Source organism: Lysinibacillus sp. GbtcB16 (assembly GCF_019091145.1).
In the GTDB taxonomy this organism is placed as follows: Bacteria; Bacillota; Bacilli; order Bacillales_A; family Planococcaceae; genus Lysinibacillus; species Lysinibacillus fusiformis.
On the sequence record NZ_JAGXJV010000007.1, the window covers coordinates 1 to 57,671 of the forward strand.

Below are 57,671 nucleotides of genomic sequence, written 5' to 3' on the forward strand. Positions count from 1 at the left end.
CAAAATTTTGTTTCGTTCACTAGCTAGGCTAGCTACTAAAAACTTTATTGATTACGTTTTGCTTGTTCAGTTTTCAAAGTTCATTTTAAAGTCGTTTTTCAGCGACTTCTTTATATTAACATCTCGTTCAAAACATGTCAATCACTTTTTTCGAAAAAGTTTTTTTATGTTTTTCATCGAGTTATTCGTTATGTCTTAGCGACAATTAATATAATACAATACCAATATGTTATTCGTCAACTACTTTTCTAAAAAAATATCGAGGTATTTTTTAGATACCTCGATTACAAGCATACTACAGTCATTGACCAATTTCTAGAGCATCTTTATTGACCTTATAATGGCGGTGAAAGATCATCTCGTTTTTCGCAGTAACTGGCTCTATATGAATATACCCCTTATCCACTAAGTATTCGACAAACACTTCTAAATCTACTGAGTAATTCATGAGTTCATGATGGTCATGTAGCTCTTGAATAGACCAGGTTTCCTTTGTTTGCATCACTTCTAATATATGTTGTGCTCCATCTCGTGTACGAGAATGGATCAAAAACTCACTTGCTAAAAATAAAAGTTCTAGACGCTTTTCTATTGGCTCATTACTTGTCACTAGCTCTTCGTATAACTTATAAATGGCTGGTTCAATTTTTTTCACTTGTCCCCATACAGTTACTTCAGGGTATAAACCACTATCAATAATCGATAAACGACCCAAATGGTGTAAAGAATCGACTACATGATTATATGCATCCAAATAACTGCCCTTATCAAAGTATTCTTTCCCCTCCAAATAACGACGGATTAACTTTGAAAATTGAATGCCCGTTTTAATCTTACGACCACTATACGGAAATTCCTGCAATTCTATTTTTAATTTATGCAGAAATTCATTTCGATCAAATAGTACTCTGCCAAAGAAAATCCAATCGACTACTTTCTTATTAGAACCGATTAGGAGCCATTTCCGTATTAATTTTTCCGTAACCGTATGTAGAGCGACTTTATTTCCTTCATATAAGTAATGTTTTGAAAAGACTGGCTGCTCTGCTTCTTTTACAATAATTAATAAAACAGTATCAAATGTATCTGTAACGTTACTTTGCTCCTCACGCTTTTCTACTAAAATAACGCCTAATGTATTTGACTGACTCGCACGTTCTTGGTATATAGGACGCAATACTTGCTCCATGTTCAGCCCCCCTTTATTCATATAGCTTCTCTTGTTCCGTTAAAAATTCGACATACTCTAAAAGTATTCCTTCTTTGATTTACCTCAAAGCTAAAATACTTTGCCCTTATATGTTATAGTAGATTTTAGATTGGGAGGCAAGATAAATGAAACCTTATAAAAGTAAAATTAATAAAATTCGTTCATTCGCTTTAGCACTAATCTTTATTGGTTTTATTGTAATGTACGGAGGTATATTCTTTAAAAATAGCCCAATATTAGTTTTAATTTTCATGACATTAGGTGTTTTATGTATTATTGGTAGTACAGTTGTCTATGCCTGGATAGGTTTATTATCAACACGGGCAATTCAAGTTGAGTGTCCAAATTGCCATAAGCATACAAAAGTTTTAGGTAGAGTGGATATGTGTATGTATTGTAATGAGCCATTAACGCTTGATCCTACTCTTGAAGGTAAAGAGTTCGACCAATCCTATAATCATAAAACGAAAAAATCCTAGCCCGTAAAAGAGCTAGGATTTTTATTGTACTTTAGCAGTAACACCTTTACATGATGGACATGTGCCGTATATCTCTAAACGATGCGAATGCACATCAAAGTCAGTTACCTGTGATGCAAAATGCTCTATTTCATCGAGACCAGGATAATGGAAATCGACGATCTTGCCACAGCATTCACAAATCATATGGTAATGATCATTTGTCACGAAATCAAAGCGACTTGAAGCATCTCCATAAGTAAGCTCTTTCACAAGACCTACCTCACGAAATACTCGCAGGTTATTATAGACCGTCGCTACACTCATATTAGGAAATTTCCCTTCAAGTGCTTTATAAATTTCATCGGCAGTAGGATGTGCCATAGATTGAATTAGATATTCCAAAATAGCATGACGCTGAGGAGTAATACGTACACCAGTTGTTTTTAACGTGTCCAGTGCATCCTGTAAATGCGTTGTAGACATCGTCATGCACCTCTTCCATAAGTATTATTAATTTATAATTGTTATAAATAGTGTATCCAATTAGCGCTACTTCGTCAACAATCACACATACTAATCCTCTAATTTCATCGTTTTTTCTTAATATCCTCTCGATAGCTCCATGACATTTTCTAAATCTCTTTCACCTTTTAGCCATTTTGTTAAGCTTGGCTTAAAAATTTCTAAGCTTCGTTCCACATAACGAGATGAATGGCTTGAGACATGTGGTGATACTATAACATTTGGCAATGCCCATAGTGGATTGTTTGATGACAGAGGTTCTTCTTCGAATACATCCAAAACGGCATGTCCAATTTCTCCCGCTTCAATTGCCTGAATGAGTACCTTTTCATCAACCAAATTCCCTCTGCCAAAATTCATGAAAATCGCACTGCTCTTCATAGCAATAAAATGTTCTTCATTTAATAAATGCGTTGTTTCTTGTGTTTTTGGCAGCACAGAAATGACAATATCCGCACTCGGCAAAGTTTCTTTTAATTGCCCAAAGCTAATCATCTTATCCATGTTCGACGCTTCATTGCCAGAACGATTGCAGCCAATAGTTTTGACACCAAAAGCTTGTAATAAGCGACCCACTTCCGAGCCAATAGCGCCTGGACCTAAAATAAGCGCTGTACTATCTCGCAATTCAGTTTGTTTGGCTTTTTTTGACCATTCACTTTTCTTTTGTTGCTCATACATCCAAGGTAAAGCGCGTTTAATGGCTAAAACATGGGCTAGCATTGATTCTGCCATAGGTGTTTTATGAATACCTCGTACATTCGAAACTAAAATACCACGTTCCATAATAGCTTGGGCAGGCATTTTTTCAATACCTGCTGATGCAACAAAAATCCATTTTAACTTCGTCGCCTGTTGGATGCTCTCTGTTGTTAAATCCTCACCATATGTAACTAATACATCCGCTTGTTGAAGCTCTTTATTTGTTATTCCGCTTTCAAATATAAAATCGACTTGTGGGAATTCTGCTAATAATGGTTCACGTAAATCTGGTCTTGGTTCAAAAGTAAAATAGATTCTCATGTTGTCGCCTCCTGTTCTGCTAAATAGGCATAAACTTCTTCAATATGATTTTTCACACGTACTTTACGCCAAGCTTTCATTAACTTACCCTCCGAATCAATTAAAAATGTTGAACGCTCAATACCCATAAATTCACGTCCATACATTTTCTTTAAGACCCATACACCGTATGCCTCTGCTACAGCATGATCTTCATCTACTAATAAAGAAAAAGGCAATCCATGCTTATCAATAAATTTTGTATGTTTGGTTGCATCATCTGGACTAACACCCAGAACAACAGCGTTTAAATGACTAAAGTCCTCAAACTTATCTCGAAAATCACATGCTTCGGTTGTGCAACCTGGTGTCATATCTTTTGGGTAAAAGTATAAAATAACATTCTGTCCTTTAAAATCAGTTAGCTGTACCCTCTCTCCCTTTTCATTTATAAGAGAAAAATCGGGCACCTTCTGTCCTTCTTGCAAAGTCATAACTATCTCCTCCCTTGTACGTTCTATTTTACTCCAAGTAACAAATCAAGTCATATTCCTTAATTTCTTTGGATTTCTTACACTGATAGGTCTACAATAGATTACGTATAAAAAGTTAGGAGGCAATACTATGAATCACGCAAAATCTGAAGCAGTACACGCAGAGGCGTTACAACATATCGTTGGTGGTGTAAATAGCCCTTCTCGTTCATATAAAGCAGTAGGCGGTGGTTCTCCTGTGGCAATGGTTCGAGGAAAAGGGGCTTATTTTTGGGATGTAGATGGTAATCGTTATATTGATTATCTTGCAGCATATGGTCCTATCGTTACAGGTCATGGACACCCTCACATTGCTAAGGCCATTACACATGCAGCTGAAAATGGCACATTGTTTGGAACGCCGACTGAATACGAGGTTACTTTTGCAAAAATGCTAAAAGAGGCCATTCCGTCTATGGATAAAGTACGCTTTAACAACTCTGGTACAGAAGCTGTTATGACAACTATTCGTGTTGCACGTGCCTATACAGGACGTACAAAAATAATGAAATTTGCTGGATGCTACCATGGTCACTTCGATTTAGTATTAGTAGCTGCTGGTTCAGGTCCTGCTACATTAGGAACACCAGACTCTGCAGGGGTAACGACTTCTACAGCTGAAGAAGTGATTACGGTACCTTTCAATAACCCTGAAGCTTTTACAGAAGCAATGAATAAATGGGGCGAGGAAATTGCAGCTATTTTAATAGAACCAATCGTAGGAAACTTCGGTATTGTTGAACCGAATCCTGGCTTCCTTGAATTAGTACACGCTACAGCCAAGGAAAAAGGAGCCTTAACAATTTATGATGAAGTTATCACGGCTTTCCGCTTCCACTACGGTGGTGCTCAAAACTTACTTGGCCTAACACCTGATCTAACAGCACTTGGTAAAGTTATTGGCGGCGGTTTACCAATTGGTGCATATGGTGGTCGTAAAGAAATTATGGATACAGTCGCACCACTAGGCCCAGCTTACCAAGCCGGAACGATGGCCGGAAATCCAGCATCTATGCAAGCAGGTATTGCATGCTTAGAAGTCCTGCAAACACCAGGCATTTACGATGAAATGGATCGGTTAGGTGGGATTTTAGAAGAAGGAATTTTAGCTGCAGCTAAAGAGCACGGAGTGACTATCACATTAAATCGTCTTAAAGGGGCGCTGACAATTTACTTTACAGATGTGAAAGTTGAAAATTATGAGCAAGCGGAAAACTCTAATGGTGAGATTTTTGGTCGCTTCTTTAAACTAATGCTTGAGCAAGGCGTTAACCTAGCTCCTTCTAAATATGAAGCATGGTTCTTAACTACGGAACACACGGAAGCAGATATTCTTGAAACGATTAAAGCTGTGAATTACGCATTTTCACAATTATAATAATGAACATACGAAGGCGACTTTCTACCATAAGTCGCCTTTTTCTTATTCATGCATACAAATCTATGTATTTTATGAGCACTTCCTTCTATAATGTAAAGAAGCTAAAAAATATTAGACAGAAAGGACATCTTTATGAAATTAGGTGCCCGCGTATTTAAAACTGGTGTCGCTATCGTATTTGCCCTGTTTATTGCAGAGCTATTAAAACTACCTTCACCTGTTTTTGCTGGAATTGCAGCCATTTTTGCGATACAGCCTTCTATTTATCGCTCTTATCAAACCATTGTAGAGCAAGTTCAAGCAAATATTATAGGTGCAACCATTGCCGTCTTATTCGGCCTACTTTTTGGCCATCATGTGGTTGCCATTGGCATCGCCGTCATCATAGCAATTGGTTTAATGTTGAAATTTAAACTAGAAAAATCTCTTTCGTTAGCGCTGGTGTCAGTTGTAGCCATTATGGAGTTCCAAGGAGAAGACTTTTTAACATTTGGTTTAATACGCTTTGTTACTATATTAGTCGGCGTGTTAGCAGCATTTGTCGTTAACCTTGTTTTCTTACCACCGAAATATGAGATCAAACTATTCCGCAAAATTTATATTTTGCAGGATGATATTATTCGTTGGACTCGACTTGCGGTACGTCAGGCTTCTGAGCATACATCCACAAAGGGTGCATTAAGTAAATTTAAAAGCCGTATGTTACGAGTGGATACGCTATATGATTTATATAAAGAGGAGCGTAATTACTTCAAAAATAAAAAGTATGTAAAAGCACGTAAATTGGTCGTCTATCGTCAAATGATTTTAACTTCCAAAAAAAGTTTAGAATTGCTACAACGATTGCATAATCACGAAAACGAATTAGCTAAGCTACCTACTCAATTTCACTTAATGATTCAGGAACGGCTTGATTCCCTATTAACGTATCACGAACAATTGCTCTTAAAATATACAGGGAAATTAAAGCCTGAGCATTCCGAGTGGAGTAAAAGCATCGACTATGTTCAACGCAATGAACTAATGGAAATTTTCATCAAGCAAGTGAACTTTGCTCGCGAAGAAGGCGATACAGAATTTTCTAGCTATCACTTACTCTATATTTTATCGAGGATTTTAGATTACGAGGAAAATTTAGAGCATCTAGATACACTGATCGTTTCATACCAAAGCTACCACGGCCATGAAATTAATGTAGAATTTGAAGAAGAGTTTATCTAGCAACCACGTAAGCGACAGATTCATGTACAGTGAATCTGTCGCTTTTTACTATACGAAAAAACCTCTAAGTAAAATGTACTTAGAGGTAAAATTAAGAACGTAAAGCAAGCAACTGCTGCTCAGCTTGCTTACGTTTATCTGTCTGCTCATTCCGTAAATGCTGATAATTAGCAATACCCGTAACAATGGTATCCCACATTTCTTCTAGTGTCTGTGTTGTATCCACTTGCTGAGCAAGAGTCGTGCTTAGGTGAACCGCTTCATTGCTAGCTTCTCCAAATTGCTTCATCCGATTTTCAAAGGCTGATGCTGATTGATTTTGTAATTGCTGCCGTCTTTCATTTACAGCATTCATCAGCCCCATTTTAAAAACAGGAATGGTTTTAACAAATGCGCCATTAATCTGTTCCATCAACTCACTATTCCCCTGACGTAGCATCTCAATTTGTGGAGCTGTTAAAATGGCAACCATTCGTGATTTCTCTAACTCATCTATTTTTTGTTGAAGCAGTTCTGCAATTGCCTGTAATCGATTAAGCTCCATTTTGGCTACCTGATTACCTGCCTCACCCTGTTTTTCATACATAGGAATTAATGTGGTTTGCACCTCATGTAATTTCATATCAGTTGCTACGATATATTTTTCTAAGTCAAGGTAAAACATCAAATCTTCCTTGTATAATCGAGCGAGTAATCGATTATCCTTCGCTAATTCATCTTCCATAAGCACAAATTGGTAATGAATTTTCTCAATATCTCTACCGAGCACATTGTATTTTGCATATACATCCTCTTCACTTTTGGATTTACGTGTAAATAGCTTCTTGAAGAAACCCTTTTGCTCAGTAAAATCTTTTTTATCAAATGTCAGCATTAAGGCCTCAAGCTGTTTAAATAATACATTGGATTCAAAAGTAGCTGATTGGGTCACAATATCTAAAATCTGATCTGCAAATTTTGCTAATTTGGTAGCAGGCTCTTTTCCCAACGCCATTAGCTCTAGCTGATTTTTTATATCAATCTGATGAGCAATTTGTTGGACCTCTACATGCTCTCGTAATTGTTGTTTGACGGCATCTGCTGTTTCTTGTGTCAGCTGCTCAAGCATCATTGGGATGTTTGACAAGGTCGCCGCCTCCTTCCTATCATCAGAAAAAGCGATTAAAGAGCTTTTTAATAATTTTATCCGGTGCTGTTTTTTGTTGCTGTGGTTCTTCATAGGGCAAGTCAAATAACATATGCTCTAAACGATGTACATCGTACGTGTCCTCTTGCAGGTGCTTTTCTAAATCTAATTGACCTGTTGGATTATAAAAAACGATATCCATACCGAACCGATTTAAAAACGCTAGTAAGGCAATATCTTCACGCGATAAGGCAGGTTGCTGTGGCGCTTGATACAAAACAATCTTCGGTATCTCTTGTGAATAGTCGAAGCTTTGCAATAATCTTAGGATCTCTTGAGGAATCATTGTTAGCTGCTTAAATAAAAATAACTGTAAATCATATAAAGTCTCATTTGGCTGTTGTTTTAACATTGGTTGCTCACAAGATGTTTTGATCGTATGCGCAATGGCTTGCTGTAGCTCCAACGATAATTCACCATACTGCCACCAATCGCTTTGTATAATACGTTCTACTGAAAGTTCACCATTTACTAAGCAATGTTTATAGTGAAAATGAAAGTTGGCCTTGCTCGTTTTTGTAAAAGGGAATTCCTGCACGAAGATAGTTTGTGGGTTTATTAATAACTGGTGCATTAAGTGCCAATATTCCTCACGCTGGCTTGAGACTCCACTGATTTTAGCAAAGATGACAGGGATCACTACTTCATTTCCATTGATATCAAATTGCGGTCGTACTAATGCTTTTTCCTTCGCATAAATAAAAATATCATCATATGTCATACGCAAAGTTAATGAGCGTGGCATAAAATCTTTAAATTGCCAAGGTCTATAGACTCCTGATTGCTGGTCATGCATTAATTGTTCAAAGTGCTGACTAGAACGATACCCTACAGTTGCCTGACGATCACGAGGCTTATCAGGAAATGGCTGTAATGTTGTTTGGCTCGTATAGGAATAGCTGACCGAAAACGTATCAGTAGGATCTACCTCAGCAAACTCATCGACTTTTGCTGGATGAAATATTAATACGTCACAGCCAAGTTCCATTAGCAGTAAAAGAAAATATCGCTGACTAACAGTGGCTTCTCCATACCAAACAACTTTAGGAAAATCATCAGTAGGCTTCAGAGCTTTAGCCCATTGAATCCAATGGTTTTTTAACCACTTCACCAGATCAATTAAAAAACGGCGAAATTCATTGGAAAGTAAGCCTAGCGATTGTTGATGTTGAAATAATTCTATAACCTTTATAGTCGTTAGCTGTAAATGTCGATTCATAGTGCCGTCATCATGTTTGGGAATCAGTTGATACCCATACATCATCGCAACTAAACGATTAATAGTAAGCCCTTTAGGTGTTTGCTGATGCTGCGATAAAATTTGTTGTATAGCTTGAAAGTCTTTCTGTTCAATATGCTTATTTAATTCTTCACTTAAAATATGGATATTTTGGTTTTGAGATAAAGTAAATAATGAATTAAAATACTCATCTTCCTCAATTGGTACTCCTAAAACACGTAGAGCAATACGGCTAAAGCTTATTTGTTGCGGTGTTTCCTCATAAAATGCACGATTCTTGGGTGAATCTTGAAACGCCTGTAGCCAATCATCTGGATTACGCTCGACTATTGATTTAATTGTGATTGTTTGCATACAAACGCCACCTCCTAAAAAAAATCATCCTCTGTAACCTTAGGCTAAATTCAACAGGTATATTATGTTTGAAAAGGTATACGTAACATCCTCAAAATAGAACCTAGTTAAATATGGACTCCACCATTACTAAGTAAAATGTAAAAAAACTAATCAGATTGCAGGCATAATAACTTGGTTGTAAACAAATGCGTACTTTATGAAAGAATTCGTTTACCATCCAATCATTCTATCCTATGATAGAGAAAAATCTGGTTGTATTGCATGCTGTAAAACAGTTTGAAGCAAATGTTTGGTAAATGCTTCTCCCTCATACGGCGAGTATGTTGTATTATGTAGTCTTTTTGGCTGTTTATCCTTTAAATCACCGTGGTTTGGTGTAAAAGCAACATCAGCCAACATGAGCATTCCATAATCCATCATAGAATCACCTGCTGCTATATGCACATCGTATGTACAAAACTCCATCATATATTCTATTGCAGCTTCCTTGGTCAAAACCTTTGGCATGAAATATAATTTTTTTCCTTGCAGCAGAACGCACCAACCATGGGCATCGAATTCTTGAACAATGGCGTGTAAATCATCCTGTTGCAAAACATCCAGATTTACATGATGGACATAAAAAAGGTCGTCTATATAGAAGGAACGTTGTAGCCATGTATCCGATTTGATGGTTTGAAATAGTTGTGACATATCCTCTTGCGGAATTGAAGAATCTTCAATACGTCTACCTAATGTTTTCGACCATTTGTCGTAGGGCTGACCCTTCTCTAATATTGTACCCCCATTACTCGTAATTGCAAAAGCAGGGTTCAAGTCATTTATAAAATGAATTCTTTTATATTGATGCAACGCTCTAGTTGTAACAGGGACAAATAGTGTTTGCTGATGCACTTGTTGCAATAAACTAGCCGTTTCTTTTGTCATCATACTCATCGTTTCATTAGCCTTCTGTTCAACGACCACTTTATCTGAAATAGGCGGAAACATTTCCATCATACGTTTAGAATAAATCAGTGTTCTATCTAAATCTGATGTGAATAATATCATTTTGAGCTCCTCTACAATTCTTTTATTAAGCCGCAACATGCGTAGGACATATGCGAATATTCTTCTATTATTACATTTTTTTCATGGGCTAATAATAAAATGTGCTCTAGCTCATCCATATACTGTGGATTAATTAAGATTTTCCAAGGTATTCGTCGCAATAAAACTCTTGTTGTTTCTCCAACACCTGGTTTAATAAGGTTAATGTTATCCATATCAAAATCCAATTGAATTTTTTGGACCGATTTCATACCTGCCCAAGTAATAAGAGAAGTGGCTTCGTCCTGAAGTTGACTGATAATCTCACTCTGTACTTGTTTGAAGCATGCGACTATACGATCTATGTACAAGTTCGAGACATCTATATCTTCTAATTCTTTGTAGTATTTTGCTCCATGGAAGTCGTGCTCATCCATAAACTGCAAATTTAAAACGGTTCTACTCACCAAGCCAGAGACAGTTGAATTTAAACAGGCCGATGGAATTAAAAAATCTTCGCGAGTTCCATAAATCGTCGCACAATGCCCCGGATCTGCTAATACAGCTAAATCAGCATTTAACTGCACTTGATAGTGTCCATTAAATTTTTGGCAAGAGTGGATCAATTCTTTCGTTATAGCACCTTTCCCCGTCCAACCATCAATAAATTGAAGACAGCCTTGTGGATGTTGTGACAAAATATAACGTATCGCCGCCTCATCAAATCCACGACCACGCAAAATTGAAATCGAATAATGTGGCACATCCACCTTATAGTTCATCGAAATGTACCGTTTGATTAAAATACCGATTGGTGTACCTGCTCTAGCTAAACTCACAAGTATTAAATTGTCTAACCCTCTACTTTTGATGATTCGTTCTGCTACTACCCCAACAGCTATGGCTATTTTATTCGCGGAAGCATCCAAGGTTTTATAAAATAGCTTCATATAAGTTTTTGATGGGTGATATTCCATTGGTAGCATTTCAGAATAATGCGTACCTGCTTGAATAAGCTGCTCACGTTTTTCATTACCCATCTCTAGAAAAACATTTCCAATATCACGCAATAAAAAAATAACGTCCTCTTGTGCATAGCTACCCATTCTATCTGGCTGTAAAGTCGATTTCATCGTGCTCCCTCCAACTCATGCATACAAATAACATATACCTTTGCTTCACTAACTGACTGCAGAGCCGCCACCATCCGAGCTACTACCTCTTTATTTGCTATACGTTCCACTAGTAGAAAAAGTTCCGTATACGGTTGGCTTTGAACATTATATAAATAATTTTCGACCCCATTATTCTCGGGACTCTCAAATACTATTTTCTCTGTAATCGTATAATCTAAATCGTCTGCACAATAGATCGGACTGCGAGTTGTTGATTGAAAATAAACGTCATTCCCTAAAAAAGAGGCAATTTGCATAGGCACATACATAAACTCCCCAGTCCCAATCACAAGAGCTGGTCCGTCCGTTCGTAGCTCCTTTAATTGCTTGGCGATAGCCTGTAACATGTGATTTTGTTCAAAATGCTGTTTAGATGTTAGCATAAATCTCCCTGTTGCTTTTAAATACGGCTGACTGTTCATTTTGCCATTCTCTGCAATTGAATGATAGAAAAGATGATCAGTGGAGTCTTTGATGGGCAATAGGTTGATGTCTCTTGCAGCAATAGTCGTAGTGCTCGGCTGTATACTTGTTAAACTAGGTACTCCTGTACAATTGAATGTTCCACACATAATAGAGATGAATTCAATAGAAATTCCCCATTGCTCCTCTAATTGCTGAAAGACACTTCGCTGCTGGTCCGATCGCCAATCTAAAATGGATAGGACAGCGTATTTTTTAACATCAGGAAATTTCTTTTTTAATGTTTCAATTATGTTGATGACCGTATTCCCAGTAGTAATCTCATCATCTATTAACACGATACGCTTAGCCTGCTGTAAAACATCAGGTTCCTCTGTATAAATTCTATGGCTTGTCGCATGGGAATGTTCTTCTTCGAATGTGACAAATGGTTCAATATGAGGAATGACTTCACGAGTAGTATGAATATACATAGCATTTGATTGAAATGCATTAAATACGGCATGTCCAAGTGCAGTGGCCGTCTCCGCAAACCCAATAAACAATGTCTCTTGTGCTAACACTACACTTTCTTTCACAGAATTTTGTAGTTCCTCTACATTTATTCCATCTTTTAAAGCTTGAACAATAGACGATATTGTATTGACTTTTTGACTACCGCCTTGCTGGTCGTACATCATAGCTAATAGAGCTCCCGTTAGTATAGGAATTTGTGGGCGAACAGCCAAATGCTTGCCTAGCACAGTACTTACAAATAAAAATTGTCTCTTCTTATTTATACGAGCTGCCATTTGAAATAAATCTGTTAGCGCAAAATTGTGTGGGTTATGGGTAATGTCAATGTCGATTGAATAGTTTGGTAAAATAGTAAGTTTACTCATTTGTTGTTGCATACATATGACCACCTAGTTCAGAATTTAATAATAGTGAGGCGAAATCCATAGATTCATGATAAACGCCATAGACATGTGCCTGTTTTAAAATGCGTTGTGCCCATCGCATATGTGGTTTGATTTCATTCATTTTATTAGCATAATGACTTTTCATCACACCTTTACTACCATCATTATGTTCAACAATACTAAGTGCATCTAAATACTCTTCATATGAAATAGCGTAAAGTGCATGCACAACACGGATATGACTTGGATGAATGACCGTTTTACCGACAATTCCATTTTGTTTATCCATTAAAACTTCCTTCATTAGTCCATCTAAGCAATCGTCTAATAATGCTTTCCTCGTTTCAAGCGCACCTTTTTCACTAAATGGTGTCATGCGTAATGCCGGTTTTAACACACGCTGATTACTAAAATACTCCCACACGGGCCCAGATATCACAAAGCCGTCTTCCTCACGTCCTAAAATATTCACTATATCAGCTATACAATCCCTTATTACGCTAATATCATATATGGTCGAGTCCATACGGCGGCGAATTCCATAAATTCCACAAAAATCAGTAGCACCAATTCGTATATTCAACACCCTTGATTTGTGCTGCAGTAAAACTGATTTAATGGCTAATAAGGCCTCCATACGAGATTCTTTATATAGAACCTCCCGACTTTCTAAAATCGGCATTCCGTATAAGGTAAGATTATTTTCTTGAATTGTTTTCTCAAGAAGCTCAAAATAACGTGCTCCCTGCGTCGCTGTGAATTTCGGAAAGACATAACCAGTTAAAATCTCCTGCTTCTCTTTTAATCTAGCAGTTAAATAACTAAATTGTTCCACATGCCGCACACGAATAAAAAGTAAGGGGATATCTTGGAGCTGCAATTGTTTGTGTTGATAGAGTTTGTATAACTCGCTAATGTCCTCCATCAATTTTTCCTCACAATCACCTAATTCTGAATCCCCTACTGCATCCTCTAAATCAATAACAAGTGACGTAAGTTCTTTATATTTTTTTGATCGGATCAAGCCTACAATATTAGGCATGGAAGCGGGCATATATAAAGTAGCACCTAATGCATAGGATAAAATATCTGGCGTTGCCCATTTCGTAAAAGGCTGCGGCTTTTTATAAAAAATCGTCTCTGCTTCTGTTGCAAAGTGTTGCATCTAATCCACTCCCCAATAATTATGCCTTTTGTGAAAAAAGCACTGTATCAGCCTGTTCCTTACAGACCAATACAGTGCCATGTTACACTGCTGATTTCTTATTCAACTTTGTACAACAAATGTCAATAAGAACGCAGCAATTAGAATAATGAAAAATACTTTATGTGGTGGATGGAATCCAAAAATACTCCCAAACAATTTCAGTAAAATATGCGGATTTAAAATATATGCAGTCGTTTCAAACTCTGACACTCGCTCCATTAAATACGCATCATAAATATTCCTAAATCCCGCCTACTAATAGAACCTATACTTTAATGTGCATATGTACTCAATCATTTATTAAGTACAACGCACAAGATTCTCATCATGTATACCTCTGCATCTACTAGTTACTGAAGGCCATATGCGCTGATTAATGCTGCTAAGCCACCTTGATAGCCTGAGCCTATTGCAGCAAACTTCCACTCGCCATTATGACGGTACAGCTCACAAAATACTACGGCTGTTTCAATACTGAAATCTTCGCCTAAATCATAACGCAATACCTCTGCTCCTGACTCTTCATTTGTCAAACGAACATAAGCATTCAGGACTTGTCCAAAGTTTTGATGACGCCCCTCTGCATCATAAATAGTGACCGTTACAACAATTTTGTCAATTTGAGGAGATACTTGCTTTAAGTTGACGAGGATTTTTTCATCATCCCCATCCCCTTCGCCTGTGCGGTTATCCCCTGCATGAACAACAGATTGATCTGGACTCGCTAAATTATTGTAAAAGATAAAATCTTGTTCATTACGACACTTGCCCGATGCATCTAATAAAAATACAGATGCATCAAGGTCGAAATCTTGCCCACCATCAAATTGTTTAACATCCCAGCCTAAGCCGATGCCGATGCTGTTTAAACTAGGGTCTTGCTTCGTTAAATCAATTCGCTGCCCTTTACTTAATTGAATAGCCATTCAAAAATCTCCCTTTCTTTCCAAAGATGAAATTTTAGTTTACGTTCAAGCCGTAGTCATTACATAAAGCAGCTAAGCCACCCTGATAGCCAGCACCAACTGCGTTAAATTTCCATTCTCCGTTATGACGATATAATTCACCAACTACAACTGCTGTTTCAATACTGAAGTCCTCACCTAAATCAAAGCGAATTAGTTCTTGGTTGGATGCAGCATTTACAATACGAATATATGCATTCGATACCATGCCGAAATTTTGATTACGTGACTCTGCATCATGAATCGTTACAGTGAATGCTAGACGTTGAACATGTGCAGGAACTTGAGTTAATGCGACTTTTACCACTTCATCGTCACCTTCACCAACACCTGTTAAATTGTCACCAGAATGTTCAACTGACCCATTACCACCTGTTGTATTGTTGTAGAAAATGAAGTCATTTTGATCTGCTACTTTTCCTGTATCAGCAAGTAAAAATACAGATGAATCTAAATCAAAATCATTTCCACCATCATATTTATTTGTATCCCAGCCTAAACCAACAATTACATTTGTTAATCCCGGATTTGTTTTTGTTAAATCTACTTTTTGACCCTTTTGTAGTGAAATGCCCATACTTTTTATTCCTCCTAAATAGTCGTTTATTTTATTGATATCTTCGAACAACGTCGCCAAGTTTAAGATCATTCGTTCCTGAACCAACTGCTGCGAATTTCCATTCAGTTTGATGACGGTAAATTTCACCACAGATTAACGTCGTTAAATTCGAATAATCATCACTTAAATTATAGCGAATTAGTTCGCTTCCTGTCCTGTCATCATACACACGAATATATGCATTTCGAATCATACCAAAGTGTTGGTTTCTACCTGCCGCATCATAGATGTTTACGACAAACACTAGCTTATTAAATTGTGTTGGAACAGACGATAGCTCAATTGTGATGACTTCATCATCCCCATCGCCATCTCCCGTTAAATTATCGCCAGAATGTCGAACAGAACCACAGCTACTTGTTAATTTCCCAAAATAAATGACATCGTCCCCAGCTAAAACTTTATCATCTTGTAGCATTAATACGGAGGCGTCACAGTCAACGCTTCTACCACTGCCACTATTTCTACTAGAAAATAAGCCACCAAGGAAGCCACCGCTTTTTTCTTGGCCGACAGGGTCCCACCCTAACCCTACTTTAATCTTATTTAATCCTGCATTACCCTTTGTTAAATCAACACGTTGCCCTTTTTGTAAATTAATCGCCAATTTGAACACCCTCCTAAAAATATGTATTTCAATTGAAAGACTATATGTAAAGTCATAATCTACGCATTTAGATTGTCTTTTTCAACAATACTTTAAGTCTAAAATAACGTGACAAAAAATTCAATAAATGGCTCCGAAAGGTTCATCTTTTTTTATTTTATTTGTAGGAATATTGCTATAAAGGACGCTTCAACTGTAAAAGAGTTCCTTTTCAAAACAGCCGAAAAAACCTTCTAGCTTGTAGAAGGCTCATGAATCTAATTACTAATTTTTCATTTTCGGATCTAGTGCATCACGTAAACCATCCCCCATTAAGTTAAAGCCAAGAACCGTTAACATAATCGCTATACCTGGGAAAATCATTGTCCATGGTGCATTTAATAAAAACTTCCTTGCATCCGCAAGCATTTTTCCCCATTCGGGTGCTGGTGCTTGCGCTCCTAGCCCAAGGAAACCTAATGCCGCAGCTTCAATAATGGCAGTTGCAATAGCAAGCGTCCCCTGTACAATAATCGGAGTGATTGAATTCGGCAATATATGCGAAAACAGAATTCGTGAATCACGCATGCCAATTGCCTTTGCTGCTACAATATATTCCTCTTCTTTGACACTTAATACTTTAGAGCGGATTAAGCGTCCAAAGTTCGGTACGTTAATAATGGCAATGGCAATTAATGCATTTTGTAAAGATGGACCTAGCACTGATACTACTGCAATCGCTAGTAGCATACTCGGGAAAGCTAGCATAATATCAAAAATACGCGAAATAATCGTATCGATCCATTTTCCATAATAACCTGCAATGATACCAAGTAAACTACCAATTATTACGGATAAAATAACGGAGAAAAAGCCTACCCAAAGCGATATTCTTGCACCATGAATGATTCTCGAAAAGATATCCCGCCCAAAATCATCCGTTCCAAACCAATGATCAGCGGATGGTGCCAGTAAACGCTTCGTTAAATCTTGTTCATTGATGCCCTGTGGTGCAATGAACGGACCAATGATAGCCAATAAAACGAAAAATATAACAATCCCTGCGCCAACTAGTGACACTTTGCTCTTTTTAAAGCTACGCCAGCCTTCGAGCCATGGACCTACTGCCCTTTCTGGAATGGGTGCTGCTTCTTTTTTTATATCGATTGCTCCAGTCATCATTGCAACTCCCTTCTATTTGTATTTAATACGCGGATCGACGACTGTATACAGTAAATCCACGATTAAGTTAATCATGATGAAAATAAATGCAACGATTAAAATTCCTGATTGAATAACAGGATAGTCCCTGAAGCCAATCGCATCATAAATATAACGACCAATCCCTGGCCAACTAAAAATCGTCTCTGTTAAAATGGCCCCACCTAGCAGTAATCCTGTTTGTAGACCAATTACCGTTAACACAGGAATAACAGCATTCTTCAATGCATGCTTATAAACAACAATAAACATTTTTTGGCCTTTTGCTCTTGCAGTGCGGACATAATCTGAGCGCATAACTTCCAGCATAGAAGACCTTGTAATTCTGGCAATAATAGCCATCGGAATGGTTGCCAGTGCGACACCTGGTAATATGAGTCGTTTTAGGACTTCGACGAATTGATCAAAGCGACCTTGAATGAGCGTATCTAATAAATAAAAATGGGTTATGGCGGTTATAGGATTTCGTACATCTTCTCGACCAGAGGTAGGCAACCATCCAAGCTTGCTACTAAATGTCCATTGCTCCATCAAGCCAAGCCAAAACACCGGTACAGAAACACCGATTAATGCGACAATCATCGCTGTATAATCAAACCAAGAATTTTGGAACCACGCAGAAATAATACCAGCATTTACACCGATAACAATTGCAATAATCATCGCAAAAAAGGCTAGTTCAGCTGTTGCAGCTAAGTATGGAAAAACTTCATCTGATACAGGTAATTTTGTACGTAAGGAAACCCCTAAATCTCCCTGAAAAATGCCTGCCAAATAACTAAAATATTGTGTATACCAAGGTTTATCTAATCCTAAACTTGCGTTTAATGCCTCGACCGCCTCTTTTGTCGCCTGCTGTCCCAAAATAACTTGAGCGGGATTACCAGGTATTGCTCGTATTAACATAAAGACAATAAAAGTCATTCCAAGCAAAACTGGGATTAGTTGAAGTAAACGTCTCCCCATATAGTGAAGCATGTTCATCACCTCTCTATGATTTTCATAATCTACTTTGAAGTCTTTATATTCTGTTGAAAGGTTGAGCCTTCACCAAACGGTTTTGAATGTTTAGATGAGTGATCTTTCATACAGGAGAAATAATTTGGTTTTCTTTTACTAGAAAAGAATCTGCTAGAATTCCACGGCTTACCCGCAGAAAAGCAAGCAGATTCTCTAATTCACTTATTCAATTAAACATAAAATTACTGTTGAATATCTACTGCATCTAAACGGTCAGAGCCAGTAGGATGCGCAATATAATTTGTCACTTTATTGTTAGCAGCTAAAATTGGCGTAGAGTGAGCAAGTGGAACCCATGGAGCATCCTCAGAAATAATCACCTGAGCTTGCTTATAAAGCTCATTACGCTTGTCCTCATCGACTTCAGTTTGAGCAGCAGTTAACAACTTGTGTAATTCTTGATTGTCATAGAATGTATAGTTGTTAGAGCCAATATTATCTCCATCTAATAAAGTATATAGGAAGTTATCGGCATCCCCATTATCACCTGTCCAGCCAAGTAGGAATGCATCTGCTTCACCATTTTGTGCTTTTTCTAAATAAGTAGCCCATTCAAACGATACAATTTTAGATTTAATGCCTACATCCTCTAAGTTCTTTTGAATCGCTTCTGCCACTTTTTGTCCATCCGGCATGTATGGACGTGGTACTGGCATTGCCCAAAGCTCAATTTCCTTACCATCATAGCCTGCTTCAGCAAGTAATGCTTTCGCCTTTTCAGGATCATACGTATAACCTGTAACTTCATCGTTATAACCAGAAATTACTGGTGGCATTGGGTTTTTCGCTGGCTCTGCAAGCCCTTCATAAAATGCATCTACTAATGCTTGTTTATCTATTGCATAGTTAACTGCTTGACGCACTTTTACATTATCAAATGGAGGGCGTGTTACTGTTAAACCTAAATAGCCAACATTCATAGATGGACGCTCAATTAATTGTAAATTCGCATCTCCCTCGATAGTTGCTTTATCAGATGGACTAATGCCATCAGCTACATCGATATTGCCTGCTAATAAATCATTTAAACGTGCAGAGTTTTCTGGAATAGAGCGATAAATCACTTTATCTAATTTAGGATAGCCATCAATATAGTAATCAGGGTTTTTCTCAATTGTTATTGAATCATTACGTACCCAGCTAACAAATTTGAATGGGCCAGTTCCTACAGGATTTGCTGATAATCCCTCTTCATCTGCTTCAAATGCTGTTGGAGAAGCAATCGCAAATGGAGACATTGCTAAGTTTTTCAGGAATGGTGCTTGTGGTTGACTTAATTTAAAGACAACTGTATAGTCACCCTCTGCAGTTACTGAGTCAATGATTTGCTTGTCACCAATTAGAAATTGCGAACTAAAGTATGGGTGTTTATCCGCGCCTGATTTCCAACGCTCAATATTCTTCACAACAGCCTCAGCATTGAAGTCTGTGCCATCATGGAATTTTACACCTTCCTCTAGCTGGAAAGTATATGTTAAACCATCCTCTGATGCCTCCCATGATTTTGCTAACCCTGGCTGAATCGTTACATCTTTTTCACCAAAGTTTACTAATGTTTCATAAATATTAGCTGTCACCGTAAAGGATTCACCATCTGTGACAACAGCAGGGTCAAGTGCTACAGAATCTCCTCCACGACCATACACTAAAATTTTCGGATCGCCACTGCTAGCTGTATCGCCACTAGTTGAAGTATCTTTACTACCCGTATCCTTTGTATCAGAGCCGCCACAAGCTGCTAAGATCGTCGAGAGAATAAGGAGCAGCATTACACCTAAAGTCCAGAGCTTCTTTTTCTTCATTCAATTTCCCCCTATGTGGTTTTTATATCATTTAATGTTGGAGTGCCTCATATAGATGGCAAGCAACATAATGACCTGGTTTCACTTCTTGCATTTTAGGTACTACCTGTGAGCATTGTTCCATTTTAAAAGGACATCGCGTATGGAATGTACAGCCACTCGGCGGATTGGATGCACTCGGAATATCTCCAGTAATAATCATTTGTTCACGTTCAAACGTTGGATCTGGCACTGGGACCGAAGATAAGAGTGCTTGTGTATATGGATGAAGCGGTTCAGCATATAAGTCCTCACTCGCTGTCAACTCTACTAATTTACCTAAATACATGACGCCAACACGATTGCTAATATGGCGCACAACCCCTAAATCATGAGAAATAAAAATATAGGTTAGCTTTAAATCCTTTTGTAGCTTTTGCAATAGATTTAATACTTGTGCCTGTATGGACACATCCAATGCCGATACCGGCTCGTCCGCAATGAGCAAACGAGGATTGGTCATTAACGCACGCGCGATGCCAATTCGTTGCCTCTGACCACCACTAAACTGGTGAGGATAGCGTTTGATATGATATTCATTCAATCCAACAATCTCCAGTAGCTCCAACACTTTCTGTTTTCGCTCCTTGGCATTACCTATTCCATGAACAATAAGAGGCTCCTCCAATATTTTCCCAATGTTATGGCGAGGATTTAATGAAGCATAGGGATCCTGAAAAATCATTTGAATATCTCTACGCGCCTTCCTCATTTCATTGTTGGATAATTCTGAAATCATTTTACCTGCGAATTCAATGTTTCCTTCAGTAGGCTCTAGTAACCGCATTAGTAAACGACCTGTTGTCGATTTACCACAGCCTGACTCACCAACAATCCCTAATGTTTCTCCTTCAAAAACTTCAAAGGAAACATCATCTACTGCCTTTACATCCCCTGTTTGTGTATTTAGGACTCCTTTGCGGATCGGGAAATATTTCTTTAAGCCATCAACCTTTAATAACACTTTCGACACGTTGCTCCACCTCCTGCTTCTCTAGTAAAAAACATCTTGATTTATGCTGCTCTGCTGCTTCAAATAAAGGTGGTGTTTCCTGTAAACAACGTTCCATTGCGTATTCACAGCGTGCCGCAAAACGACACCCTACTTGAATACTTCCTGGTTTTGGTACACTTCCAGGGATTGAATATAAATTATCCTTTTTAAAACGCATATCAGGCACTGATTGAATAAGACCTTGTGTATAAGGATGCTTCGGATTAGAGAATATTTCTTGAATCGGTGCTTCTTCTACAATTTGTCCAGCATACATGACAATCACACGCTCACATGTTTCTGCTACAACACCTAGATCATGTGTAATTAACAGGACTGCTGTATTCAATCGTTTATTTAAGTCCTTCATTAGCTGTAAAATTTGAGCTTGAATCGTAACGTCCAAAGCAGTTGTCGGTTCATCCGCAATTAAAACCTGTGGATCACAGACAAGTGCCATAGCAATCATGACCCGTTGACGCATACCACCCGATAGCTGATGCGGGTAATCCTTTAGTAAGTCTTCAGCACGTGGTAAACCTACAAGTTTCATAATTTCAACAGCTCTGGCAAACGCTTTCTTTTTCGACCATTTTGGATTATGGATTAAAATGGCTTCTTTTAATTGATCACCAATTGTAAACAACGGATTTAGTGAAGTCATAGGCTCCTGAAAAATCATAGCTATGTCTTTTCCACGTATTTTCTGCATTTGTTTTTCTGTACAATTCACTAGATTTTTATTATCCAGCAATATTTCACCACCTGTTATTTTGCCTGGGGGTGATGGAATTAATCCCATGATGGATAGTGACGTAACACTTTTACCACTTCCCGATTCGCCGACAATCCCTAATATTTCTCCTTCTTGGACAGAAAAATCAATATCATCTACAGCAGGAATTTGTCCATTATCTGTGAAAAAGGTTGTTCTTAACCCTTTTATTTCTAGTAGCTTTTTCCTCATGCGCAACGTCCCACCCTACCTATATTTTACTTAATTGTATAAATTATATTAACAGAATACTATAACTTTTGTTAAATTCCCTATTTTCAGATAATTCTAACTAAAAATCATCACTCTTTCAATCATTAATATTCTGCAATTTACGTAGTTTTTCTGCATCATTCGCCTTCAGTATTAATTACATCTTATAAAGTAATATTTTTATATAGATTTTCAAAAAAAAATAGCCTTCCATTTTTAAAAAATGAAAGACTTTTTTTGAAAAAAATTTCACAATTGATGATTTTTGTGTACATTCACTACTATTACTCCAAATGTTGCACTTGGAATAAATCATAATATGTCCCTTGCTTTGTCATTAATTGCTCATGATTACCGCTTTCGATTAATTGACCATGGTCTATAACAAAAATTTTGTCAGCATGAGTGATGGTCGAAAGACGATGAGCAATAATTATAGTTGTTCGCTCATGTGCTAGCTCCTCTAATGATTCCTGAATCAATGCTTCACTCTCTAAATCGAGCGCTGAAGTGGCCTCATCAAGAATTAAAATCGGAGGATTTTTTAAGAATACTCGAGCGATGGCAACTCGTTGTTTTTGCCCACCTGATAGTTTTACTCCTCGTTCACCTACTTTAGTGTCATAACCATTTGGCAGAGTCATAATAAAATCATGGGCATTCGCCGCTTTGGCAGCCTCTATCACTTGCTCATCTGTAGCATCTGGTTTTCCCATTAGAATATTTTCTTTAACGGAGTCACTGAAAAGTATATTATCTTGGAGGACAATTCCTATTTGAGAACGTAGTGAATGCAATGTAACATCTCGTACATCCTGTCCATCAATCGTTACGACACCATCGGTTGCATCATAGAAACGAGGAATTAAGCTAATAATCGTGGATTTACCGCCACCACTCATTCCAACGAAGGCGACAGTCTCACCAGGATTAATAGTGAAATTGATGTTATTTAAAATAGGTACGCCTTCTTTTTCATATTGGAAATATACATGGTCAAAACGAACTTCCCCCGTAGCGGATCGTAAATCACGCGCATCAACTTTATTTTTCACTTCATATGGTTCATCCATTAAATCAAACATTCGATCCATGGACGCAATGGATTGTGTCAACGTTGTTGAAGAACTAACAAGACGGCGAAGTGGGCCATACAACCGTTCGATATACGCGATAAAGGCAACCATTGTTCCAACAGATAAAGTACCATTTATGACTTCATAACCTGCATAAGCAATAACTAGTAAAGGCGCTACATCTGTAATAGTATTTACCACAGCAAAGGATTTAGCATTCCACTTTGTTTGATCAAGGGCCTTCTCTAAAAACTCCCCATTTGCTTCATCAAATAATTTTTGTTCATGCTTTTCTAGCGTAAAGCTTTTTATAATACTCATACCAGCTACTCGTTCATGTAAATAGCTTTGTACACCTGCAAGTGCTTGAGAACGTTTACGTGTTAAGTCCCGCAGTTTTCCAAAAAAGTATTTCACACTCAATGCATAAAACGGGAACGCTAATAAGGCCACTAATGTGAGCTTAATATCCATGGTTAGCATAATAATTACTGCAATCACAATGGTTGCAAGGTCTAGCCACATATTCATTAAACCCGTCATCACAAAGTTCTTCGTTTGCTCAACATCATTGATGACCCTAGAAATAACATCACCAGCACGTGTATTGGCATAATATTTTAAGCTTAATCGTTGTAAATGTGCGTAGATTTCTTTCCGAATATCAAACAGCACCTTATTACTAACATGTTGTGCAAAATATTGACGATAGTACTCGATTGGTGGACGAATAATAAAGAACACAATAATCGTTCCGCCCAGCCAATATAACAGCTCTTTTGTTTTTTCTCCATCTGTTAAGTCGTCCGCAGCAATAATATCATCCAACACAATTTTAATGAGTAATGGAATAAATAATGGAATAGCAAATTTAACTATACCAATAACAATCGTTAGAACGATTTCCCAAGAATAAGGTTTTACAAAGCGCATATACCGCTTTATGCTTCCCAAATTTTCATCACATCCTTACAAAAAGAAACAGGCATCCATTGATGAATGCCCTATGTATTATAGCAATATTTTGCTTAAAATACAGTTATGATGACTTTACCGCTAACTATTTTGTATGTGCCTTCCCTAACAGTGTAAAAGAGGCTCATTAAGAGTGGCTAAAAGAGGCAATATAAAACACCTATTAGTAAACTAATAGGTGTCACTAACAATCATCTGACTGCATATCAAGCTGGAACTTATAACGATTTGTCCAAACATTGATGAAATCGGGTGCAAATGGTCCTTTTTTTTGTTGAATCCAGCTTATTAGCTTATCGACATTGCGCTTTAAAATTTTATCAATCACATCAGGATAAGACATTTCCTTACGATGAAGCTCATATTCATCCTCGTCTAAGAGCGTATAAGACATGTCAGGAAAAACTTTAATATCTAGATCATAGTCGATATATTTAATGGCATTATTATCGAACACAAATGGTGAGCTTAGATTGCAATAATAATACACGCCGTCTTCTCGTAGCATACAGATGATGTTAAACCAGTGTTCCGCATGGAAATAGCAAATAGAAGGCTCTCTCGTTAGCCATGTACGACCATCGGATTCTGTCACAAGCGTCCGTTCATTCGCACCGATCACAATATTTTTTGTTCCTTTTAAAACCATCGTTTCTTGCCAAACACGGTGGATGCGGCCATTGTGTTTATAACTATGTATTTGTATCGTTTCTCCTTCTACTGGTAATGCCATTTTAAAGCCCACCTTTTCGTCTATGCTACCTAAATCTAGCAGTCTCTAGTATATTATAGCAATGTGTACGCGAAAGGTGTAGTTAGAAAACCACAAATTTCACTACGCTATTTTGAATTTGTATAAAATTTCGTTAACTTTAAGCGAAATTTAATAGTAGCTCCACCGTTTTGGTATTTATTGGTTTTTTAAATAAATATAGAAAGGAGCTGTCCTTTTCATCTTTTCGGATTTTTAGACAGCCCCTTAGAGGTAAATGCAATTATGCAATTACAAAGTGTTACTCACCTAAATCTTGGTTAGTTTTAGAGAAACGACCTGAAGCTGGAGCTTTCTTTTGCTCTGCTTTAGCATTTTGCTTTTGCACTTCATTTACGTCCGTTTCATAACCAAATTCTTCACTTTGACGTTGCATGTTTTTATTCGGTTGGAAATTTTGGTTGTTTTGCTTTTTCATTATTCATTCACCTCCACGCTAATTATTGTGTACCGAGGTGATGAATTTTATGCTCACTAATTTATTGTTTAAAGCAGGATTTATTTTCCTGTTAATTCTTTTACCTCTTCCCAAATTTTTAACATAGGAACAGGCATCGGCAATTGTTCGATTTGTTCTTGAGTGAACCAATTGCCCATCAATGTAGATTCACACCTCATATAATAGCTATTTACATGCCATGTTAAATGTGAAAACACGTGCTTAAACTTAAGCAGTTCATGCTTAGCTTGTACACTGATGGAATATTCCTTTATGAAGCTTTCTACTGAAACCTGACTAGTATCAAACATTGGGAATTGCCAAAGATTAGCTAATAACCCTTCTTCAGGACGTTGCTCCATAAAAAAACGTCCTTGTTCATCTTGACAGACCAGAATATCATAACTCAAATGCTTCATCTTTATTTTTTTCGATTTAACTGGCAGTTTTTCTGGTTCCCCTTCATTAAACGCTGTACAATACTCTCGCACAGGGCATAATAAACATTTTGGTGACGTAGGTGTACAAATAAGTGCCCCTAGTTCCATTAAGCCTTGGTTAAAGGAAGATGCATTAGTAGGATCAATAAGCTCCTCCACTGCAGCTTCAAAAATTTTTTTTGTTTTTGGTATGGCTATGTCCTCACTTATATTCAGCACTCTGCTTAATACGCGCATAACATTGCCATCTACTGCATGTTCGGGCTTGTTATAGGCAATACTTAAAATAGCACCAGCGGTATACGGTCCTACACCTTTTAATTTTGATATTTCATGGCGATTATCGGGGACCACGCCTCCGTAATTTTCTAAAACCTCACGTGCACCTGCCTGTAAATTACGCGCTCGTGAATAATAGCCAAGTCCTTCCCAATGCTTTAATAAATAATCTTGCGGAGCTTCCGCAAGCAAATCTAATGTTGGAAAACTTTCCATAAAACGATTGTAATAAGGAATAACTGTGTCGACACGTGTCTGCTGTAGCATCACTTCAGAAACCCAAATTTTATAGGGGTCTGTAGTATGTCTCCACGGTAAGTCGCGTTTCTCAGCGTTAAACCATTCGACCAAAGAATGTCGAAATTCTGTTACATATGGGTAATTCACAGTGACCTCCAAAGTTTTTACGATTTAATTTATGTTGAAAAGGGTATACAATTAATAAAGAATGAACATTCGTCCATAACTGACAATATTCGTCATTACCGAATGTCACCATACTAAAAATTGAATAAAGTTATTTATAAATGAAATAAAGATGTATGCAAATTGTACTCGATTTTACTGCATACTAGGAGTGGATATTTTTGGATTCAGGTACACATTTCGTTATGGGTATTGCCCTTGGCGGTCTTGCATTAGCCGACCCTATAGTAGCAAATCACTCGATGACCTTTACTGCCGTCATGGCAGGTACGATAATTGGCTCACAAGCTCCGGATGTTGATACTGTGCTAAAACTACGCAATAATGCTATCTATATTCGACATCATCGCGGAATTACACATTCACTACCAGCAGTAGCTATATGGCCGATCTTAATTACAGCTGTTATATCCCTTATTTTGCAAGACGTAAATGTGTTTCATTTATGGCTTTGGACATTTTTAGCTGTCGCTCTTCACGTCTTTGTCGATATTTTTAATGCGTACGGCACACAAGCAATCCGGCCATTCTCCAGAAAATGGGTTGCATTAGGTGTTATCAATACATTTGATCCAATTATTTTTTCCTTGCATTGTATGGGTATTGTATTATGGGCTTTTGGAGCCAATCCTGTTTGGACATTTAGCATCATGTATATCATTATCGTGATTTATTATATGTTACGATTCGCTGTTCAAAAAGCAGTAAAAAATGCAGTCCACAGTACGATACAAGATGAAGAATATGTTATCGTAGCACCAACTATGCGCTTCTTCCATTGGCGAATTGCTGCCAAGTCTAAAACACATTATTATGTTGGCAGGGCTTATGGCAGGACTGTTAATATTTATGATAAATTCGAAATTAAACCTTTACCTAACACTGCCCTTATTCATGCAGCCATGAAAGACCCTAACTTAGCTGCCTTCGTGTCGTTCTCCCCGATGTACCGATGGGAGATTTCTGAGCTAGAAAACGGCTTATTGGAGGTACGTTTAATCGACTTGCGTTATCGGAGTGACAATCGCTACCCCTTTGTGGCAGTAGCACATTTAAATGACGATAATGAAATCGTTACATCATACACGGGTTGGATTTTTACAGAAGATAAGCTTCAGAAAAAATTACAAATTGGTGCAAGTAATTAAGCAGTAAACCCTGACCAACATTGGTCAGGGTTTTATTATTGTATCATATCATCGCTAGCATCTAGGAGATGGGCATATTTTGGATTACGCCCTGCAAAAGCATGTAGTTTATCACCATAGCTTGTAATTAATTGGCGGACAAGATTTTCTGTATAATCTGCCCCACGATACTCATATCCTGCTTTGGCTGAAGTTGATTCAAAGTCGCTCCATAATAATTCAACCCAGACACGGGCACGTCCAACTGACATTTGTGGATTTTTTGCCAGCAATTCCGCTGTCAATTTTTCAATTTTCTCCTCCACTTATTTGCCCACCTTTACAGGAGACAGCATAGATACAGGTAATGCCTCTTGATATTTGTCACCGCCTAAACGATGTCCCCATGCAAAGCGTCCCTTTAAATAATCGACTTGGAAAAATTCATTATCTGAACGATCAATACGATACATTTCACCAGGAACAATTGTGTCTAAATCTACTAAATAAGCCGCTGCCATTAATGCTTTACGCTCATATACAGCAAATTCATTAATGATCCCAAGCTGCTCTGCCTTTCTTGCCTTTTCTTTTAAAAACGCAATTTCCTCACGCAGTTCATGCTCAGACATAGCAGCATAATTCTTTTCGTTCATTCTTCATTCTCCTTCTCTTCTATAAAACGATCTATTACTTCTATAGGAAAACCCTTTTGATAGAGCGTCTGCTTCACCTTCATTTTTAGCTCATAACCAGTATACTTCGATACGTACTTTTTCCAAACCTTTTCGCCTTGTGCTTCGAGTAATGGTTGCCAGTTATCCTCATCTTGCTCAAGCTCTATTTGATTAAGCACCTCTTCTACAATCGGAAATGCGTAGCCTTTTCTTAACAAATAATCTTGAATTTTAGCCTTTACTTGTGCTGGCGTCTTTCTTTTTTCTGAACGTACAATTTTTTCCGCCAACTGTAAAGCCAATTTGATTTGTTCTTCCAAACTATATGTGGCAAGTACCTCATCTTGAAGGTTTTTATCAATTCCTTTTTTAATGAGATCTTGTCTAATAGCTCTTGGTCCTTTTTTCATTGTGGCCTTTTTTGTATCCAGTAAAGCTTTGGAATAGTTTTCATCATTTATAAAGCCATACGATTTTAATTTCTGAATCGCTTCTAAAGCTACCGCTTCACCAAATTCTAAAGTAAGCAGTTTTTTCTTCACCTCGTGCTCACTTCGCATTTGATAAGAAAGAAAGTTTAATCCTTTATTAAACGCCTTCCGTATTTCATCCTCATAGGCAATTTCCTGAATTTCAAATTCATCGAGAACCTTTCCCTTTGTTAAACCAAATTGAAGAAGAATAGCCTCGTCAACAGGAAATGCATATTCTTCATTTAAGTAGATATTATAACGTTCAGGATTGTTTTTTTGACGTGCAATTTTCGTAATCATACGCATAGCCAACACCTCACCTGTCCATTATAACATTTCTTTTTATGGTATCCGTTATTCGATGCTATTCATCCCCTTCTTCTAGGGGGTGCTTTAGATGTTCACCTACGTGTTAAATGATACAATTATTAGGAAGTGTAATTTTTGAAAAATGGGGTGATTCTTATGAAAATTGTGATTGCGGGTGGAACTGGTTTTGTGGGAAAAGCTTTTATCAAGCTAGCACAGGAAAACGGTCATAATATTTTTGTCTTAACTCGGAGTGCATCTTCCGAAAAAAATGGCATTCATTATGTACAATGGTTGCAGGATGAAATCCTACCAATAGAGGCATTAGAAGGAGCCGATGCCTTTGTAAATTTAGCGGGAGTATCTTTAAACAATGGTCGATGGACAAACAAACAAAAGAAGAATATTTATTGGAGTCGGATGCATGCGACACTTGAAATCGTGCGCATAATGGAAAAGCTCACGAAAAAACCTAAAGTCCTTGTTAATGCAAGTGCCGTAGGTTTTTACCCCCATTCTTCAGAGATTATTTATGATGAAACATTTACTGATGTGGCGAACGATTTTTTAGGCACGACTGTTCATGATTGGGAACGCCATGCGAAACGAGCAGAACCATTAGGAATCCGAGTCGCCCTTGCACGCTTTGGGGTCATTTTAGGTAGAAAGAGCGGGGCATTACCACCCATGCTATTACCATATCAAATGCATGTTGGCGGAACAATCGGTTCTGGTAATCAATGGCTTTCGTGGGTACATATTGAAGATGTGGCACGTGCCTTATATTTCGCAATCCTCCATGAAAATATTCGTGGGCCTTTCAATGTAACCGCACCTCATGCGACGCGCATGAAAGAATTCGGGCAATCAATTGCAATGATCATGAACAGACGACATTGGCTGCCTGTTCCTAGTTTTGCCATACGTTTGGCGCTTGGAGAACAAAGTACTCTTGTTTTAGAGGGTCAACATGTACGACCAGCAGTGTTAGAAGAGCATCATTTCATATTTAAATATCCGCATTTAACAGAAGCACTTGAAGACTTATTAATTGCTCAGAATTAGTGGATAATTTATAGCTATTTTACGCATCCTAATGAAAAAGAAAGGATGCGTTTTTTATGTGGAAACAACATATTGTAGGTGCGGTGATCGCTACATTTATTATTGCCGCAGGTATTAGCATTAATCCATATTTTGCTGCAGGTTCTGATGAACATCATTGGGGCTTTAAACGTGCAAAAAATGGTGAACAGGCAGAAGCTGGTGCACAGCTTGATCAATTACTTGATAAATACGGGGCTATTTATAAAGGAAATGCAGATAAAAAAATTGCTTACCTAACATTTGATAATGGCTATGAAAACGGCTTTACCGAAAGTATTTTGGATACATTGGAAAAAGAGGATGTACCTGCTACTTTCTTTTTGACTGGGCATTATTTAGACAGTGCCAGTGACCTAGTAAAACGGATGGTGAAGGATGGACATACTATTGGCAACCACTCGTATGGTCACCCTAATATGGCTCGACTTTCACCAGAGGGCATGCGTGCAGAATGGCGAAAATTTGATGGGAAATTACGTGAATTGACTGGCATAGACCGCACAACCTATGCTCGCCCTCCAGAAGGAACCTTTAATGCAAAACTGCTAGAAGTAGGAAATGCGGAAGGATACCGTCATATATTTTGGTCTGTTGCCTTTAAGGATTGGATGAAAGATGAACGACGTGGTGCAGATTATGCCTACAATGCGCTCATGGAGCAATTGCATCCAGGTGCCGTTATTTTAATGCATACTGTTGCACAAGATAATGCCGAAGCTTTGCCAATGTTTATTGCAGAGGCCAAAAAGCAAGGCTATACCTTCTTATCACTTGATGATTTAGTATTAGAATATGAAGATTTCCCTGTTGCTTTGCAATCGTCTGCTCCTTCGTTATAATGGGGAGATGACATTATAAAGCAGGGACGTGGAACGTTTGACGCAGCAAACAACAATGACCGTGGGACAACAATTCCCACTAATAATAAAAAGACTTGGCATCAATGGAGAAGGTGTAGGTTTTTATAAAAGAAATGTAGTATTTGTCAAAGGAGCTATTCCTGGCGAAGAAATTACAGCTCAGGTTACGAAAACACAACGTAATTTTGCTGAAGCTGAGATTTTATCCATTCGTAAAGTCTCTAAGCACCGTCAGGAAGCACCTTGTCCAGTCTACAATGAATGTGGTGGCTGTCAGCTTCAACATATGACATATGAAAAACAGCTAGTGGAAAAACGTGATATTGTCATCCAAGCTTTAGAGCGTTATGCGAAACCTCTAGCTGAAACGGTGGAAGTACGAAAAACAATTGGAATGGATAATCCTTGGCATTATCGTAATAAAAGTCAATTCCAAGTACGCAAGGAAGGCAAGCGAGTCTATGCAGGCTTATTTGTTGAAGGCAGTAATAAGCTTCTAAATATTAACGATTGCCTTGTACAGCACCCTGTCACTTCTAAAGTTACTGTTGCAATACGTAAGATTTTACAAAAATTAAATATTACAATTTATGATGGACGAACACTGGATGGCTTAGTGCGTACAATCGTAGTACGTACAGGGATTCGTACAGGCGAAACACAAGTTGTACTTGTAACTACTCGTAAAGAAATTCCTCATTTAGCTGAACTAATTACACGGATTAAAAAAATCGATCCAAGCATTGTCTCCATTGCACAAAATATTAATCGTGATAAAACCTCTTTAATTTTTGGTGATGAGACAATCGTTCTTGACGGTAAAGAAACGATACATGAAGAGCTTGGGGAACTAGCCTTTGACTTATCGGCTCGTGCCTTCTTCCAGCTTAACCCTACTCAAACAGTTCATCTCTATAATGAAATTAAAAAAGCAGCTGCATTAACTGGTAAAGAATCAGTAGTGGATGCATATTGTGGAGTTGGGACTGTCGGACTTTGGCTAGCAGATCAAGCGCAAGAAGTTCGAGGGATGGATGTCATTCCCGAAAGCATTCAAGATGCCCGTAAAAATGCGCGCAACCATGGCTTCAAGCATACCAAATATGCTGTTGGTACTGCTGAAAGTGTCTTAGCAAAATGGCGCAAAGAAGGCTTTACACCAGATGTTATTACAGTAGATCCACCACGTACAGGTCTAGCATCCGAGTTTATCCAAACCGTGCTTAAGCTTAAACCAAAGCGTTTTGTTTATACATCCTGTAATCCATCTACATTAGCGAAGGATTTACAGCAACTTTCGAAGCTTTATCATGTCGAGTATATTCAACCTGTTGATATGTTCTCACAGACTGCACAGGTAGAATGTGTTGCAAAGCTGGTATTGAAATAAGTAATCATAAAAAGGACGTCTCAAAATAAATGGAGACGTCCTTTTTTTATGATGCACAGCACGAGCTGCCTGGTGGATGACGGATGGTCTAGAAAAGTCGATACCTCAACCATTACCCCAGGATTTAAAAGATTTTTAAAGGTTCAATTTTCAACTTTTATAGATAGATTTTTGAAGCGTAAACTTTATACTTTAACCTTTAACCTTTAAGCTTTTAGGTTATTTTCATTGTAAGTTTCATTTGTGTAAGGCATGTTTGATGTTTAAACTCACACACATGCCTAGAAGCGCGAGCGACTCTTCGTTTTCCGTTTTCGCAAGGCCATGCATATCCCTTTAAGCTTGGACTTCAATAAATGTAGTGGCGTTCGATTCAGATAAGACTGCATCGACCTCTGATTCGAACTCCTCGATCCGACGACTTAATGTCTCTATTTGCTGTTTGACATTTAGTGGATCAATGATTTCAAATTCATTTCTTTTCATATATGTGTCCGTATGTAATTTTACTTCTTCCGGAGATTGTTTATCTTTATTGCCTAATATATTAATTAAATAGGTTTCCAGTTTAGCTGGTAAGGCATCATTTTCTTTGGCGACTGTATGAATAGCAGAACGATATTGATGTCGCATGACTTCTAGCAAATCCTTTTCATATTGAATAGATTGTTTCCGCTCAATGGCCTCCGCGACAGTCATTTCTTCCTTGCCAACGATTACCTTTGTGCAGGCATTCGATTGTACAACTAAAGCTTTTATTTTATGTCTATAGCTAATTAAACCCATTACTTTATCGTAGGATGCTTGCATTTGTTTCTCATACTCTACTATTTCTATTCCATTTATTTTCTGATTACTTTTACGATTGGCTACTACAGCGCTAACCTCATTTGTTGCCCCTTCAATCCGTTGCTGTAGCATTTTTAATTCTGTTAAAGCGCGATGAATAGATAGTTTTTTCATTTCGGTCATGATAAAACCTCCTTCTTAAGCAAGTGTTCTTTCATTATATTTAAAAATAGCAGCAATGTCCAAAATATCCCTTTTTATTTTTATTGATTTCATAAGAATTTGTCTGTATAATTCTTTTTTAGGTGCCAAACCTATGTAACTTGGACGGAACATCCTTGTTACGCAAAAAACGCCATAACAGCACGGATTTGCTGGGCGTTTTTTTGTTTTTGAGCGGGAGATGAGCCCCGCTCTTTTTATTTTGCCATCGATGTCTGTTTACTTTTAAGACGTCCAAATAGGAGTAATATGAAAGCCACAACTAGCAACAGCATGGCTACAAGTAAAAGGAAGCTATAGTTTTTTACATATTCTAAATAAACTCCACCTAAGAACGGTCCTGTTAAACTACCTATACTTAGGGCAATCCCACAGAGTAAATTCCCAGTAGGCAGAAGCTCCTTTGGCGTTAAATCTGCCATAAATGTAATCCCCAAAGAGAACATCGAGCCAACTAGCGTACCCGTTAAGAAAAACGCTATAGCGACAGCCATTTGTGAATGTTCTAAAAAACTGGCAATTGTGAAAATAATAGCGCCACCAAATGACCCTACCATCAAAATATTCCTTCTTCCTACTTTATCGCCCAGTGCACCTAATGGGACTTGAGTTAAAATACCGCCAAATGTAAAGACCGATAAAATAATTGGTATCATACCTACCTCAAATCCTTTACGTAGTGCATATACGGGGAATAATGCATTTAATGAAGATTCGAGGAATCCGTATACAAAAGGCCCTAAAAAGGCAATCCAACCAAATAAAATAGCCATTTTGTAACGCTTCCACCCTCTTGCATGTAAGTCCCCTGTTAAACGCTCAGGTTTTTCATTTTGTAAGAAGAATACAAAAGACCACGCCATCAAACACATGATTGACGACACAATAAACGGTAAAGCTTCACCTATTTCAATCAACTTTACCATCAGTGGCCCAACGGCAAAACCTATACTAAAAGACAAGCCATAGATAGCCATCCCTTTTCCCAAGCTTTTATGATCAGCAGTACTAGTAATCCATGTTTGAGTGGCATAGTGCAAAGCATGATCCCCAACACCAATCAGTAAACGAAGCACAAACCAAAATGTGACGCTTTTCCATAAAGGAAATGCCAATAAGGAGATAAAAACAAGTGCGCCCCCCATTAAAATGATCGGTTTATAGCCCCATTTTCGTAATGGTTGCTCGATAAATGGTGAAATTAATAATGTCCCTATGTATAAGCCCGTTGCATTCAAGCCATTTAATGCTGAGGAAACGCCATCACGTTCAAATATTATAGAAATAAGCGGTAATAACATCCCTTGCGAAAAGCCCGATATGGATACAATTATTACTAATATGGTAAATCTTTTTTTGCTGTAGTCTGAGAAGTATGTCATCTTTTCCTCCAATCAATCTCCCAAAGAACAGCATACCAAAAAGCCTTAGCGCTCACCACATGTGATTTTACGCTAAGGCTTAACGAATACTTATAGTCATTTAATTGTATAAACACGAAATTCGGCTTTTGATTATTACCGAGTACTTGTTTAAACTCCCTCCTTTTCGAGTTAGAGTTTTAAAGATGTTTTCGATCAGCTCCTTTACTTTATCTTAAAACAACTTTAACATACAAACTCAATATTGTAAATATTCTGTCTACTTATTTTTAAAATTAATCGCTTAGTCCTAGGTATCTACCTAAACATTGAAATTTCAGCCTAAATCAGCTACGATGAAAGGGATGAAATGAGGTGTACGAATGTCCAAGCCAATCACTGATAAAAAACAGCAAGTAACCTATTTAAGAGAGCGTCTTGAAATGTTTTTAGAAGTATTAGATGCCCTAGATCCTGAAACAGCTGAATTAGATGATATTGATCGTTTAATTCAAATGATGGATGACCTAGAAGACAAAATGGAGCAATTTAATGCTCGTGAACAATAAAAATTAAAAAAACAAGCGAGCACAATGTATGCTCGCTTGTTTTTTTAATGACAGTCCCAATTGTAAAGAACATTGCTAAAGTCTTTATTTTTTAATTCTTCCTCAGTAATGAAGAAATTGCCAACTCCACAATCGCCCCATAGTATATCATCCCCCACACTATCTATTTGCAATAGCAAAATTGTAGAGTCTGTATAATCACCGTATGCACGTGGATCTTCTTGTGTAAAGAAAGGATAACCACCGATTTTAAGACCATCCCCAGTTAAAGCATCATAAAAGGCATCTTCTAATGTTTCGTTATCTTCAATTGTCGTTAAGATATGACTGTAAATGTCATTAGCTCTGTAATCATCAATCGATAAGGGTTCAAAACCTGTTTTAAAGGATAATGTCATTTCACGCTCTACTGGAAAATACATTTCCTCTTCTTCCTTTTCTACAAATGAAAAATCTTGAATAAGCTGCGCTTCATCATGTATAACGGTATCATGAAAAATGACACGAAAACCTTCTTGATTTTTTCCATTATCAAAGTCCATTCCTAATACATCGTCATAGCCATCAATATAAAACTGCACTATCCCTTCTTCTGGGAAATTCGGCAAATGCTTAGGCAATTCTGCAAAATTAACTTGGGCTAAAAGCTTTAGTGGTTGTCCACTTGCATTTTTAGGATATTCCATTGCTAGTGGGAAATAAGGGTACCCCGCAAACTTACTCTGAAACAAGGTTGTGTTTCCAGCATCCGCATCAATAAGGACAACAGGCTTCATTGTTTCCTCTATTAGCGGTCTGTATTGTTCAAATTCTTTCGGTAATTCAAGTAAAGTTTTAGCAGACATACAAATTCCTCCTAATTGTGGGTTATTATTATTTTAGAACAAACGTTCTGAAAAATCAACTCTCTATTAAAATACTAGTAAACTATGCGTAAATTTAGCCCTCATAGGTAAGGACTCTTTTTTTCATTAGTTGAAAAGAGTATAATGTTACGTGGAAATAATCAAATTTTCTATGGGGGGCAATACACGAATGAATCAACAAACTTTGGAGAAAAGTCTTTATGATTTAATTACTGAAACATCTACGAATTTACCTAAGGATGTACGTCGTGCGATTAAAAAAGCAAAAGAAGCGGAGAATGCTGGAACACGTGCGGCAATGAGCTTAGACACAATCTCAAATAATATTATTATGGCAGAAGATAATGTATCACCTATTTGTCAAGATACTGGTCTTCCAACTTTCAAAATTTATACACCTGTGGGCGTAAACCAATTAGAAATTAAAGCTGCGATTAAAAAAGCAATCAATGATACGACAGCTGATGCAAAACTACGTCCAAATGCAGTAGATTCATTAACTGGTGCCAATAGCGGTAATAACCTTGGCGATGGTTTACCAGTTATGAAGTTTGAACAATGGGAAAATGATTACATTACGATTAAATTAATTCTAAAAGGTGGCGGCTGTGAGAACAAAAACATTCAATACAGTCTTCCATGTGAAATAGATGGTCTTGGTCGTGCAGGTCGTGACTTAGATGGTATCCGTAAGTGTATTTTACACTCTGTATACCAAGCACAAGGTCAAGGCTGTTCAGCTGGTTTCATCGGTGTTGGTATTGGTGGAGATCGTTCTTCCGGCTACGATTTAGCAAAGGAACAATTATTCCGTCATGTTGAAGATACAAATCCAAATCCTGATCTTGCCAAATTAGAAGAGTATGTGGTGAAAACTTCTAATACATTTGGTATCGGTACAATGGGCTTCGGTGGTGAAGCAACATTACTAGGCTGTAAAATCGGGGTTATGCACCGTATTCCAGCTTCCTTCTATGTATCTGTAGCATATAACTGCTGGGCTTACCGTCGTATGGCTGTGGACATTGATCCTCAAACTGGTGAAATCATTAAATGGCACTACCAAGAAGGTGAAAAAATTACTTTCAAGGATGAAGTGGCAGCTACAACAGAAGACAACGCAACAAATGTAGTAGAGCTTACTGCACCAATTACAGAAGAACAAATTCGTTCACTAAAAGTTGGAGATGTAGTTTCTATTACAGGACGTATGTATACTGGTCGTGACGCTATCCACCATCATTTAATGAGCCATGATGCACCAGTAGATCTAAATGGACAAGTTATTTATCACTGTGGTCCAGTTATGGCAAAAGATGAGGAAGGCAATTGGACAGTAAAAGCAGCTGGTCCAACTACTTCTATTCGTGAGGAGCCATATCAAGGTGATATCATGAAGAAATTCGGTATTCGTGCTGTCATCGGTAAAGGTGGTATGGGACCAAAAACATTAAAAGCTCTTAATGAACATGGTGGTGTTTACCTAAATGCTATCGGTGGGGCAGCTCAATATTACGCAGACTGCATTAAAGGTGTAGATGGTGTTGATTTAATGGAATTCGGTATTCCAGAAGCTATGTGGCACTTAAATGTTGAAAAATTCACAGCAGTTGTCACAATGGATTCACACGGTAACTCCTTACACGCAGATGTCGATAAATCATCTTTAGAAAAACTTGCATTGCACGCAGAAAGAGTTTTCTAATTCAATATAAGTAAGCAGTAGCCCTTCTGACTGCACACTTTGCTAAGGCACAGAATATTCCTAGTGAATAGACTGTGCCTTTTTCTGTTAATAAAAAATGCACCTTTTTTAACTCTCCTCTTTATTTTTATAAATTCCTTTGTTATAATAATTCTAAATAAAAGATATGGTAATTGAAATCCATTTTCAATTAAATATCACATTTAAGTGTTTATAATTAGAGGTTTTGATATTGATTTTCATTATCAGGAGGGATAAGAATGGAATACTCTAATCGAGAAAATATAAATTTAATTGAGAAAATAAAGGAGCATGCAGAATTAATCGCTGCGTTAATCGCTGGTATATTCATCTTACTTGCATGGCGTTTAGATACAAGCGGACAAACAACCGCTTCTGTTCTTCTTTATGTCATTGCCTTTTGTGTAGGTGGATTTGCCAAAGCGAAAGAAGGTATTGAAGAAACAATAGAAGATAAGAAATTGAATGTTGAATTACTAATGGTATTAGCAGCTATCGGTTCCGCAGCCATCGGTTATTGGACAGAAGGTGCTATTCTTATTTTCATTTTTGCAGTAAGTGGTGCACTTGAAACTTATGCTATGAATAAAAGTCATCGTGAAATATCTGCATTGATGAATCTTCAGCCAGAAGAAGCCTGGTTAGTTCGAGGCAACTTTGAGCCAATGAAAGTATCCGTCTCTACCTTACAAATTGGTGACCATTTATTGATTAAACCTGGGGAGCGTATTCCAGCTGACGGTATTATTTTTAAAGGACAGTCTTCCATTGATGAATCAGCTATAAGCGGTGAACCATTACCCGTTTTAAAAAGTGAAGGTGATGAAATCTTTGCGGGTACCGTAAACTTAAATGGTGCGATTACGATGGAAATGACGAAGGCCAATTCAGAAACACTTTTTCAAAAAATTATCCAGCTTGTCCAAAGTGCTCAAAGTGAAAAATCTCCGTCTCAACAATTCATCGAAAAATTTGAGGGAACTTATGTGAAATTTGTTTTACTTGGTGTAGCCATCATGATGTTCCTTCCCCATTTCGTACTAGGTTGGGATTGGACAACAACTTTTTATCGTGCCATGGTTTTATTGGTTGTTGCATCTCCATGCGCACTTGTCGCAGCCATCATGCCCGCGACACTTGCAGCTATTTCAAATGGTGCCAAAAATGGTGTGCTATTTAAGGGTGGCTTACATTTAGAGCATCTCAGTGTTTTAGGAGCATTAGCAGTCGATAAGACGGGAACATTAACACAAGGTAAACCTGTCGTGACAGATTTTATTGTCCGCGATGGATTCGAACCTCAGATGGCTTTAGCTATTCTTGCAGGAATTGAAACACAGTCCAACCACCCTCTTGCTCAAGCCATTACTTCCTATGCAAAAGCGGAAGGAATTACTGCCTTACCACAAGCAACAATTGAGGATATCCCAGGATGGGGTATTAAAGGGATCGTTCACAACAAGGAATATCAAGTTGGTAAACCTGAATTTGTGAATGCTCAACATGCCAACGATTTTGCAAATGGCGCTGCGGCAAAACTTGCTGCACAGGGTAAAACGGTTATTTTCATCCGTGACCAAAATGGCATTGTCGCATTAACAGCTTTAAAGGATACTGTCCGTAACGAAGCGAAAAAAGCTGTGTCATTATTAAAAGAGCTTGGTATTGAAGTAGTCATGCTTACTGGCGATAACGAAAAAACAGCGAAAGTAATTGCAAAAGAAGCTGGTGTCACAGAGTATGTAGCGGAGTGTCTACCTGAAACGAAGGTAACAGAAATGAAACGTTTGCTGTCCCAACATCACTTTGTAGGAATGGTTGGTGATGGCATCAATGACGCGCCTGCATTGGCTACCGCAACTACTGGAATTGCGATGGGTGAAGGTACAGACGTTGCGTTAGAAACAGCTGATGTTGTATTAATGAAAAACGATCTATCTAAAATCGCTTATGCCGTTCGCCTGTCTCGTAAAATGCAACGAATTGTCAAACAAAATATTATCTTTTCTATTGGGGTAATTATTTTGTTAATTGCCTCTAACTTTTTACAAGTAGTCGATTTACCTTTAGGTGTAATCGGGCATGAGGGTAGTACCATTCTCGTTATTTTGAATGGCTTACGCATGCTGAATAAAAATGTTTAATCACAAAAATTGCCTCGCTTCTCTCCTACGAGAAGCGAGGCAATTTTTTTAATCTGGTCTTTTCCTTATCTATTAATTTCCTTTTGTAACGCCCTTTTCTGCATTGTAGCATTTAATACTCCACCAAAGATTAAAATAATTCCCGTAAAATATAACCAGAGCATTAAAATAATAACGCCACCAATACTACCATATGTAGCAGAATAATTCGCAAAGTTATTAATATAGAAAGAGAAAGCATATGTGACCACTAACCAGGCAAGTGTAGCAAACATCGCCCCTGGCCAAACACCCAATATTTTCAACCTTGGGCTTGTATTAGGCACGAACCAGTAGATGCCCATTAAAACAATAAAAATAAGTATCGGTGGTATTGACCATCTTAAATTATGCCAGACCGATTCAAATTGTTCCTCTATGCCGACGATTGAAAATAGGAAATGACCTATTTGCTGTCCAAATACTGGCAACAGAAGAGCGACTGCAATGACAATAACAAGAGCCACTGTAAAAACAAGAGATAGCCCTCTATCTAATATACCTGCTCTTCCTTCTGTATCATATGCTTTATTCAAAGCTCGAATTAGCGCGTTAATACCTTTAGATGCCGACCATATCGTACCTAGTACCCCGATGGACAATAAACTACTATTACGGTTTGTTAAAATTTCATTCAACGTATTTTCAATGAGCTTATAAACTTCATCTGGCAATACATTTACTAAAAATGAATAAACCTGCGTTGTTTGCAAATTAAGATATGGTAGTAATGTCACAAGGAAGATAAGTAATGGGAAGAATGATAGTAAAAAGAAATAAGCGAGCTGTGCGGAAAGCGCTGAAATTTCTACTCGCTTTAACCGACCTATCAAATCTTGGACAAAGCCCTTGGATGTCATGACATCAATCGCTTCCCCCTTAGGAGAAACAAATGATTTGACGAATCCAAAGGCATTTTGCATTGTTGCCTTTTTCTTTTCCATACAACTCCTCCTAAAACTACAATTATTCTTTATGAGGTAAAGTAAAAGCTGACTTTGTGTCATCAATCATACTTTGAATCGTAGTTGGTAATTCTTTAAATTCCTCTACCTTCTCTGCAATGGTGTTGACATTATCTGATACACTTTCACAAAGCACCTTCGCAGCCAGTACTTTCTCCTCCACTAGAACCTGTAATTCTTCACGATTTGTTGCATAGTACGTGACAGCTTCTTTCATTTTTTTAGTTGTATCGATTGTTTTTTCACGAGTAGTACGATCAAGCATACTTAATGCTGCACCAATTGCTGCTCCTGCTACGATTGATACTAATAATTTACTTTGACCCATATTAAAACCCCCTGCTTGTGTAATTGCATATTCCCTAATATTTCATAAATAAACTAGTCTACTGCCCTTATTCTACCCAATAACAGTCTATTTTTAAAGCAATGCTCAAATACGGAGTTGACATTTTTTTTATTCAATGAAATGATTATTGCGAAGAGTACGAAAGGTAGGGTAAAAAATGGATTTATCAGTCCCATCAAAGGAAAACGTTATTTATATGATTGATCAAATGAAGGATAAGCTTCGTATGGTAAATGTCGATGCAATGAAATCGGAAAATTTCAATGAAGCAAACTATGAAGACTTAACGTATTTATATGAAATGGTTATGAAAAGAGATTCCTTTAGCCCAAGCGAAATGCAAGCGATTGTGGCTGAATTGGGTTCTTTACGTAAATAAGCAAACAAAAAAGCTATGAGCATGAGACAAAGAGTCCGTGCTAATAGCTTTTTAATTTACTGTGTATTCTTCGCTTCCGAGCCATCCTCAGTCACTAGCGGTTGAATAAGTACTTCAACACGGCGGTTCTTCGCACGGCCTTCTGCTGTATCATTAGGTGCAATCGCTCGGTTTTCGCCGTAGCCTTTTGCACTAAAGTTCTCAGATTTTAATTGAGAATTACTGTCTAATAAAACCATATAAAAATTAGAGGCACGCATTAATGATAGCTCTAAATTCGAAGAGAAGTTAGGGCCCGCTGGAACATTATCCGTATGACCAGTAATAACAATATTACGTGGAGGATTGGATACTAATACACCCGCAAGCTCCTTCGCAATAGGAATATACTCTGGTTTAATCGTTGCTTGTCCAGGATCAAATAAAATACTATCACGAATTGTCACAAGTAAGCCTTCATCTGTCATTTCTGTAGCGAATTGACCTTCCATTTCATTGACAGCGATAAAATTATCGACACTATCTTTAATTTCAGCCAACTCCTGTTGATCCTTTAAGTAGGCTGAATTTTGTTGTGGTGTTTGGTCGCTATCCGCATTTGGACTAGGTACTGGTGAAGGCTGCTCTAAAAAGCTTGTTCCACCATCAAAAACTTGACTAAAAACGGCTGACATTCTTTCTAGCTTTTCTTGGTCTACTGAACTGGAAGCAAATAGTATAATAAACACAGCTAGGAGCAATGTTAAGATATCGGCATATGGTACTAGCCAAGACTCATCTATATGCTCATCATGCTTTTTTTTCTTAGCTTTCTTTGCCAAGGCCACCCGCCCCGCTTTCACCAGAAATTTGACGACGTTCTTCCATCGTTAAGTATGATGATAGTTTTTGTTCAATTACACGTGGAGCCTCCCCTTCTAATACTGAAAGGATACCCTCAATCATCATTCTCTTTTGTTTCACTTCTAAAGCAGATTTACGTTTTAATTTATTCGCAAATGGGTGCCATAAAACATAACCAGTAAAGATACCGAGTAATGTAGCCATGAAAGCGGCTGAAATAGCGTGTCCAAGCTTTTCGATATCGTTCATATCAGCCAATGCGGCGATTAAACCTACTACTGCACCAAGAACCCCAAGAGTTGGTGCATATGTACCTGCTTGTGTAAAAATGGCAGAACCACTAGCATGACGTTCTTCCATCGCTTCTACTTCCTCTGTTAATACATCACGGATGTAGTCTGCATTTTGTCCATCAATCGCTAATGTAAGACCATTTTTTAAAAACGGATCTTCAATTTCTGATGCTTTACTTTCAAGAGCTAATAGCCCTTCACGACGAGCTAAGTCAGCCCATTGCGAAAACATCTTAATAATTTCAATATCATTTGCTAATTTAGTTTCTTTAAAAAGAATCTTAAATAGCTTTGGTACGCGCTTTAACTCTTGCATTGGAAAGGCAATTGTTACTGCGGAAATAGTACCAAAGATGATAATTAGGATAGCTGCTGGGTTATAAAAAGCTGTTAAACTTACACCCTTCATTACCATCCCTGTTAATAGCGCTATAAACGCAATTATTAACCCTATGACCGACGACTTATCCATTCTAGAACCTCCAAATCTACTATTACTCTTAATTTCGTCTGTTTTTCCATATTTTAAATATATAATGCTAGTATAAATGTATTTTAAATATTTTTCGATGTAATTAATGCTTTTTATTCACATTTCGACCATTTTTGATTATATTGAATTAAGAATATTACACTAAACTGTCTTATTTCGAAAGGGGATATGAGTTTGTTATTATCATTTAACACAAAATTACTAAAATATGCCGAATTAGCGGTAAAAGTAGGAGTAAATATCCAAAAAGGTCAATATCTTTATATAAGCTGTTCGACTGATAACTTAAAATTAGCTCAAATTATTACTAAAATCGCCTATGAAAATGGTGCAAAACAGGTATTTGTCGATTTGTCTGATGACGAACTTGTTCGTGCTCGCTATGAAGGAGCACCGAAAGACTCATTTGATTTCTTTCCACCGTGGAAAGTTCAAGAGCGCGAATGGCTGGCTGAAAATGGTGCAGCTTTCCTAAGCATTAGTTCACAAAACCCAGATTTACTGAAAGGCATTGAACGAGACAGAATTATGGCGTTCCAAAAAGCTTCTGGCCAAGCATTAGCGAACTATTATCAAATGTTACAATCTGATAAATTTAGTTGGTCAGTTATCGCCGCTCCATCCAAAGCGTGGGCAGCAAAGGTGTTTCCTGATTTACCAGATGATCAGCAAATGGATGCCCTATGGGAAGCAATCTTTGCGGCGACGCGTATTGATCTTGAACATTCAGTGGAGGCTTGGTTAGCTCACGATAAGGAGTTACACGACAAAGCCGATTATTTAAACAGCAAACAGTATAAGTCCCTTCACTATACGGCTCCAGGCACAGATTTAACAATCGAGCTACCTGCACATCACATTTGGACAGGCGGTAGCAGTGCCAACGTACAAGGTCAAACATTTATGGCGAATATGCCTACTGAAGAAATTTTTACTGCACCGTTAAAAACTGGTGTGAATGGATTCGTATCCAGCACTAAACCATTAAGCTATGGCGGTAATATTATTGATAATTTCACATTAACGTTTAAAGATGGCCGTATTATTGAAGTAAAAGCTGAGGAAGGTCAAGAAATTTTAGCTTCTCTTATTGAAACAGATGAGGGGGCGCATTATCTTGGTGAAATAGCATTAGTACCTCATCAATCCCCTATTTCACAATCAAATTTATTATTCTACAATACATTATTTGATGAAAATGCCTCTAATCATTTAGCCATTGGTAGTGCTTATGCATTTTGTATTGAAGGTGGTAAAGAAATGACTCCAGATGAGTTAGCCGCGCATGGCATTAACCAAAGTTTGACACATGTAGACTTTATGATTGGTTCCAATAAAATGAATATTGATGGCATTACCCATGATAATCGAAAAGACCCAATATTCCGTGATGGAAATTGGGCATTCTAAATAATCCATTCTTACTAATAGTATTCTAGGCTAGTATGTTATGGATGTCATAAATTATCCTTAGATTTTCCTAGTATCCTATTGTATAATTAGTTTAGGGTAATTAGTAGATCATTTAAGTAGAGAGGAGCTCTAAAAATGTTCATTACAACTGTTATTGGATTTTCAGCAGTTTTATTAATTTCAACTGGATTCTTCATCCACTACCTACAAGTTGGTTTAGATAGCAAGTCTTCAGTAACTGTAGATCCAAAGCCAAGCGAAAAATTTTAATGTAAAAAAACAGCTACTGTAAAGGTAGCTGTTTTTTTATAGTTTCAACGTTTTTCATCTGCTAAAGTGTATGAAGTTTGCTTCTTTATTGTAAAAATTGTCTGAATAAAGTCTTTATTGTTTGCATAATGAAAGTTTTGCTCTAAAATATTTTTTGTAAGGAAGGGAGCAATTTTCATGACAATGTTACATGATATTTTAGAGTTTAACAAAGAGTTTGTACAAGAGAAAAAATATGAACCATTCATCACTACAAAATATCCTGATAAACGTATTGTTGTTTTATCTTGTATGGATACTCGTCTTGTAGAGCTTTTACCAAAAGCGATGAATCTCCGTAATGGCGATGTAAAAATTGTGAAAAGTGCCGGTGCATTAGTAAGCCATCCTTTCGGTGCTGTGATGCGTAGTTTATTAGTTGCTGTCTATGGACTACAAGCAGATGAAGTTTACGTAGTTGGACATTATGACTGTGGTATGAGCGCAGTTGATCCTGATGCTATGTTAAGTGAAATGGTTAAAAGAGGTATTAACCCAGAAACCATCAAAATGCTGGAGTATTCTGGTTTTGATTTAAAAGAATTTTTACGTGGTTTTGGTGATGTAGCGACAAGTGTTAAGAAAAGTGTCGACACGATTCGAAATCACCCATTAATGGTAAAAGACGTTCCTGTACATGGTTTAATTATTGACCCAAATACAGGTCATCTAGATTTAATTGAAAACGGTAACCATCAATAGTTATTCTAACTTGATTTATAGCAAATCAATAAACAAGTGCCTTTCCATCAAATAGCAAGGCACTTGTTTATTTATTCATCCTCTAAACGGGCATACATATAATGATCGACCCAATGACCATTTATATACAGAAGCTTTCTTAAAAGACCTTCCTGTTGAAAGCCTGCCTTCTCTAAGACACGCATAGAGGGATTATTTTGGGTAGATACATATGCCTCTACTCGATGTAGCCCAATTTGATCGAATGCAAACCGGACTACCATGTTCACTGCCTCAGTGACAATTCCCTTACCTACGTAAATTTCATCCATAGCATATCCCACAAATGCACTTGAATAGGGTAATCGTTTTACAGCATATAGTGCAATATGTCCTATTAGATTATTAGTACCATGCTCAAAAATACCAAAAGTAAATTCTCGCTTTGAATCCATTAAATATAAACTTTCTTGAATTTTTTTATATTGCGCGTCGATTGTATAGTATTCAGGTCTTTGTAAAGGCTCATATGTTGACCAAAAGTATTTATTGCGGCTTACGAGACCTGTTAAACTTCGTGCATCATTTTCTTGGAATGTGCGGATGTAGCATTTTTCCCCCTTTATTGTTACCACATTCCCACCCTTTTTTCTTAATAAATTCCAAATTTTAAGCACCATTTCTCCACACTAGCCTTCCAATCAATATCGATAAAAATTTATACTACCTTCTCAACCATCGGAAATGAAGGGGGTTACCCCTAGTTTTACCTTATTGTATGTAAAAAAAGATGCTGCTACAACTAAAACAGCTCATGTCTTCATGTCATAGCACCATCATTCACATTTTATTTTTTACTTCTTTTTCTCATGTAATAGGTCCAGGCTAGATGACTCAGCATCCTCTAAATGCGCCTTGTCTAATACATTAGTTAAATGAAGTCCACGTTTCAGTGCCTCTCGTTCAATATGTGCAAGCGTTTCTTGTAGCACCTGCACACGCGCATATTTTTTATCGTTTCCAGCTACTAAAACCCACGGTGCATTTTTCTTATCGGTCTTTTCAAACATTTCATTGGCAGCCTCCACATATTGCGGTGACTTTTCTCGATTACGCCAATCTTCATCTGTCAGCTTCCAAGATTTGTATGGATTTTGTTCTCGTTCCTTAAAACGTTTTAATTGCTCTTCATCTGAAACATGAAGCCAGAACTTAATAATTATGTAGTCTCCCGCAGTTAGAATCTTTTCAAAATTATTAATTTCCTCATAAGCACGAGACCATTCATCCTTCGTCGCGAATCCTTCAATTCGTTCTACTAATACACGACCATACCATGAACGATCGAAGACAGCGATTTGCCCGTGCTGAGGTAGCTTTCTCCAGAACCGCTGTAAATAGTTATAGCGTAATTCATGTGGCTGTGGAGCTGAAATTGGATGGACGACATAGCCACGTGGATCGACACGTTCAATTAAACGTTTTATCGCTCCTCCTTTACCAGCTGCATCCATACCTTCAAACACTAAAATTAAACCTATTTTATTTTTCAATAAAAATTGTTGGGCATTTAACATTTCATATTGGAGTACTTGTAATTTCTTTTTATACATCTTTTTATCTAGTTCAATAGATAGGTCTAAATTTTTTATGTTTTGCGTCATAAAGCTTCACTCCTTTAATCTGGATATATTCTTATTGTACTAAAGAAATAAATGGATGCCTATTGAGATGGTAAATTGTAGATAGTATTAGCAAAACAACACGATACATTGATGGACATTTCCGTTATAATAAATTGAGTGACGGTACTATACTTATTTGTCTTTTCCCTATACAATCTAACACGAAGGGAGAGGAAAGCATGCCTCGGTTTTTATTGATGACAATTTCTTATATTGTCTCACTCATCCTAACCTTTTCATCCTTTTTCATGAAACTTAACGGTCAATCATTTTTAGAAATTTCTAATCGTTTTTCGGTGGTATTTGCACCTGTTGATGGAAGTCATATAATTTGGATTGTCATTTATTTATTGATTGGTTATTGGTTAGTGATGAACATCAAAAAGACATCTATGAAACAGTCTGCGCTCTTTAGTTGCATAAATATTTTACAAGCATTAACGATATACGTATGGCATCATGAATTATTTATTGTTTCTCTCGGCATTACCTTACTCTTAGTCTTGTATTTATTTATGTTGTACAATACGTATCCACTTCATGACAAATCACTGTCGGGTCGTATTCCTTTCGCCATTTATTTTGCATGGATGACATTTATTTTTATCACAAATATTAGCTTTACGTTAACAGCTTATGGTTGGAACGGTTTTGGTCTAAGTACTCCTCTTTGGGCAGTTATTTTACTGACCTTAGGTGGAGCCATTGCGCTACATATCCGCTTTCATCACTTTGATATCATGTATCCAAGTGTTTTTATATGGGCTTATATAGGAATCGCTTTACATAATGGTTTTGATGAGCTACTCGTAACAACAGCTGCGTTATTTCTATGTGGTGTACTCTTAGTTGGTATTTTATTCATTAAAAAAAATCCTGCCTACCAAAAATAATTTGGTGTGCAGGATTTTTTTGTAATCCTATTCTTCGTCTAATGAAGTAAGGATAATTGGTTTATCTTTTGTAACAATTACTGAATGTTCAATTTGAGCAACAAGAGACTTATCAGGTGTAATGAATGTCCAACCATCACCAGCTTCTACAATATGCTCTGCTTTTGCTGAGATAAATGGCTCGACTGCAAGAACCATACCTTCTTTCATAATCGTAGAGTCCCATGCATCATAATAATTTAAAATGTGATTGGGCTCATCATGTAAAGAACGACCTAAACCATGGCCTGTTAAATTCATAATCACTGTTAAGCCATTAGCATTCGCTTCGCGCTCTACAGCTTTACCGATTTGATTTAATTTAGAGCCAGCCTTTACCTTTGTCATAGCACGATCAAAAGCATCTTTGGCAACACGACATAGTTTTTCTTTGTCTTCATAGCCATCACCAACTACAAATGAAATACCCGTGTCCGCAAAGTAGCCATCTAAAGAGCCTGAAACATCGATATTGACAATATCTCCCTCCTGAATAACACGTTTTCCTGGGATACCATGTGCTACTTCCTCGTTGACACTAATACAAGTATATCCTGGGAAGTCATATTCTCCTTTTGGTCCTGAAATGGCACCTGCCTCAGCAAACATTCGACCAGCAATTTCATCTAGTTCAAGTGTTGTGACACCTGGTTTTGTAGCAACCTTCATCGCTTCACGAATCTCTGCACAAATGCGTCCAATTTTTTTAAAAGCTTCAATTTCTTCTTGCGTTTTTACAATCATGTATAACGTCCCTTTCATCTAATATCTACTCTTTAATATAACATAACTTTTTACGCGTATAACGCTAAACGCTTTAAATATTGTATGCCTGCCTTCTTGGCAAAGTGCTAAAAGCGTTATTCTCTTACGACTACATAAAAAACCCCTTCACCAATATGAAGGGGTTGGCATTACGCTTTACGTTGCATTAGCTGTGGAGCCGCTGTGAATAATAACGCTCCCACAATGGCTGTTAATACTGTTGCGGGCAGCATATAGGTACCATTATAAATTATCGAGTAGATCCACGCATTTTGATCGCCGGCATACTCTGCAAAAAATACCGCGCCAGCAGTAGTGTGCGCTGCATATCGCAAGAAGCCTGCAAATACCGTACCTACAATAATATAAAACGCCATTTTTGTTTTGTTTAGTTGACTTGCTGCTTCCAGTAAAGGTCTGCGTACAATGGCTGCTAACCCTACAACTGTGAAAGCAACACCGTAATCTAATAAACCTTGAAGCCAGTGTACTATATAAGCTCCAAACATGGTTTGCATCACACCTACAAGCAAGCCTGTTATTAGGCCAGCTACTAGACCCCAGCGAAATGCAATTAACATAATTGGTACCATGACAAGACTAACAGAGCCACCTTGTGCCCATACTTTAAAGGAGACCTGATCAAGCACAAGGCCAATCGCTGCAAATATTGCAATCTCCACTAGCATTAATAGTCTTTTTTTGTCCATACATATTCTCTCCTTTGTTCCGATGTAGGATACAAGAGCAGGAATAGAAATGCGCTGATTTGATTCTCTCTGACACCTTTTTATTCTTAAGAATGAAAAAACGATGTCAGGACAGAGCCTCACATCGTAAAAGTGTCGGTTTCTATCCACATCCCTACGCAAGTGTTAGCTTACAGGTTCAAAGAGTCAAGGCATTACGTGCCCAGTCTCAGCTGACATCATCAGCTCCCCTTGTGGTCGTTACATCTGAATTTAATTTGAACACTTTCATTGTACGCAAAGCAAGGAATGATTACAACCTCTTCCATACTTAATTTTGAAACTTTACTGTTTTCCATGCGTAAATATTAAAAAAGGAGGTACAACTATGGAGAACCAAAAAATTTTATCTGCCTTTAGTTATCTCAGTATTTTCTTTGCTCCTTTCATCGTACCATTAATTGTTTACTTCGTTACGAAAGATGCTGACATTAAAAGACATTCTATTCGCGCATTAGTGTCCCATCTAATTCCTTTTGTATTTGGGATCTTATTTTTCATTGTTTTTGTCTTTTCTACATTTAGTTTAGACCCTACTTCAAGTAATAGTACAGTCATGATCATTTGGTTCATTTCGTTCGCCATTTACGGAATTGTCTCGCTCGGAATTGTTATATGGAATATTATTCAAGCCGTTCGAGTTATCCGCTAATGTTTTATTTTTAAAATAAACAGGTAGAAGTAATTAAAAAGGAGCTGTGTTTTTGATGAAAGTATCAAAAGTAGTGAAAACCGCTGTTAAATTAGCGCCTATTGTTATACCAATCGTAAAAAAAGTGATGGCAGCAAAAAAAGGGACAACTTCTACAGTCAGTTCTCGAAAAAAATAAAAGGAGGGCGTATTTCCTTAAACCGGAAATACACCTTCCTTTATTTTATTTCAAAATGTGTTTGACTATGTCCATTCAATGTTTTTTCGACATGTAAAACGGCTGGCATCGCTGATTTTAATTCAGGTACATGAGAGATGACACCAATCATTCGTCCAGAATCTTGTAAATCAATTAATGTGTCTATTGCTTTATTTAATGATTCCTCGTCGAGCGAGCCAAAGCCCTCATCGATAAACATTGTTTCAATATGAATATTGCCTTGGAAGCTTTGAATAACATCTGCCATTCCTAGAGCAAGGCTTAATGATGCATTGAACTTTTCACCACCGGATAACGTTTTAACATCTCGTAATTGATCTGTGTAAGCATCATATACATCAAGCCCAAGTCCACTTTGCTTTGCATGCTTTTCAAGCCTGTCTGAACGTCTAAGCTCAAATTGACCATTAGACAAATGATAAAGACGAATATTAGCTGCCTCTGTAATTTGATCTAAATAATTAATTTGAATATATCGTTCAAAGGACAGTTTTTTCGAATTTTGCCCATTTAATAAGCCATACAGCTCCTTCACTCGACCTGCCTCACTCTCAAGTAAACGAAGCTCTCTCTCTGTTTCTTCTACTTTGTTGATGAAGCTTTGACATGATTTCGCAAATCCATCTATTTGTTGAAGTTGTTTAAAGGCATCCTCATAGGCGATTCGGAGATTTTCCACAGTTGCCTCCATCTGGGCTAAATCTTGCTCCTCTTTCCCTTGAAGATGTTTTTCTCCTTCTGAAATTTGAATTTGTAACGTATGAACATGTAACGTGTAATCATTGCATGCCTTCCGAAGTTCCTCTAATTGAGTGGCACTTCTTTTCGCAGTTGCATAGTCTTCGTAGTTCACAAAGCCTGCTTCCTGCATGCTTATTGAAAACTGCTCACGCTTGTCATTCATTTTGAGCTTTAATTCTTCAAAATTCTGTTTGGCGATTTCCACCGCTAGTTTAGCATTACTGGCAGCTTCCTTCGCGGCATGTAAATCTTGCTGGCTTTCCTGCCATAATTTTTGTAAATCCATTTTCTGTTTACTAACATCGGTAAGTGTTTGTTTTAATTGCTGTAAGGTTGGAATAGTTGTTGGCATTTGCTTATGCTGTTCTTCTACAATTGCCTGCAGTCTTGTCCAGCCTTTCATCTGTTCAGTTAAATATTCCTCAAGTTTGACTTGTTTATGTTGCAAATGCTCTATTGCTAAACGCTGTTCCTTCTGGTTAATCCTTGTTTGAGCTAACTGTTGATTGATAATCTTTAAGCTAGTAATCTCTTGTTCCATTTTTTCTAAGGAAGCTATTATTTGTGCTTGATCCTGTTGCTTCATCGCGTATGCTTCTAATTGTGTCAGTGCCTCTTGCTGAAGCTGTTGTGCGGATGTTAAAAATGCCTCTTTTTCCAAATATAAACGCTCATCTGAAGAAGCTTTTCTCTTTAACGTTTCCACCTGAGCAAGCTCAACAATTTCCAATTGCTCACTATGTGTTTGTTGATGAGTCGTACTCCCACAAACCGGACAAGGTTGCCCTTCTTTAAGCTCCTGAGCTAAAATGCTTGCTTGGCTTGTCAGCCAGCGTTGCTCTAATTGTTGAAGCTCCTGTCTACTGTCCTGATAATGAGCTTTAGTAGCGATAACATCCCGTTTCGCTATCTCTACCGTTTTTGTATATTTCTCCACCTGCATGAGCAAAGCTACTTGCTCCCGCAGTTTTGGTAGTTGCTCTAAATAACCTTCATATGGTTCCAATTGTTTTTCAAAGTACTCAATTGATTGTGAAAGCTCCTCTAATTGCGCGCTTTCTTTATCGATTAGCGTCAGGTTATCCGCTGCCCCTTGTTTAGCCGTTTCAACATATTGCTCAGCAATTTTCAGTTGCTGTAAATTGCTGTCATAAGCCTCGAACTTAGGAAGCAATGCTTGGAGCTGCATTTCCTGCTGCAAAAGCTTTTGACGTTCTGACTCTTTTGCCTCTTCCGCTTCATATTTTCCTTGGGCTCTTTGTAAAAGCTCCTTGGTTTGTAATTGACTACTGTTCGCTTGTTGATAGGCTTGTTCTTTTAAATTTTGTTCCGCTCGTAAATCCAAACATTGTTGCTCAAGTAGTAGTAAACGCTCCGCTTGTTCTGCTAAAGCTATCTCCCGTTCCTTTGCACGGTAGTTGTCTTGCTCATTTAATAGCAGTTCTAGTCGTTCTTGACGTTTGGACTGCTCCTCAAATTGTTCATTAAACGTTTTAGCTAAACGGTAAAACTCCTGTTCTTTTTGATGATGATTATAGGCTTCCTCATACTGTCGCTGTTCATCTTCAAAACATTTTCTATAATAAGTAAGCTCCTCTTCCAGTGCTTGCTTTAGCTGAAACATATTTTCCGTATTATTAGCAATTTGTGTGAACAAAGGAGAGGAACGATGTGGAAGTGCACCAACAATTTGACCAAGTAAATGTTCTTTTAATTGCTTGGCATGTTCAAGATCACTTTCTGCCTCTTTTCGTTTCGCATCAAGCAGTTTTGTCATAACACCAAAGCGATCTGTTTTGAAGATTTTTCGTAATATGACCTCTTTGTTTGTAGAATCCGACGTTAATAATTTGCGGAATTCACCTTGAGGTAGCATCACAATTTGGCTAAATTGATCCTTTGTCAGACCAATAATATCCTGAATCTTTTTATCGACTTCCAGTGTTTGCTGCTTTTCAACAATGTTATAATCGAGCTTTCCCTCTTTTACTTCCGCTAACTCCACCTTTTTACCAGTAGCTGTTTTATTTTTTTCCTTTATATGCCCAGGCTGACGTAAAATCTGATAGATTCTTCCATGCATTTCAAAAATAAGTTCTACTGCTGTATATACATCATCATCAGCAAAGCCACTTCGCAGTAAAGCCGTATCCTGACGATCCTCACCACTGCCTGACCCATAAAGTGCATAACAAATCGCATCAAAAATCGTCGTTTTCCCTGCACCGGTTTTGCCAGAGATGGCGAACAAACGATGTTCCCCTAATTGTTCAAAATCAATTATTTCCGTATTTTTATAAGGACCGAACGCCGTAATCGTTAACTTTAATGGCTTCATTTTACTGTTTCTCGCTCCTTATCTAATAATTCCTGTAGCATTTCCGTAAACAGACGCTCGGTATCTTCATCTGGTTGAATTCCAATTATATCTGTAAAGAAAGAGCGGAATAGATCGATATCTTCTAGCTTTTCTGCTTCTACTACTTGAAGCTCACTTGGTTTCTCTTGTCGTAAAATCTTACGTTCAACATGCATGGCATGTGGAAAAACGGTACGAATACGTTCCATTGGCGAAGACACGGACGTAGCATCCGTCAATCGAACAAATACATAATCATCACTTGGTGGAAGCATTAATAAATCCTCCAACTGCCCTTCCACTACACGTAAATCTCGTCTTGGCATGAACTTCCTTTTAGTTACAGTACAATCCCCATGCTCATCTAGATCGACGATTAAAAAGCCTTTTTCATGTAGATGCTCAGACAATGAGTATTTTAATGGTGAACCAGCATAGCGAATTGTTTCATTTAAGACAAAATGTGCCTTATGTAAATGTCCGAGTGCTGTATAATGAAATGGTTTAAATAAAGCAGCATTCACACAATCTGAACCCCCAATAGAAAGCGGACGCTCTGAGTCACTAGTATTGGCTTCTTCCTCACCGTATTTGGTCACAAAGGCATGTCCAACAAATATATTGCGTTTATTTGTATCCATACCTGCTGTTATATGTTCAATAATTTTCTGCATCGCATCATGGTGAGAACGAATGGTCTCCTCTTCAAAAATACTGCGAATAGTGGCAGGCTCTGCAAATGGTACAAGATGAAAATGCACCTCTCCATATGGATCATTGATAATAATGGGTGCATGATCTTTCGTAAACTGCCCCTTAATATATAAACCACTATCACGCATCAAACGACTACCAAAGTTTAATCTGCCTGCACTGTCATGATTCCCTGCAACGGCTAAAACAGGAATCCTCTTCTCTAAAACTATTTTTGCTAATATATCATTTAGTAAATTCACTGCCTCAATAGGGGGCATGGAACGATCGTATAGATCACCTGCTATAATAATTACATCTGGTTTTTCTTCATCGATAGCTTGTATAAATTGTTGTAAGATATATTGTTGATCCTCTGTCATATAGACGCCTTGAACGAGCTTTCCTAAATGCCAATCTGCTGTATGAAATATTTTCATTCCTGTACCTCCTGTCCTTTTATTATTTTATCATGGCTTGTAACGGATTGTTTTTTCCTTTGTTTGGGGAATTTAGTACACACAAAAAAAAGCATCCTCTAAGATGCCTTTACTCATCATTATTTATTTTTCCAACTTCCCCATAAAAGCTGTATAGCCGTGAAATCCCTGAATAGAACGTATGTTTTCAACAGACTGGGAGGTTGTTACCTTTTGTTGTTTAGGCTGTGTGGAAGTTCGCTCTTTTAAAATTTCTTCAAATGACAGAGGATTGGGTTGCGGTAATTGTGATGAAGCAATATTTAAGGCATCACTACCACTATATGCCTTTAAAAATGCATTGGCCATTTGGCGATAGCCTTCCATATTTGGATGGACATCTGCATAGTTTGGTAAGTAGTTAGTGGCATTTAATCCAAAGCTGTCATACACATTTACATAAACAGCTCCGGCTAGCTCTGCCTGTTGCTGTAAAATCGTATTTAATTTCACAAGCTGTGCATTTGTTCCTTCTTTTTGAGTGAGATGAACAGCTGGATAGGCAAAATAATAGCCTATAACATATACCTGAGCCTTTGGCGCAAGTACTCCCAATTCATTTAAGATAGCTTCCATATTTTTTCTCACTATATTTAAGGCGTAATCTGCTTGGAGTTGAGAAAAAGTTAATGTTCCAGCCGTTGGATTTAGCCGGACAAGGCTTAATAAATCATTGGCACCTGCCGAAACAGTCACTAAAGTGGCATTGGCTAATAAATCTCTTGCTTCCTCAGTTTTAATCCTTTCTAAAACATTAGCTGTTGTAAAGCCAGGAAAAGCTAGTTCCTTTGTATAAAATTTTAATTGATCCATTGCCTGTAATCTCATAGCAATTAAATCACTATATCCAGCATCAATTTGTTGAAAAGGGGTTTGACCAGCAGCTAGGGAATCCCCAATCGCTACATAGCTTTCGGTTTGAGCAAAAGCAGATGAACCCCAACATGTCATTACTAAAATAATCATCCCGATTAAACTACCTAAGTGCTTCATCTGCTCTCCCCCATTCTCGATTGGAACTAAGTTAGAAAGCCCAACTACCTTTGCGGAATATCGGCTCTACTGTTCCATCTGGTAAAATACCATCAATGTCCATTTCACCATTACCAATCATAAAGTCTTCATGTGTGACAGAAATATTTGCCCCTAATGCTTCTAGTTGACCGTTTTCTAAGTCTCTACCGCCCTCTAAGCAAGTCGGGTATGCTTCTCCAATTGCTAAATGGTTTGAAGCATTTTCATCGAACAATGTATTGAAGTATAAAATCTCTGATGCTGAAATGGGTGATTCATGCGGAACAAGTGCTACTTCACCTAAATAACTAGAACCTTCATCTACTTGAATAAGCTCTTGTAATAAATCTTGACCTACTTCAGCTTCCGCCTTCATAATCTTTCCTTCTTTAAATGTTAATTTAAAGCCATCTATGATATTGCCTTGATATACTAAAGGCTTTGAATTACTAACATAACCGTCTACACCTTGCTTCATTGGAAGTGTATATACTTCTTCTGTTGGCATATTGGCAATAAAAACATTGCCTTCAGGCGTTTTACTGCCGCCAGTTAGCCATTTATGCTGTGGAGCTAAAGCAATTGTTAAATCTGTTCCTGGTGCAGTATAGTGTAGCTTCGCATACTTTTTATTATTTAATAGTTCTGCACGAGATTCTAAATTCGTTACATGCTGATGCCAATTGTCAACTGCATTTCCTTCTCCGATATGAACTGTTTTAAAGATAGCGTCCCATAAAGCAGGCACTTGCTCATCGGCTGTCAATTGAGGGAATACCTTTGCCGCCCACTTTGACGAAGGAACTGCAATAATTGACCACGCAATTAAATCCTTCATAACCGCATTTCGATAGTTTTTCAATGCCGCTCCTGATACCTTTTGATGAGTAGCTAATCGATCCGCCGAAATTCCTGTTAATTTATCAGGATCTGCAGCATCAATCCATAGTAATGCCCCTTTACGTTCAATGACTTCATCACGCATTCGTACGACCCATTCAGGGAAACGGTTAAATTCTTCATCAGAGGCATGTTCAAAATAGGCACGATCCATTTCATCATCTGAAAAATTAACATGGACACGTCCAGCGCCAGCCTTATACGCCTCTTTAACGACCAAACGAGCAAAATCTAAAGCATCAACTGATGTGTTGACTAACAAATATTGACCTGGTTGAATGTTTACTCCAACTTTTACTGCAAGTTCTGCGTATGCCTGTAATTTTTCTTCAAATGTCATATTATTTCCCTCGCTTTTGTCCAATTGTTTTAGAATTACCTTCCATTAGCTTACCATCATGCCATATTTTCTGCACTGGCTTACCAGGAACTTCTCTTGTCCATTTTTTATAGGTTTTTTCGTCTTGATAAGATAGTAATGTTAATACTTCACCATCTGCACCTGCACGACCTGTACGACCCGAACGGTGTAAATACTGCTCAATTGTTCGTGGAACATCAACATGAATAACATGTGTTAAACCGGCAATATCTAAACCACGTGCAGC

At 37.6% G+C, this 57,671-nt stretch carries 59 protein-coding genes and 1 riboswitch (1 of these 60 running past the window's edge); of the genes, 17 read left to right on the plus strand and 42 right to left on the minus strand.

Features of this window, described 5'->3' with window-relative positions:
* Positions 1-301: 301 nt before the first annotated feature.
* Complete coding sequence (locus tag KVT27_RS18810; RefSeq protein WP_025115858.1) at positions 302-1,189, minus strand: nucleotidyltransferase-like protein; 888 nt, start codon at positions 1,187-1,189, stop codon at positions 302-304.
* Positions 1,190-1,335: 146 nt separating this feature from the next.
* Between KVT27_RS18810 and KVT27_RS18815 the strand changes: the two genes are divergently transcribed.
* A complete protein-coding gene (locus KVT27_RS18815) occupies positions 1,336-1,689 on the plus strand; it encodes a YgzB family protein (protein ID WP_008173457.1) in 354 nt (117 codons plus the stop codon).
* Positions 1,690-1,710: 21 nt separating this feature from the next.
* Here KVT27_RS18815 and perR read toward each other — a convergent pair whose 3' ends face one another.
* The 3 genes from perR to bcp all read right to left on the minus strand — a co-directional run bounded on the left by perR (position 1,711) and on the right by bcp (position 3,689).
* Positions 1,711-2,154, minus strand: coding sequence for a peroxide-responsive transcriptional repressor PerR (gene perR / locus KVT27_RS18820; protein WP_031416903.1), 444 nt, complete (start codon positions 2,152-2,154; stop codon positions 1,711-1,713).
* A gap of 117 nt (positions 2,155-2,271) precedes the next feature.
* Positions 2,272-3,216 carry a D-2-hydroxyacid dehydrogenase gene (locus tag KVT27_RS18825; protein WP_036225687.1) on the minus strand — a complete coding sequence of 315 codons (945 nt, stop codon included), beginning with the start codon at positions 3,214-3,216 and terminating at the stop codon, positions 2,272-2,274.
* Positions 3,213-3,689, minus strand: coding sequence for a thioredoxin-dependent thiol peroxidase (bcp, locus tag KVT27_RS18830; RefSeq protein ID WP_036225685.1), 477 nt, complete (start codon positions 3,687-3,689; stop codon positions 3,213-3,215). The genes KVT27_RS18825 and bcp overlap by 4 nt, the downstream gene beginning before the upstream one ends.
* A gap of 130 nt (positions 3,690-3,819) precedes the next feature.
* Here bcp and KVT27_RS18835 point away from each other — a divergent pair, with 130 nt between their 5' ends.
* Positions 3,820-5,106 carry a glutamate-1-semialdehyde 2,1-aminomutase gene (locus KVT27_RS18835; protein ID WP_036149675.1) on the plus strand — a complete coding sequence of 429 codons (1,287 nt, stop codon included), beginning with the start codon at positions 3,820-3,822 and terminating at the stop codon, positions 5,104-5,106.
* 135 nt (positions 5,107-5,241) lie between these two features.
* Positions 5,242-6,330, plus strand: coding sequence for an FUSC family protein (locus KVT27_RS18840; RefSeq protein ID WP_036120483.1), 1,089 nt, complete (start codon positions 5,242-5,244; stop codon positions 6,328-6,330).
* Between the two features lie 91 nt (positions 6,331-6,421).
* Here the strand turns inward: KVT27_RS18840 and KVT27_RS18845 are convergent, their stop codons facing one another.
* The 19 genes from KVT27_RS18845 to mutY all read right to left on the minus strand — a co-directional run bounded on the left by KVT27_RS18845 (position 6,422) and on the right by mutY (position 26,451).
* Positions 6,422-7,456 carry a toxic anion resistance protein gene (locus tag KVT27_RS18845; protein ID WP_036120486.1) on the minus strand — a complete coding sequence of 345 codons (1,035 nt, stop codon included), beginning with the start codon at positions 7,454-7,456 and terminating at the stop codon, positions 6,422-6,424.
* 22 nt (positions 7,457-7,478) lie between these two features.
* Positions 7,479-9,110 (minus strand): YceG family protein, encoded by a 1,632-nt coding sequence (locus KVT27_RS18850; RefSeq protein WP_217581758.1) that lies wholly within the window; start codon positions 9,108-9,110, stop codon positions 7,479-7,481.
* A gap of 234 nt (positions 9,111-9,344) precedes the next feature.
* Positions 9,345-10,163, minus strand: coding sequence for an HAD family hydrolase (locus KVT27_RS18855; RefSeq protein ID WP_217581759.1), 819 nt, complete (start codon positions 10,161-10,163; stop codon positions 9,345-9,347).
* Positions 10,164-10,174: 11 nt separating this feature from the next.
* Complete coding sequence (locus tag KVT27_RS18860) at positions 10,175-11,275, minus strand: cysteine protease StiP family protein (RefSeq protein ID WP_217581760.1); 1,101 nt, start codon at positions 11,273-11,275, stop codon at positions 10,175-10,177.
* Complete coding sequence (locus tag KVT27_RS18865; protein ID WP_217581761.1) at positions 11,272-12,633, minus strand: phosphoribosyltransferase family protein; 1,362 nt, start codon at positions 12,631-12,633, stop codon at positions 11,272-11,274. Before KVT27_RS18865 ends, KVT27_RS18860 begins: the two co-directional genes overlap by 4 nt.
* Positions 12,614-13,807 (minus strand): HpcH/HpaI aldolase/citrate lyase family protein, encoded by a 1,194-nt coding sequence (locus KVT27_RS18870; RefSeq protein WP_150906879.1) that lies wholly within the window; start codon positions 13,805-13,807, stop codon positions 12,614-12,616. Before KVT27_RS18870 ends, KVT27_RS18865 begins: the two co-directional genes overlap by 20 nt.
* A gap of 102 nt (positions 13,808-13,909) precedes the next feature.
* Positions 13,910-14,068, minus strand: coding sequence for a hypothetical protein (locus tag KVT27_RS18875; RefSeq protein ID WP_191967643.1), 159 nt, complete (start codon positions 14,066-14,068; stop codon positions 13,910-13,912).
* A gap of 131 nt (positions 14,069-14,199) precedes the next feature.
* On the minus strand, positions 14,200-14,775 hold the full coding sequence (locus tag KVT27_RS18880) for a TerD family protein (RefSeq protein WP_008173483.1): 576 nt from the start codon (positions 14,773-14,775) through the stop codon (positions 14,200-14,202).
* A gap of 34 nt (positions 14,776-14,809) precedes the next feature.
* Entirely contained in the window at positions 14,810-15,391 is a 582-nt protein-coding gene (locus tag KVT27_RS18885) for a TerD family protein (RefSeq protein ID WP_025115844.1), read from the minus strand.
* 31 nt (positions 15,392-15,422) lie between these two features.
* Positions 15,423-16,040: a TerD family protein gene (locus KVT27_RS18890; protein ID WP_008173487.1), complete on the minus strand. Its 618-nt coding sequence runs from the start codon at positions 16,038-16,040 to the stop codon at positions 15,423-15,425.
* A gap of 264 nt (positions 16,041-16,304) precedes the next feature.
* Positions 16,305-17,201 (minus strand): nickel transporter permease, encoded by an 897-nt coding sequence (nikC, locus tag KVT27_RS18895; protein WP_036120504.1) that lies wholly within the window; start codon positions 17,199-17,201, stop codon positions 16,305-16,307.
* Positions 17,202-17,213: 12 nt separating this feature from the next.
* The gene (locus KVT27_RS18900; RefSeq protein ID WP_008173491.1) at positions 17,214-18,218 is read right to left on the minus strand and encodes an ABC transporter permease; all 1,005 of its coding nucleotides are present in this window, start codon (positions 18,216-18,218) and stop codon (positions 17,214-17,216) included.
* Positions 18,219-18,442: 224 nt separating this feature from the next.
* Positions 18,443-20,062 carry an ABC transporter substrate-binding protein gene (locus tag KVT27_RS18905; RefSeq protein ID WP_036149686.1) on the minus strand — a complete coding sequence of 540 codons (1,620 nt, stop codon included), beginning with the start codon at positions 20,060-20,062 and terminating at the stop codon, positions 18,443-18,445.
* 31 nt (positions 20,063-20,093) lie between these two features.
* Entirely contained in the window at positions 20,094-21,074 is a 981-nt protein-coding gene (locus tag KVT27_RS18910) for an ABC transporter ATP-binding protein (protein WP_036120511.1), read from the minus strand.
* Positions 21,049-22,062 (minus strand): ABC transporter ATP-binding protein, encoded by a 1,014-nt coding sequence (locus KVT27_RS18915; RefSeq protein ID WP_008173496.1) that lies wholly within the window; start codon positions 22,060-22,062, stop codon positions 21,049-21,051. The genes KVT27_RS18910 and KVT27_RS18915 overlap by 26 nt, the downstream gene beginning before the upstream one ends.
* 305 nt (positions 22,063-22,367) lie before the next feature.
* Entirely contained in the window at positions 22,368-24,092 is a 1,725-nt protein-coding gene (locus KVT27_RS18920; protein WP_217581762.1) for an ABC transporter ATP-binding protein, read from the minus strand.
* 226 nt (positions 24,093-24,318) lie between these two features.
* The gene (ntdP, locus tag KVT27_RS18925) at positions 24,319-24,867 is read right to left on the minus strand and encodes a nucleoside tri-diphosphate phosphatase (RefSeq protein WP_036120520.1); all 549 of its coding nucleotides are present in this window, start codon (positions 24,865-24,867) and stop codon (positions 24,319-24,321) included.
* A gap of 280 nt (positions 24,868-25,147) precedes the next feature.
* The gene (locus KVT27_RS18930) at positions 25,148-25,324 is read right to left on the minus strand and encodes a gamma-type small acid-soluble spore protein (RefSeq protein ID WP_008173504.1); all 177 of its coding nucleotides are present in this window, start codon (positions 25,322-25,324) and stop codon (positions 25,148-25,150) included.
* 80 nt (positions 25,325-25,404) lie between these two features.
* Complete coding sequence (gene mutY / locus KVT27_RS18935) at positions 25,405-26,451, minus strand: A/G-specific adenine glycosylase (RefSeq protein WP_150906877.1); 1,047 nt, start codon at positions 26,449-26,451, stop codon at positions 25,405-25,407.
* A gap of 200 nt (positions 26,452-26,651) precedes the next feature.
* Between mutY and KVT27_RS18940 the strand changes: the two genes are divergently transcribed.
* On the plus strand, positions 26,652-27,638 hold the full coding sequence (locus KVT27_RS18940) for a metal-dependent hydrolase (RefSeq protein WP_036120524.1): 987 nt from the start codon (positions 26,652-26,654) through the stop codon (positions 27,636-27,638).
* 35 nt (positions 27,639-27,673) lie between these two features.
* Here KVT27_RS18940 and KVT27_RS18945 read toward each other — a convergent pair whose 3' ends face one another.
* Genes KVT27_RS18945 through recX form a run of 3 tightly spaced genes read right to left on the minus strand, consistent with a single transcriptional unit; the run spans position 27,674 to position 29,073 of the window.
* Positions 27,674-27,943: a YfhJ family protein gene (locus KVT27_RS18945; protein ID WP_036120527.1), complete on the minus strand. Its 270-nt coding sequence runs from the start codon at positions 27,941-27,943 to the stop codon at positions 27,674-27,676.
* Positions 27,944-28,273: a YfhH family protein gene (locus KVT27_RS18950; protein WP_008173513.1), complete on the minus strand. Its 330-nt coding sequence runs from the start codon at positions 28,271-28,273 to the stop codon at positions 27,944-27,946. It lies immediately after the preceding gene.
* Positions 28,270-29,073 (minus strand): recombination regulator RecX, encoded by an 804-nt coding sequence (gene recX / locus KVT27_RS18955; protein WP_081937138.1) that lies wholly within the window; start codon positions 29,071-29,073, stop codon positions 28,270-28,272. Before recX ends, KVT27_RS18950 begins: the two co-directional genes overlap by 4 nt.
* A gap of 159 nt (positions 29,074-29,232) precedes the next feature.
* Between recX and KVT27_RS18960 the strand changes: the two genes are divergently transcribed.
* Genes KVT27_RS18960 through rlmD form a run of 3 tightly spaced genes read left to right on the plus strand, consistent with a single transcriptional unit; the run spans position 29,233 to position 32,433 of the window.
* Positions 29,233-30,141, plus strand: a complete 909-nt coding sequence (locus tag KVT27_RS18960; RefSeq protein ID WP_217581763.1) for a TIGR01777 family oxidoreductase — start codon at positions 29,233-29,235, stop codon at positions 30,139-30,141.
* Positions 30,142-30,197: 56 nt separating this feature from the next.
* Positions 30,198-31,022 carry a polysaccharide deacetylase family protein gene (locus KVT27_RS18965; RefSeq protein ID WP_217581764.1) on the plus strand — a complete coding sequence of 275 codons (825 nt, stop codon included), beginning with the start codon at positions 30,198-30,200 and terminating at the stop codon, positions 31,020-31,022.
* 37 nt (positions 31,023-31,059) lie between these two features.
* Positions 31,060-32,433: a 23S rRNA (uracil(1939)-C(5))-methyltransferase RlmD gene (rlmD, locus tag KVT27_RS18970; protein WP_036127362.1), complete on the plus strand. Its 1,374-nt coding sequence runs from the start codon at positions 31,060-31,062 to the stop codon at positions 32,431-32,433.
* Between the two features lie 336 nt (positions 32,434-32,769).
* Here rlmD and KVT27_RS18975 read toward each other — a convergent pair whose 3' ends face one another.
* Positions 32,770-33,405 carry a hypothetical protein gene (locus KVT27_RS18975; RefSeq protein WP_217581765.1) on the minus strand — a complete coding sequence of 212 codons (636 nt, stop codon included), beginning with the start codon at positions 33,403-33,405 and terminating at the stop codon, positions 32,770-32,772.
* A gap of 236 nt (positions 33,406-33,641) precedes the next feature.
* Positions 33,642-34,826: an MFS transporter gene (locus KVT27_RS18980; RefSeq protein WP_036149692.1), complete on the minus strand. Its 1,185-nt coding sequence runs from the start codon at positions 34,824-34,826 to the stop codon at positions 33,642-33,644.
* A 362-nt stretch (positions 34,827-35,188) separates the two neighbouring features.
* On the opposite strand from KVT27_RS18980, the gene KVT27_RS18985 reads away from it, so the two are divergent.
* Positions 35,189-35,374, plus strand: coding sequence for an SE1561 family protein (locus tag KVT27_RS18985; protein ID WP_008173529.1), 186 nt, complete (start codon positions 35,189-35,191; stop codon positions 35,372-35,374).
* Positions 35,375-35,418: 44 nt separating this feature from the next.
* Here the strand turns inward: KVT27_RS18985 and KVT27_RS18990 are convergent, their stop codons facing one another.
* Positions 35,419-36,219, minus strand: coding sequence for a YwqG family protein (locus KVT27_RS18990; RefSeq protein ID WP_208705151.1), 801 nt, complete (start codon positions 36,217-36,219; stop codon positions 35,419-35,421).
* A gap of 190 nt (positions 36,220-36,409) precedes the next feature.
* Here KVT27_RS18990 and KVT27_RS18995 point away from each other — a divergent pair, with 190 nt between their 5' ends.
* Together KVT27_RS18995 and KVT27_RS19000 are read left to right on the plus strand one after the other, a co-directional pair.
* A complete protein-coding gene (locus KVT27_RS18995; RefSeq protein WP_036149694.1) occupies positions 36,410-37,945 on the plus strand; it encodes a fumarate hydratase in 1,536 nt (511 codons plus the stop codon).
* Between the two features lie 260 nt (positions 37,946-38,205).
* On the plus strand, positions 38,206-40,110 hold the full coding sequence (locus tag KVT27_RS19000; protein ID WP_036120545.1) for a heavy metal translocating P-type ATPase: 1,905 nt from the start codon (positions 38,206-38,208) through the stop codon (positions 40,108-40,110).
* Positions 40,111-40,175: 65 nt separating this feature from the next.
* On the opposite strand, the gene KVT27_RS19005 is transcribed toward KVT27_RS19000, so the two are convergent.
* Complete coding sequence (locus tag KVT27_RS19005) at positions 40,176-41,093, minus strand: YihY/virulence factor BrkB family protein (protein WP_217581766.1); 918 nt, start codon at positions 41,091-41,093, stop codon at positions 40,176-40,178.
* A 22-nt stretch (positions 41,094-41,115) separates the two neighbouring features.
* The gene (locus tag KVT27_RS19010) at positions 41,116-41,442 is read right to left on the minus strand and encodes a hypothetical protein (protein WP_025115821.1); all 327 of its coding nucleotides are present in this window, start codon (positions 41,440-41,442) and stop codon (positions 41,116-41,118) included.
* Between the two features lie 178 nt (positions 41,443-41,620).
* On the opposite strand from KVT27_RS19010, the gene KVT27_RS19015 reads away from it, so the two are divergent.
* A complete protein-coding gene (locus KVT27_RS19015; protein ID WP_036120551.1) occupies positions 41,621-41,842 on the plus strand; it encodes a DUF1128 domain-containing protein in 222 nt (73 codons plus the stop codon).
* Positions 41,843-41,898: 56 nt separating this feature from the next.
* Here KVT27_RS19015 and motB read toward each other — a convergent pair whose 3' ends face one another.
* Positions 41,899-42,663 (minus strand): flagellar motor protein MotB, encoded by a 765-nt coding sequence (gene motB / locus KVT27_RS19020; protein ID WP_008173542.1) that lies wholly within the window; start codon positions 42,661-42,663, stop codon positions 41,899-41,901.
* The gene (gene motA / locus KVT27_RS19025; protein WP_036120556.1) at positions 42,647-43,450 is read right to left on the minus strand and encodes a flagellar motor stator protein MotA; all 804 of its coding nucleotides are present in this window, start codon (positions 43,448-43,450) and stop codon (positions 42,647-42,649) included. Before motA ends, motB begins: the two co-directional genes overlap by 17 nt.
* Before the next feature lie 189 nt (positions 43,451-43,639).
* On the opposite strand from motA, the gene KVT27_RS19030 reads away from it, so the two are divergent.
* The 3 genes from KVT27_RS19030 to KVT27_RS19035 all read left to right on the plus strand — a co-directional run bounded on the left by KVT27_RS19030 (position 43,640) and on the right by KVT27_RS19035 (position 45,895).
* The gene (locus tag KVT27_RS19030) at positions 43,640-44,881 is read left to right on the plus strand and encodes an aminopeptidase (RefSeq protein ID WP_217581767.1); all 1,242 of its coding nucleotides are present in this window, start codon (positions 43,640-43,642) and stop codon (positions 44,879-44,881) included.
* Positions 44,882-45,019: 138 nt separating this feature from the next.
* Entirely contained in the window at positions 45,020-45,154 is a 135-nt protein-coding gene (locus KVT27_RS27100; protein ID WP_255350107.1) for a hypothetical protein, read from the plus strand.
* 177 nt (positions 45,155-45,331) lie between these two features.
* On the plus strand, positions 45,332-45,895 hold the full coding sequence (locus tag KVT27_RS19035; protein ID WP_008173550.1) for a beta-class carbonic anhydrase: 564 nt from the start codon (positions 45,332-45,334) through the stop codon (positions 45,893-45,895).
* Positions 45,896-45,966: 71 nt separating this feature from the next.
* Here the strand turns inward: KVT27_RS19035 and KVT27_RS19040 are convergent, their stop codons facing one another.
* Together KVT27_RS19040 and KVT27_RS19045 are read right to left on the minus strand one after the other, a co-directional pair.
* Positions 45,967-46,554 carry a GNAT family N-acetyltransferase gene (locus KVT27_RS19040; RefSeq protein WP_012292083.1) on the minus strand — a complete coding sequence of 196 codons (588 nt, stop codon included), beginning with the start codon at positions 46,552-46,554 and terminating at the stop codon, positions 45,967-45,969.
* Positions 46,555-46,728: 174 nt separating this feature from the next.
* Complete coding sequence (locus tag KVT27_RS19045; RefSeq protein ID WP_036120566.1) at positions 46,729-47,538, minus strand: polyphosphate kinase 2 family protein; 810 nt, start codon at positions 47,536-47,538, stop codon at positions 46,729-46,731.
* Between the two features lie 200 nt (positions 47,539-47,738).
* On the opposite strand from KVT27_RS19045, the gene KVT27_RS19050 reads away from it, so the two are divergent.
* A complete protein-coding gene (locus tag KVT27_RS19050) occupies positions 47,739-48,452 on the plus strand; it encodes a hypothetical protein (protein ID WP_115648588.1) in 714 nt (237 codons plus the stop codon).
* A 27-nt stretch (positions 48,453-48,479) separates the two neighbouring features.
* Here KVT27_RS19050 and map read toward each other — a convergent pair whose 3' ends face one another.
* Both map and thiT read right to left on the minus strand, forming a co-directional pair.
* Entirely contained in the window at positions 48,480-49,235 is a 756-nt protein-coding gene (gene map, locus KVT27_RS19055; protein ID WP_217581781.1) for a type I methionyl aminopeptidase, read from the minus strand.
* Between the two features lie 170 nt (positions 49,236-49,405).
* Positions 49,406-49,966, minus strand: a complete 561-nt coding sequence (gene thiT / locus KVT27_RS19060) for an energy-coupled thiamine transporter ThiT (RefSeq protein WP_036149696.1) — start codon at positions 49,964-49,966, stop codon at positions 49,406-49,408.
* Positions 49,967-50,100: 134 nt separating this feature from the next.
* Positions 50,101-50,208: riboswitch (TPP riboswitch) on the minus strand.
* 125 nt (positions 50,209-50,333) lie between these two features.
* On the opposite strand from thiT, the gene KVT27_RS19065 reads away from it, so the two are divergent.
* Entirely contained in the window at positions 50,334-50,657 is a 324-nt protein-coding gene (locus KVT27_RS19065; RefSeq protein WP_008173564.1) for a magnetosome magnetite crystal formation protein family, read from the plus strand.
* Positions 50,658-50,709: 52 nt separating this feature from the next.
* The gene (locus KVT27_RS27105; protein ID WP_255250400.1) at positions 50,710-50,835 is read left to right on the plus strand and encodes a hypothetical protein; all 126 of its coding nucleotides are present in this window, start codon (positions 50,710-50,712) and stop codon (positions 50,833-50,835) included.
* Positions 50,836-50,875: 40 nt separating this feature from the next.
* Here KVT27_RS27105 and KVT27_RS19070 read toward each other — a convergent pair whose 3' ends face one another.
* The 5 genes from KVT27_RS19070 to KVT27_RS19090 form a co-directional block, all read right to left on the minus strand.
* Positions 50,876-53,956 (minus strand): AAA family ATPase, encoded by a 3,081-nt coding sequence (locus tag KVT27_RS19070; RefSeq protein ID WP_217581768.1) that lies wholly within the window; start codon positions 53,954-53,956, stop codon positions 50,876-50,878.
* The gene (locus KVT27_RS19075; protein WP_036120579.1) at positions 53,953-55,110 is read right to left on the minus strand and encodes an exonuclease SbcCD subunit D; all 1,158 of its coding nucleotides are present in this window, start codon (positions 55,108-55,110) and stop codon (positions 53,953-53,955) included. Before KVT27_RS19075 ends, KVT27_RS19070 begins: the two co-directional genes overlap by 4 nt.
* A gap of 123 nt (positions 55,111-55,233) precedes the next feature.
* Positions 55,234-56,142 (minus strand): SGNH/GDSL hydrolase family protein, encoded by a 909-nt coding sequence (locus KVT27_RS19080; RefSeq protein WP_217581769.1) that lies wholly within the window; start codon positions 56,140-56,142, stop codon positions 55,234-55,236.
* Positions 56,143-56,173: 31 nt separating this feature from the next.
* On the minus strand, positions 56,174-57,403 hold the full coding sequence (locus KVT27_RS19085) for an aminopeptidase (RefSeq protein ID WP_036120582.1): 1,230 nt from the start codon (positions 57,401-57,403) through the stop codon (positions 56,174-56,176).
* Between the two features lies 1 nt (position 57,404).
* Positions 57,405-57,671, minus strand: partial view of a DEAD/DEAH box helicase gene (locus KVT27_RS19090; RefSeq protein ID WP_036120585.1) — the end only. Its footprint extends 882 nt past the window's final position; 267 of the gene's 1,149 nt are visible here — the last part of the coding sequence; its start codon lies off the right edge, out of view; its stop codon occupies positions 57,405-57,407.

Coding starts and splice junctions, on each gene's coding strand:
- KVT27_RS18815 (WP_008173457.1), top strand. CDS start 1,336: ATGAAACCTTATAAAAGTAAAATTAATAAAATTCGTTCATTCGCTTTA.
- KVT27_RS19035 (WP_008173550.1), top strand. CDS start 45,332: ATGACAATGTTACATGATATTTTAGAGTTTAACAAAGAGTTTGTACAA.
- KVT27_RS18980 (WP_036149692.1), bottom strand. CDS start 34,826: ATGACATACTTCTCAGACTACAGCAAAAAAAGATTTACCATATTAGTA.
- KVT27_RS18840 (WP_036120483.1), top strand. CDS start 5,242: ATGAAATTAGGTGCCCGCGTATTTAAAACTGGTGTCGCTATCGTATTT.
- KVT27_RS18950 (WP_008173513.1), bottom strand. CDS start 28,273: ATGAACGAAAAGAATTATGCTGCTATGTCTGAGCATGAACTGCGTGAG.
- motA (WP_036120556.1), bottom strand. CDS start 43,450: ATGGATAAGTCGTCGGTCATAGGGTTAATAATTGCGTTTATAGCGCTA.
- nikC (WP_036120504.1), bottom strand. CDS start 17,201: ATGATGACTGGAGCAATCGATATAAAAAAAGAAGCAGCACCCATTCCA.
- KVT27_RS19075 (WP_036120579.1), bottom strand. CDS start 55,110: ATGAAAATATTTCATACAGCAGATTGGCATTTAGGAAAGCTCGTTCAA.
- KVT27_RS19005 (WP_217581766.1), bottom strand. CDS start 41,093: ATGGAAAAGAAAAAGGCAACAATGCAAAATGCCTTTGGATTCGTCAAA.
- KVT27_RS19050 (WP_115648588.1), top strand. CDS start 47,739: ATGCCTCGGTTTTTATTGATGACAATTTCTTATATTGTCTCACTCATC.
- KVT27_RS18875 (WP_191967643.1), bottom strand. CDS start 14,068: ATGGAGCGAGTGTCAGAGTTTGAAACGACTGCATATATTTTAAATCCG.
- KVT27_RS19045 (WP_036120566.1), bottom strand. CDS start 47,538: ATGACGCAAAACATAAAAAATTTAGACCTATCTATTGAACTAGATAAA.
- KVT27_RS18995 (WP_036149694.1), top strand. CDS start 36,410: ATGAATCAACAAACTTTGGAGAAAAGTCTTTATGATTTAATTACTGAA.
- KVT27_RS18870 (WP_150906879.1), bottom strand. CDS start 13,807: ATGCAACACTTTGCAACAGAAGCAGAGACGATTTTTTATAAAAAGCCG.
- KVT27_RS19030 (WP_217581767.1), top strand. CDS start 43,640: ATGAGTTTGTTATTATCATTTAACACAAAATTACTAAAATATGCCGAA.
- KVT27_RS18885 (WP_025115844.1), bottom strand. CDS start 15,391: ATGGGCATTTCACTACAAAAGGGTCAAAAAGTAGATTTAACAAAAACA.
- KVT27_RS19085 (WP_036120582.1), bottom strand. CDS start 57,403: ATGACATTTGAAGAAAAATTACAGGCATACGCAGAACTTGCAGTAAAA.
- KVT27_RS27100 (WP_255350107.1), top strand. CDS start 45,020: ATGTTCATTACAACTGTTATTGGATTTTCAGCAGTTTTATTAATTTCA.
- KVT27_RS18915 (WP_008173496.1), bottom strand. CDS start 22,062: ATGAGGAAAAAGCTACTAGAAATAAAAGGGTTAAGAACAACCTTTTTC.
- KVT27_RS18810 (WP_025115858.1), bottom strand. CDS start 1,189: ATGGAGCAAGTATTGCGTCCTATATACCAAGAACGTGCGAGTCAGTCA.
- KVT27_RS18850 (WP_217581758.1), bottom strand. CDS start 9,110: ATGCAAACAATCACAATTAAATCAATAGTCGAGCGTAATCCAGATGAT.
- thiT (WP_036149696.1), bottom strand. CDS start 49,966: ATGGACAAAAAAAGACTATTAATGCTAGTGGAGATTGCAATATTTGCA.
- KVT27_RS18985 (WP_008173529.1), top strand. CDS start 35,189: ATGTCCAAGCCAATCACTGATAAAAAACAGCAAGTAACCTATTTAAGA.
- KVT27_RS18920 (WP_217581762.1), bottom strand. CDS start 24,092: ATGCGCTTTGTAAAACCTTATTCTTGGGAAATCGTTCTAACGATTGTT.
- map (WP_217581781.1), bottom strand. CDS start 49,235: ATGATTGTAAAAACGCAAGAAGAAATTGAAGCTTTTAAAAAAATTGGA.
- KVT27_RS18900 (WP_008173491.1), bottom strand. CDS start 18,218: ATGCTTCACTATATGGGGAGACGTTTACTTCAACTAATCCCAGTTTTG.
- KVT27_RS18835 (WP_036149675.1), top strand. CDS start 3,820: ATGAATCACGCAAAATCTGAAGCAGTACACGCAGAGGCGTTACAACAT.
- perR (WP_031416903.1), bottom strand. CDS start 2,154: ATGTCTACAACGCATTTACAGGATGCACTGGACACGTTAAAAACAACT.
- recX (WP_081937138.1), bottom strand. CDS start 29,073: ATGCGTATGATTACGAAAATTGCACGTCAAAAAAACAATCCTGAACGT.
- KVT27_RS19080 (WP_217581769.1), bottom strand. CDS start 56,142: ATGAAGCACTTAGGTAGTTTAATCGGGATGATTATTTTAGTAATGACA.
- KVT27_RS18825 (WP_036225687.1), bottom strand. CDS start 3,216: ATGAGAATCTATTTTACTTTTGAACCAAGACCAGATTTACGTGAACCA.
- KVT27_RS18965 (WP_217581764.1), top strand. CDS start 30,198: ATGTGGAAACAACATATTGTAGGTGCGGTGATCGCTACATTTATTATT.
- KVT27_RS18855 (WP_217581759.1), bottom strand. CDS start 10,163: ATGATATTATTCACATCAGATTTAGATAGAACACTGATTTATTCTAAA.
- KVT27_RS19010 (WP_025115821.1), bottom strand. CDS start 41,442: ATGGGTCAAAGTAAATTATTAGTATCAATCGTAGCAGGAGCAGCAATT.
- KVT27_RS19000 (WP_036120545.1), top strand. CDS start 38,206: ATGGAATACTCTAATCGAGAAAATATAAATTTAATTGAGAAAATAAAG.
- KVT27_RS19070 (WP_217581768.1), bottom strand. CDS start 53,956: ATGAAGCCATTAAAGTTAACGATTACGGCGTTCGGTCCTTATAAAAAT.
- KVT27_RS19015 (WP_036120551.1), top strand. CDS start 41,621: ATGGATTTATCAGTCCCATCAAAGGAAAACGTTATTTATATGATTGAT.
- KVT27_RS18960 (WP_217581763.1), top strand. CDS start 29,233: ATGAAAATTGTGATTGCGGGTGGAACTGGTTTTGTGGGAAAAGCTTTT.
- KVT27_RS18860 (WP_217581760.1), bottom strand. CDS start 11,275: ATGAAATCGACTTTACAGCCAGATAGAATGGGTAGCTATGCACAAGAG.
- KVT27_RS18930 (WP_008173504.1), bottom strand. CDS start 25,324: ATGAAAAAGCAAAACAACCAAAATTTCCAACCGAATAAAAACATGCAA.
- bcp (WP_036225685.1), bottom strand. CDS start 3,689: ATGACTTTGCAAGAAGGACAGAAGGTGCCCGATTTTTCTCTTATAAAT.
- KVT27_RS18990 (WP_208705151.1), bottom strand. CDS start 36,219: ATGTCTGCTAAAACTTTACTTGAATTACCGAAAGAATTTGAACAATAC.
- KVT27_RS18905 (WP_036149686.1), bottom strand. CDS start 20,062: ATGAAGAAAAAGAAGCTCTGGACTTTAGGTGTAATGCTGCTCCTTATT.
- KVT27_RS19040 (WP_012292083.1), bottom strand. CDS start 46,554: ATGGTGCTTAAAATTTGGAATTTATTAAGAAAAAAGGGTGGGAATGTG.
- KVT27_RS18880 (WP_008173483.1), bottom strand. CDS start 14,775: ATGGCTATTCAATTAAGTAAAGGGCAGCGAATTGATTTAACGAAGCAA.
- KVT27_RS18865 (WP_217581761.1), bottom strand. CDS start 12,633: ATGCAACAACAAATGAGTAAACTTACTATTTTACCAAACTATTCAATC.
- ntdP (WP_036120520.1), bottom strand. CDS start 24,867: ATGGCATTACCAGTAGAAGGAGAAACGATACAAATACATAGTTATAAA.
- KVT27_RS18975 (WP_217581765.1), bottom strand. CDS start 33,405: ATGACCGAAATGAAAAAACTATCTATTCATCGCGCTTTAACAGAATTA.
- KVT27_RS19065 (WP_008173564.1), top strand. CDS start 50,334: ATGGAGAACCAAAAAATTTTATCTGCCTTTAGTTATCTCAGTATTTTC.